Raw genomic sequence first — 57671 nt, forward strand, 5'->3', positions numbered from 1 at the left:
TTCGGTATTGATCGTCTCAAGGGGCAGCGCCACCTCAATCAGCTTCCGGCGACGATGGATGTTGGTCATTGCGGTTCCTCTCCCCGGCTGAGCAATTCGGTCACCTGATACACCAGCGCCAGGATGTAGTTGTCGGGTTTGTCGAGGGGGCAGCATCTCGTTCGATAACGTAGTTCATCAAAGCTATGCAGTCGTGTTAACGGGCTATGACACAGGTTCACGCACGCTTACCAATCATCAACGCCAGCGTACCCTGCTTTTAGTCTGCCGGTATGGCAGCGCGACGTGCTGATGACCATCCACAATGCCATCACGCGCTGGATTGATTGCCTTGTCCGCTCGTCATGTGCCTGTCGCGTCGTTTGGCGTGCGGCAGTGTGTCTGCCGCACCAGTCGTGCTTATGATCAGGCGCGTGTCACACTGTTCACCCTGTTGTTCAGGGGAATGCTGTGTGTACTCGTCACGATCATGTCGTCTATCAGTAATGAATACGATGACTTCTAGTAAACGCAGGTTCTCCATCCCACAATGGTCAGATCATTCGCCCACGTGAACTTCGCGCCTACTCCCAATCATCTTCTTCTGCCGGTAGCGCTGGTGGTATCGCGGGGCCGGCAACCCGGATATGCTCACAAATGGTTGCCCGTTGGCCGAGGACAAAGACGCGGTGCCGTGCGATGGCGCGGAGGGTCGGGGCAGCGTGGGCCCGTGCCCGATCAAGCAGGTGCTGATCCGCAACGAGAGTAACCAGACGGCCACCGGGTTTGAGCACGCGGGCAATCTGTTGCAAGACATCGCGGTACAACTCGGCCAGGTCATCGCCTTCGTTGATCTGGTTGCCAAACGGCAAATTGACGGCTACTTTGTTAACGCTGGCATCGGGCAATGGTAGCCTGGCGGCATTCCAGCGCCGAATTTCGATCTGACCGCGTATCTGGCGTAGATTGGTGTTCATTGCCGAAACCGCCGCCGGGCTGATGTCACCGCCGTAGAGCGCAGTAAATGGCCCGGCTGCCGCTCGTTCCAGGAGCAGTGTGCCGGCACCAGCCATCGGATCGAGGAAAAGGTCATCGGCTTGCGGATAGGTGAGCATTACCATTGCGGCTGCCAGCGCCGGGCGCAGCGAAGCAGGCAGATGTGCAGCCTTGTCGCGCAGACGCATTGAAGCATCTGAAAGGCGAATCGCGACGATCAACTCCTGCTCGAACAGCGTCGTCCACACTTCCAGATCGGCGTCTTCGTCAACCGGTTGCCAGCGTCCGGGCCAACCATCGCGGATAGCATCAGCGACAGCTCTTCCCACATCGCGGCGGTGGAAGCTGTGTTTCCCGACCATACGGGTCACCACACGAAAGCTTCCGTTTCGTTTACCGCCGTTGAAACGTCGCCATATCTCTAGTGCCGGCTTAATCGCTTCTTCATTGCGGGTAGCGGCGTGAATCTGGCGTAATCCGCGCTCGTCAGGAGCAATTTTGAAGCCACGTGCAGCGACCACGAAGACATCCTCGATGGTACGCAGTGCCAGTAACGAGCGGGGTGAGCCGCGATAGTCGGTTAAGATCAGATCGTTGCGTGCCGGCACAGCACGCACGCCGATCTGACGAGGTGCGGGACGGTCTGTCTCCGGGCGAATCGTCTGTTCGACTTCACGCCAGGTCAGCGCAGCCAGGCCGGGAATGGTTTGTAATACGTAGAGCATAAGAAGGTCGTTATCCTACATGGTGTCGATATAATCAAGAACAATCTGGTATAAGGTCGTAAGACTGGCAATCTCTACCCACTCCTCTGCCGAATGCAGGCCAGCCCCAACCGGGCCGAGGCAGATGGCAGGAATGCCAATGTGCGAATAGTATCGGGCATCGGTCGCAAAATGTTCGCGGTAGAAGCGAGGGGTATGGCCGATGTGCCGTTCTACGATGTCGGCAATGCGCCCGACTTCCTGGTGTTCGGGATCGGTGCGTAGGCCAGCACTGGCCATGACATTGATGAATTCGGCGTCGGGAAATGCTGCCGTCAGATCGGCCTGGATCGCCTCCGGTGTGGTATCAGCCGTCCAGCGAATGTCAAACGTGATCAGTGCTTCTGCCGGTACCTGATTCCGCGAACCTGCCCCCATCCGAATCTCGGTTGGAGTCACCGAAGTTCGCCAATCGTGAGGGCTAGTTGGTGGTGGGTAGCGCCCGGCAATTGCTTGAATACCCTGGGCCAGCCGGTAGACAGGGTTGTCGCCTTCCCAGGGTCGTGATCCGTGGGCAGCCCGACCGGGAATACGTAACTGTGCCCACATCCCGCCTTTGTGCTCGAACATGATCCCCAGGTCGGTTGGTTCCAGGCAGAGCATAAAGTCGCAGTGCCATCCCTCATCACGCAACCGACCGGTGCCGTGGCGTCCACCAATCTCTTCATCGGTGACGAATTGAAAACCGACATCCGGTGGATTGGGTCGTTGGGCCAGATCGCGGATCAGGCACATCATTACGGCAATGCTACCCTTCATATCCTGACTGCCACGGCCATAGATGCGGCCATCACGCACCTCTGGCACGAATTGTGCCGGCTCTCCAACCACGACATCCAGATGCCCGTTGAGCATCAGGCGTGGTGAGCGAGTGGGTTGCAGCGTAATAACCAGCGCCGGTTTGTCGGCTACGCAGCTCTTTGCGATCTGGATGCCCGGAACATCGGCGAGATAACCGGCGACGTAATCTACCGCCGCCTGTAATTGATCTGGACGGTCGGCAATTGTCTCAAAGCGGATCAGGTCGCAGGTGAGACGAATCAATTCATCACGAAGTTCAGTCATATGTTTGCTCTTGGTGTGATGGCGATTGCCTGTAGCAATCGTTACTGACTGCTTTCTAGTGTACCATGTTGTGAAACATCGCGAGTCTGGCGAGAGAGACGGCAGAGCGCTCTATTCACCAGAACCGTGATTGAGGCAGGTTGTGCCTCGTCTGGTTGCCCTGTTATCCTGCAACCAGACGGCTGAATGGTGGTAAGACAGCGGGGGCAACGACAGCGGTAATGGCGTAGAGGCGAGCCTTCCAACCAGGATAGATGTGGTGACGGCGAGCGGCGATGCCGGCAAGACTGGCTCTCACTACTGGTCGTGGCCGATCAATCATCCAGCCCGGTACCCGACGTTGGGTGGTACCGTATTGCGGTGATTCGAGGATGTCGGTTTGGGTGAAAAATGGGTAGACGGTGCTGACACAGTAGCCATCGGCGGCAAGACCGTCGGCAAAGCCCCGTAGCGCAAATTTGGTTGCGCTGTAGACACTGATGTTGGGCAAGGCCGCCCAGTCAAGGATAGAAGAGATAAAAACGATCTGACTACGGGGCCGGTTGCGCAAGGCAGGGAGCAGCCTGGCGGTCAGTCGAATCGGGGCGTGCAGGTTGATGCGCAGCAAGCGTTCCGCCGCTTCGACCGGCAATGCTTCGAGGGGGCCGTACAACCCGACCCCCGCATTGTGAATGACCAGATCGAGGTCAGGGGCAATCCGTAACACCCGTTCGGCCAGGTGGTCACAACTCGCCGGATCACTCAGATCAGCCGGCAGCAGCGATCTGATCCGACCGTACCGGTTGGGCGACTGAGCGGCAAATTCCGCAGCGGCTGAAAGCCGCTGCGGATGATGGCTGCTGAGGATAAGGTCGGCGCCTGCGGCCAGTAATTGGCGGGCAAACTCCCGCCCCAGTCCACCACCCGCCCCGGTGAGCAACACGACCCGACCGGCAAAGGCATTCATACGTTTTCCTCATCATCGGTTGCCAGGTTATCGATCTCGTTCAGGCTCTGCCGGCTGGCTGATTCAAGCCGGTTGAGACGGCGCTGAAACTGGTTCAGCGCGAAGGTACTGAACGTCTCGATCTGCAAATTGAACGGCATCGGATCATAACTGGCAAAGATTTCGTCGATGACCCCCATCGCGTGCAGTACCAGCTCATTCATACGCTCGACGATATGGTCCCAGATTTGTGGATCGGTGGCAATGAGGCGCGAGAGCAGGTAGACGCCGTAGGCAATGTGGCGCGACTCGTCTTGTTTGAGCAGGCGAATACCTTCGCACGTACCAGGCATAATGTTCTGGCTGTCAAGTATGGTGAAGTAGGCGTGGTAGCCAGTCTCGGCCAGCACACCCTCGACAATCATGTTGTAGGTAAGCGATGCTTCGGCGAGACTGAGCGGCGATGGATCGTTATCGAGACGATGCAGAGCCGTCGGTAGAGCGTCGTAAATCAGTGCCCGATAACTGGCCGTGTGATACCGGCTTAGATCGGGATCGACACGGGCGACTTCACTGATAAAGCGGGCGAAGAAGTCGGTGTGTTTGGCTTCTTCAAAGAGAAAGGTGGTAAGGTACAGCTCTTCCTCTAATCGACCTTCTCTGGCAATTGTGCGGATCAGCGGGAGCAGATCGAGTGTAACCGCCTCTTCACCGGCCTGAAACAGTGCGGTGAGTCGCAACAACAGATCGCGTTCATCGTCGCGGAGCTGTTCCCAATCACGAACATCACGACTCAGATCGATGAACGAGGGATTCCAGATGCCAAACCGCTTGGCCTTCTCGAAGAGTCGCATTGGCGGGCTGTTGCGGTTCAGGCCACGGCTGGTGGTGACAAAATCGGTGTGTGACATACATAAACTCCTGCAATCGTTCAACCTTGCAACCTATCCTTTGCATCAACACTCATCGGCAACGCCAGACAGTCGAGTAGTGCAGTACCGGCCCACAGTGCAACTTCGGGGATGGCGGAAGTGGCTAATGTTGTGAGTGCACCACGTGCACAGGTATTGAAATCCTGGCATTGTTGGGTAAGCGCCGTAATCGCTGCGTGGCGGATTGCTAATGATTGCTCACCAGGATCGCTGGCTAACCGAGCCAGACACGCCACCGTCTCTTCATCGGTTTGTTGAGCAAGCACCCTGATGGCAAAGCAGCGTAACCGTTCTGAGGTGCCGGTATCGCAGGCGATCTCGCGGATTATTGCATCTGCCGGAGCGACGGTACAAAGATGCTGCAATGCCAGCAGTCTCAAAATGTCAGGCATCTTTGGATCGATAATAACTTGTCGTAAGAGCGGATGTTGCGGATCGGCTGCGGCCAGCAGGGCAAATGCCTGCGTTTGCAATGCCGGGTAGGGCGAGAGCAGTCCTTCAACAAATACTGTAACTGCTTCAGGACCGGCCATATCGCGCAAAGCTGCTGCCGCAGCCAGCCGAATCGTCAGATCGGGATGGCTACGAACAATCCGCATGAGGATCGGCGCGGTAGTATCGATCTGGGTGGCGAGTGCATTCACGGCTGCCAATCCACAAGCCCGGTCAGCATCAAATGCCATGCGATGCAGCAGATTGATCGGCGCGGGGCGATCACTGCGACTCAGAGCGCGCAATGCAGCACTCCGCAGCGGATCAGGCTGCGTGTTCATCAATTCAATCACCCGATCAATGGGTGCGCTGGCAATCGCGTCAAGCGCTGCGGCCCGGAGTGTTGCTGACTCCTCCTCGTTGTTGATAATGTTCATCAATTGTGAGGTTGTTGAAGGATCGGCACCACGCCCCAACACATGCAAAGCCACAAAGCGAATCGGCTCAGGGTTTTCTGCGCCGACCATGGTCAATAGCATTTCGATGGTTTCTGCCGAAAATGGTGGTCGTACCTGATCGAGTGCAGTACATGCCAGGTTTATATCGGCTTGTCGAGCCAGTTGGAGCAGAGCCTGCGTACCGTCTGGACGCCCGGCAATCGTATTCAGGGCAGCGCTCCGAAGTAGCGGATCATCGGTGGCATTGCGTGCAATGTGCACAAGATCGTTTGTGGCATAGATGCCAAGCAGATCGGCGAACGGGCGCGGTGCGCTACTATCCAGCAGGGTAACGTCGAACAAAGCACGCACGGCCGGTTCAAGGGCGGGCTGTTGCCTGCCGATCAGGTTAATGGCCCGTACTGCCGCACTCCTGATCTGCAATACCTGAAGGGCAATCAGTGCTGAAGGTCGATCGAGCAGATTGTCACCGCTATCGATAGTTGTACCTGATGTGATAAAGAGATCGGCCAGCACAGCACGGCGTATATCGTCGGCTTCTTGAAACCACTGTTCGACCGGGCCGATTAACGCTGGTAGAGCACTGAGCCAGGCATCGAGCAAGTGAACACCAAAGGTCGGGGTTATGATGTGACCGAGTGCTGATAACGCCTGACGGCTCCCACACAGACCAGGAACATTGATGATAGTGATAGTAAAGCCGGTATCGATATCGGGCTGATGCAGGTGTTGGATCAGAGCAGTACGTGCTGCCACTGCGGCAGGATGGTTCTGCGCAGCTATCTGACCGAGCACGTACCCTGCGGCGCGCCGCAGGAGTGGTGGGTGATGAGGACTGAGAAACGAGGTCAGAACCGATACTGCCTGTGGATAGTGGGTGAGTTGGTAGGCCGCTGCTGCACGCACGATCACCGGCTCCGTTTCGGTTTGCAATAACCGTTTAAGCAGGAAGAGACCATTGCTCAGGTGGTGAAGTAACCGGATTGCTCGAAGTCTGAGATCAAGCGTCAATCGCTGACTCAACGCAAAACCGGCAAGCAAGGTAGCGCCAGCAGGATGAGTTGCCAGATCGGTCAACGCTTCATCGCGAGCCAGCCATGGTTGATGGGGTTGTGTTACGAAACGGGCCAGCTGCTCCACATGCCCCGACCTTAGCCAGACGGAACGGGCTGCCTGTCGGACTTCGGCCATAGAATCGGCAGCGGCTTGCGCCAGATCGGTAAGGGGCAGCGCAGCCGGTGCCAGAGCGCGGACTGATGCCGGTAGATCGAGATAGTGGAGCAGATGATGAGCGATAGTCTGCTGACGCTCTTCTCCTGCGGCGCCACTGAGCAACAGACGCAGGCCAAGCTGTAGCGACGGATGTGCCAGCCAGGAGAGAGTATCGCTATGCACCACGGCCAGCAGACAGCGTCCGGCCTGACCAATCAGGTCGGTGTGCGGCGGTAACGGTGGTGGCAGTGCCCGTCGCTGACAGAGCAAATCTATCGCTTGCCAGCGAAGCGCAGGTGGGGCGTCGCCGGCATCGAGCAGGTCGGTTAACAACCTGGTAGCGGCAGTCGGTGCCAGTCGACCGACAATTTGCTCTAGCAAGGCATTTACCTGAGCCGGTTGAGTACGACCGATGTCGATCAAAATAACGGGCAGTGCCGGCACAAGTGTATTGAGTGCTTCTCCTCCGTACTGACAAAGCTCTTCAAGAATTGGTCGACTCAGGCCCGGATCAAGGCGAGGGCGTTCCCGTAGCGCACGGGCGAGCAGGAAAAGTCGTTCGCCGGTTGGGATATTGGCTTCGGTGAGGGCAGTGATCAGTGGTAGGGGATCTGGTGTGATCCCAAAAGTTAAAGGCAGACACAAGGCTCGCCATTGCGCACCGGCATTCCGAATGCTCGTTGCATCGAGTTGCGGTTGGGCTGCCAGTGTCAATGCCTGCTGATATACACGGTAGGCACTGTATCCAATCCGCCAGCCGACCTGATCATTACTTGTCGCCAGAATTGGCGCCGCGAAAGCGGCTATCCGCTCGTAAAGTGCTGCACGGGAGACCGGCCATCCGCTAAGGGGCTGAGTTAACGCCAGCATGATAAGTTCTGCCGGACGTTCACGTAACAAAATCAGCGGATCACGCTCGAACAGTGGCAGTAGGGTCTGAGTGTCGGTATGGGGAAAGAGTATTTGAAGCCATGAACTGAGAAGCTCAGAGGACAATGGTGAGAGAGCGTGGTGGCGGAAGCCAGGCCATAACTCTCCCGGTGGGAGCGTAATGACGGCTCGCGCCTGCGGCCAGCGCTCGGAAAGACTCGTTAGAAACCGTTGCCAGATAGAACGACGAGCCAGCGGCAGGTCTTCCCAATCATCGATAAGGAGGAGACAGGGCAGGTTGTGTTCTAACGGATTTGGGGCCAGATTCCGCCGGGCCAGCGTGCGAACAACGATGGCTCGTGGAGTCAGACTCGGTGTGTCAATCTCGCTGAGTAACAGACGTATCAGCGGCACCGTGGCCTGACTGGCAAGCCAGCGGTGAGCAATTCGGGCCAGGGCCAGACTCCGACCACTGGCCGGTGGCCCCAACAACGCCAGATGGCGGGTATCGGCCAGGATTGAAGCCGGGTCAAGATCGATAGCAAACGGTAAATCAAGTGCCCCCGGCAGCACCCGATGCAGAGGTTCCGCCTCCAGCCACTGCTCAATTGTACTGCGTACTTCACGGGGCAGGCGGCGCGGCAAGAAAATATCACGGAGCGCACGCGGCACGAAATGAAGTTCAGGACGTTTGGCGCTCCGTTCGCTCATAATAGTTTCCCAACTACCGGTAGACGCATCACGATAGACAACTGTGCTTCAAGATGAGTGCCGGCTTGCTGTGAGGTTCTTGTTTAGAAGAAGCCGCGTCCGGCACTCTTCGTCAGGCGTGGATCGAGCTTGCCGGCGAAGGATTGCAGACTCTCGGCATCTAAACGCTCAAGAGCCTCCAGCTCTTCATCGGTTAGATCGTAGCCGGTGCAGGCGGCACGAGCGTCAGCGATTAGCTTTTGACGAAACTCCGCATCAATAACGGCACGGCCAATAATCTGTTCGACGGCTGACTGTGACATGTTACCCCTCCTTCATAGCTGTCGTCAATCGAGACAACTCTCCCTGTGCGCCAATAGCAGCCAGTTCTTGCCTGGCATATTCTAAATACGTCGTAGCTTCGGGAAGGTTACACCGATACAATGCGCGACCGAAACGGGCTGCGGTGCATGCGTGTTCAAAGCGACAATTGATCTTGTTGAAGATGGTGATAGCCTGCGTAAAGTACTCTGCAAACGACCCACCACGCTCGGCGGCAATCTCACCGGCCAGTCGTAGCGCCATGGCTCGATCAAACTGGCTCCCTATGTGTTCGGCAAGCTCGGCTGCCTGCCTGGCATGCGTCGCTGCGGCTTCGAGCAGTGAAGCACGCTGTGTCATGTCGGTCAATTGCGTACTTTGGGCAAGGAGTGCCTCGGCTGCCGCCCACAAGGCTTCGACCGTCAACTGCGGCACCTGAAGCTGCTCGCCGATCTGGTGGGCTTCTTCGGCGTAGGCAAGTGCAGTCGAAGGATCACCATTCGCTGTGGTCGCTAGCGCCATCAGCGCCAGCGTATTGCCATACTGGTATCTGTTGGCTTGTTCGGTGTAAATTGGCAATGCCTGCTGATAGGCTTGCAACGCTTGCTGGTATGCGCCACAGGCATAGGCGATGATCCCTAGCATATCGTCGGCCTGAGCTACACCAAGGCGATCTCCCATCTCTTCGCACAAGGTCAGTGCATCACGACAGGCAACTTCGGCATCGTCGTAATGCGCCAGTCGGTAGTGAGCATACGCTGCATTGAGTAAAACGCTCGATAGCGCATATTTTGCACTGACTTTACGGGCTAATGCTTCGGCCTGAGTATAGTGCTCAACCGCAGCAGCATAATTACTCTGCAATTGGGCCAGATAACCAAGATTGTTGTGGGTACGCGCCTGACCGTACAGATCATCAATCGCTTCCTGAGCACTCAGTGCATTCAGGAAGTGATAGTACGCACGATCATAGTGGCCACGCATGCCGTAAATCATCCCCAATTGCTGCTGAAGTTCAGCCGCAATCCGCTCATCTTCAATGCTACGTTGATCATTGCGAATGCGGGCCAATCCCGCCTCGCACATTGTCAGTGCTTCATCGAAGGCTCCTAGGCGAGTAAGAGTTTGGGCAAGGTCGGCGGCAATCGCAGCTAGCAATAAAGGAGGCGTATGGTACATATCCGTGGTAGCGATTGCTTCGGCCTGGCGAAGTTGGGTTAGTGCATCCTGATAGCGCCCTTGCTTTTCGAGTGCTGCTCCCCACGAGCGCAGCACCTCTGCCTGCACGACCGGTGGCAGGTCGGTTCCGCCCAGGGTAAGCATTCGCTGATAGATTGCTTGCGCCTCATCGTACTGGCCGATGGCAGCCAGGGTTTCGCCCAACGCTTCCATCGCTTCCCACAGCCGCGGATCGTCGCCCCGCTCGCCGATGATGTCAATCGCCCAACGGTAATAGGTGATTGCCTGCTGATTGGCATACTCATCACGAGCCAGATGACCGGCCAGCAGCAAATACTGGATAGCACGCTCTGGGGCATCACTCAGGCGATAGTGATGGGCCAGCAGGAAGATGGGGGTAGCCAGTGCCCGCACGGCACGGTTGGTCAGTGGGCCATTACGCCCAATCTGCACGATCTGGTGCTGGCGTGCAGCCGTGTATTCCCGGCGGAGACGGACAAGCTCGCCAGCATAGCGTTGTTCGAGATATTCGCCGATCCGGCGATGCAGTTCACGTCGGCGGGCAAAGAGAGTACTTTGGTAGACAACTTCATGCAGCAAGGCGTGGCGGAAGATATGAACCCGTTCAGGAACTTCGCGTTCGAGTAACGTCAGCTCTTGATTGTCGAGTTGAGCGATGGTTTGGATGAGGCGCGTCGTATCTTCGCCGTATACCGCTTGTAACACAGGGACGGGAAAACGCTGACCTACCACTGCTGCCACTCGTAACATAGCCCGCGAACGCTCATCAAGCTGATCGAGTCGCGTCAAAAGGAGTCCACTCAGGCTATCCGGTAATTCTTCGAGCGATGTATTACCCGCCTGGACAACCCGCACCAGTTCCTCGATGAAGAGGGGGTTGCCCGCTGCTCGTTCAATAATTTGCGCCTTCACCTCCGACGAAAGCCGCGATCCGGCGGGAATGGCAGCAATCAGATCGGCGCTATCGCTTGCCGGCAATTCGGTTAGCGTCAGCAGTTCAGCACCATCGCCGAGTGGATCACCGTTCCAGTCCAGCGCATGTCGGTGCAGGCCAAGCAGAAAGATTGGCCTATTGGCAATCGAGCCGGCAACGTAGCGCCAGAGATCGAGTGAAATGTGATCGGCCCATTGCAGGTTATCGAAAATCATGACCAGACCGTGGCCGAGGGCGGCAGTATGGACAAGAGCACGGATAATCTCGAAGCGGCGTTCCTGGCGTTGCTGTGGATCAAGCACGCGGGTGACGGGGTTATCATCGAGATCGAGCTTTACCAGATCGGCAATAATTGGTGCCCAGTCGTCACTAATCGCCGCCGCATCCAGCATCTGGCGTAATCTGGCAGCACGGGTCGCCTGATCGTCGTGACTCGAAATACCACCCAGCGCCTGCAAGGCATCACTCCAGGGGGCATAGGGGGTGCTTTGCTGGTACGCGAGGCAACGCACGCTCACGATCTGGGTCTGACGGGGAACAGAAGTGACCAATAACTCGGCAGCCAGGCGGGTCTTGCCAATCCCGGCTTCGCCATTCATGCGGACAACACACCCATACCCACTCAACGCAATGGCCAGCCGTTCTTGCAGCCAGCTTAGCTCGTGCCGACGCCCCACAATCGCGTGTTGGGCAACCGGTGACGATGCTTCCCGCAGCCCTACAACCCGCAGGAGTTCGAGTGGCTCACGTTTCCCGCGAGCAGTGACGGTGCGCGCGTCGGCGAAGGCAATGGTAGTACCAACGGAAACTGCAAAGGTTGTGGTTGCTCGAATTGCACCCCAATCGCTGTGGCTCATGACCCGTGCCGCCACATTGACGGCATCTCCCATAACGGTGTACTCTTTGCGTTCAGCATCGCCGACATTGCCGGCAAAGACATTGCCACTATTTAGGCCGATGCGGAGCCGTAGTTGGGCAAGGCTGATCCCGTCCGGTTGGGACGTGATGAGCGAATGAAATGCGCGTTGAAGATCAAGGGCTGCGCGAGCCGCCCGCTCGGCGTGGTCTTCTTGCGCGATAGGAGCACCAAAGATCGCCAGGATTTTGCTCCCCTCGGCCGCGAGGTCGATTTTGTTGACGTACCCGCCGTAATGCTCAATTGCGGTAAAACAGACCCGCCATACGGCATCAATGATCTGAGCTGCACGTTCGGGTTGCAAATCCTCGACCAATGGCGCCAGTCCTTCGATTTGGGCAAACAGGACTGAAACCGGACGCAGGTCGGCTTCCAGGCGTGGCCGTTGCGGGTCACTCATGATCCGATCTACCAGCGTTGCCGGCAGGTAGGGACTGAGCCGTTCCAGGGTCCAGATCAGGTGAAATGCGGTGTCACGACTGGGTGGCAGGGTCTTGAACGGAGCATCCGGATTCGTCGCGAGCGCCTGGCCTGCTATTGTTTGCAACTTTACATAACCTTCGGTCAGTGGTTCACCCTGGGCACGCCCGGCCAGGGCAGACCATGCGTATGGCCCCAGCACAATCTCACCACGTCCCCCCAGTTCCTCTGCCCGTGCCACCCGCTCGACGCAGGAACCCATAGCGCTGTAGCGCAACGATTCGGGGCGTCCGGCACTGACCATAGCGATGCGCCCGCTTTCAACGCCGATGTGCATGGTCAACGGAAATGAACCGATCCCCGGCACGTCACGTACAAAATTGGCCTGACGTTGTAGCAGGTCACGGGCAACCACGGTAGCAGTGTAGGCGTGATCCGAATCGGTAAACAAGACCAGCAGGGCATCGCCGCCAAAGGTAATCAGATCACCGCCAGCTTCCTGGATGCGGCGAATGAGCGCACCGAAGTACGTGTTCAGCGTATCGGTAACAATCTCGATGCCTTCCCGACCTATACTGCTCAAGCGTTCGGCCAGTGCCGTCGAGCCGCTAATGTCGGCAAACAGCAACGAGCCATCAACCCATTCCACCCATGGTTGATTGTCGGTGGTATGCAGGCGATGGTTTACCAGACGGCGTGGCAGGTATGTCGAGAGCGTATACTGAGCACTGGCGAGAAGGGCGCATAGTTGATAGAGTTCGTGCGGTCGTAGACGATCAAGCCAGAGTGCGTTGGCCTGCTCATTGCCAAGATAGCGTGCAATGCGCTGCTGATCAATCTGGTAGGCACTATATGCAGACATTGGCTGATCGTTCCTGTACGCTGAATGGTGAGATTACAGTCTTACGCCATGAGTTGGTATTGTTATGCAGGAGTAACTAATATTGTTGTTGGAGACATGTATCGCTTCCATTATAGCAGAGGAAGGAAGGGTGTGGGGGATTGGGGATGATAGTTTTGTAAGGAGTTGTCCTGTGTGTTGTTGAAACGCGGTACGCTGGTGCCGGTGGTGCGCAGGGGCGAGTTCCGTAGGGCGGGTTCTCAACCCGCCCCTACCCTGTACCCATTCACCTGACCATCCAAGAGATGCGGTGAATGAGGGAGATCACCCGATCACGCCGGTCGTGATCACAGACACAGCGAAGGGCATGTCCGCTGCACCCGCCGGGGTGGATACGGCTGTCCGGCGGCGTTACCCGTGTCGCGCAGTTTGGAGTGCGGCAGCCATGCTGCCGCGCCAGCCGTACACACGATCCGGCGCGGATTGCAGCGGCCTCTCGTGCCGGTACGTGACCCAGATGATGGGGATGGTCGAACGCAGGCCAACAACCTGCCCCACAACGTGCTGGTGCCGGTGGTGCGCAGGGGCGGGTTGAGGAACCCGCCCCTACGGACGGTGCCTGTGTCATTCACCTGACCATCCAAGAGATGCGGTGAATGAGAGAAGAGAATGTCTGAATCGCATGTCGTGTATTGGATGTGTTCAGGTGTGATCTCATTCCTCTACGCTCCCCTCTCCCGCGCAGCGCTACGCATTACCGTTCAGGTTCGGTGTCAGGGCAATGGTTGACCGGCGTGTCGCCCGGTTGGTGACTCAGTAGACGAACTCCTCGATGTGGTATAACACAACCTTCGTGCCCGTCGGAACGATTGCCCGCACGCCCTGCTTAAGCTGTTCAAGCTGGGCCGCCAGCGCTGCCTCACTGAGTGGAGGGCTGTCAACAGCCTGCATCTGCGCAAGATAGGGGGTGTCGGGCGGGATCATCAGCGGTGACAGATAGATAATATCTTCCGGGCCGGGGTTCATCGCCGCAATGGTGGCAAGTGAATGTTGCACATGATCGGCGGCGAACCGCTCTCCGCCAGCACCAACCAGCAGAATGATACCAACAGCAATACCGGCAGCTTTGATCGTGCGCACGGCCTCAATAGCCTCTGCCGGCGAGCCGGGTTTGTTCAGCAAACGAAATACCGTCTCATCCCCACTCTCCAATCCCAGATAGATGCGACGTACCCCGGCTGCCGCCAGTTCACGATAATCCGCCAGCGTTTTGCATTCAGCGCCAAAGATGTCAAGGAAGGCGTAGATGCCTTTGAAATCGGCATGTGGTCCGATGGTGAACTCTTCATGCACCACCTGCAAGAGGTCGCGCAGACGTGGCTGGGGGATGATCAGCGCATTGGCATCGCCGAGAAAAATTGCCTTGCGCAACCCCAGGCTGGCGCCAACGAATGTTTTCACCTGTTGGATGTGCTCTCGAAATGAGGCGGGCGAGTGAATGCGAAACGTCCGGTCGCGATAGAAGGTGCAGAAATGGCACCGGTTCCAGCTACATCCCTCTGTCGCCTGGAGTACAAGCGCCCGGTATTGATCGGGCGGTAGGATGCTGATCGGTTTATAGACGGTCAGAAAGCGTTCACGTTCGGCTTCCAAACGCTCTATATCCCAGTGCCGAATGCGATCAAACCAGGCCCGTGCTTCTGCTGAGGCTTGTGGTTCGAGCTGATCGATCATGCAGTGGGTGTGATTGAGCAGATTGCCGAGAACGACCCGCCGTTCGGCAGCAGAGAGTTTGCGTCGTTCTTTGTGTCCGGGAGATACCACCCGCTTCAGCAGTACGTCACCACTCAGGCCACGGACATAGTTGGTGCCGTGGTGAAAGGCAACGATTGGGCGACCCTCCCGATCAAATGAGATGATAGTTCGTAATTCCGCAGAGAGGGTCAGGTACTGTGGCTGAAGGGCAATCGTGATCGCAGGTTTTGTTGGCATAAGGCACCGGCACCGGAAGTCGTCTCATCTGTGTTGAAAAGGCCAACGGTCGCCCGGTTGGTCGCAGGTTGCCCACGCCTCCGGTATGGCGTATGGGAAGTGCGGAATTCAGGCTTCCGCACTTCAGAAGAGAGCGACATAACCCCGTCTGCTGAGATACGTCTTACTCTGGCAACAGGGTATCCCACCACAGCCGGCCCTGCCGCCGCTGCATCAGATCGACGTGAATATGCTTGACTTCAGTATACTCGTCCAGGCCGTAGCGTCCCATTTCGCGGCCAAAACCACTCTGACGATAGCCACCAAACGGTGCCCGTGGGTTCAGGACGTGGTGTTCGTTGATCCAGACGGTACCGGCACGGATACGTCGCGCTACCGACAGCGCATGCTGGAGATCGCGTGACCAGACCGAAGCGGCGAGGCCGTAGATGCTATCATTCGCGATCCGAATCGCCTCACCGATCTCGTCGTAGGCAATGACTGACAGCACCGGGCCAAAGATCTCCTCACGGGCAATCCGCATCTTAGGGTGCACACCGGTAAAGATGGTTGGCTCGACATAATAGCCATTGGCAAAGGTCTCGCCCATTGGTCTGCCACCACCGATAACGACCGTGGCACCCTCTTCACGACCAACTGCGATGTAGTACTCCACCTTCTCGCGCTGCCGTTCGCTAATCAACGGGCCGATGTCGGTTTCCAGATCCATGGGATCACCGATGCGCATCCCACGCACCCGTTCGACCAGCCGCTCGACCAGCGTATCGTGGAGGGTGTGCGGTACCAGCAAACGCGAACCGGCCTCACACAATTGCCCGGAGTGGTAGAACGCTCCCCACAACACTCCATCGACGACCAGATCGAGATCGGCATCAGGCAGGATCAGCATCGCATTCTTCCCGCCCAGTTCCAGGGTGACCCGTTTGATGTGCGGTGCGGCCAGCGCCATAATCTTGCGCCCGACTTCGGTGCTGCCGGTGAAGGCGACCTTATCAACCGCCGGATGAGTAACCAGATATTCCCCAACATCGCCGCCAGGCCCCAACACCAGATTGATAACCCCTTTCGGCAGCAGATTGAGATCATGAATGGTCTGGAAGATCGCCAGTGTGCTCAGTGGTGCGAGTGAGGATGGCTTAAAGACGACCGTATTGCCGGTTGCCAGGGCCGGGCCGAGCTTCCAGGCTGCCATACAAAATGCGTAATTCCAGGGAATAATCTGGGCACACACCCCGATTGGTTCACGCCAGACAAAATTCCACGACACGCTCGGCAGATCGTTCCACGGGAGTGGCTCGTAAGGATGCTTGCGCGCCATTTCGGCACAACCGCGCAGAATTTCCAGGCCAAGAGTAATGTCGTTGTAGGTTGTCTTGCGGATCGGTACCCCGGCATCGCGCGACTCAATCTCGGCCAGCTCAAAGTTGCGTGCTTCGAGGGCATCGGCAATTGCGTGGAGAATTTCCGCACGTTGAGCCGGTGATGTATGCGGCCAAGGGCCGTGATCGAACGCGGCGCGGGCGGCGCGGACTGCCCGGTCGACATCGCTGTGGGTAGCGCTGGCACAGGTGGCAATGGGCTGGCTGTTGGCCGGATCATAGACGGTGAAGGTTTGGCCATTCTCTGCCGGTTGCCATGCACCATCAATGTACAGATCATAGTGAGGTAACCCGGTCGGGGAGTGTTCGTGCGTCATTGCCAGACTCCTTAGTGTGTAGTGGGGAGTGGTCGAATTGCTGCTTTGCGTCAATAGTGTAACACGCCGCGTTATAAAACTCAAGAGGTACGTGAGCGTGCTTTGTGCAGCAAAGCAGCGCGGGTGGCTTCATCAATAAAGGCAGCGGACAGGGCATGAGCCTGCAATGTCCGTAGTTCTTCGGCAGTGAGACCAAGCCGGTCGCGGGCAATGCGATATTCGTGCGGCAGATCGATAGCGCTAATGCCGGGATCATCGGTATTGAGCGTGATCAGCAGGCCACGGCGCAGTAATTGTGGTAGCGGGTGGCTTTCGTAGCTACTGACCGTCTGGGTTTGCACGTTACTGGTTGGGCATACCTCCAGGGCAATCTTACGTTCGGCGATGAGTTGTAAAACAGTCGGGTCTTCAACAGCTCGCACGCCGTGACCGATACGTTCAGCACCCAGTTCTTCAATCGCTTGCCGGACACTCCACGCGCCGGTGGCTTCACCGGCATGTACTGTAATGCGCAGACCGGCAGCGCGTGCACGGGTAAAGTGCTTCACAAACCGGGTACCGGGAAAATTGACTTCATCGCCGGCGAGATCGATCCCGACCACGCCTTCACTCATTAGCGCGATGGCTGCTTCCAATTCGCGCCAGCAGCTCTCTTCACCCATGTGACGTGACATAATGCCAATGATCTGTACCTGAACCGGGTAGCGGGCCATGCCGGCACGCACGCCCCGGCAAACCGCCGCCAGCACGCGGGTCGGATCGAGACCGTAGCGTTCGCCCATGAATGCCGGTGAGCAGCGTAACTCGATGTAGTCGATTCCTTCATTGGCTGCGTCTTCGACATTCTCTTCGGCAATGTGCGCCACTACATCTTCATCAACGCAGATCAGCTTCAGAAGATCAAAACGCGCGATAAAATCCATCACTGAAGCGGCCACGCCCTGGATCTGGGCATACGGACGTAATCTTTCGACGGTGTCGGCAGGCAGGCGAATGCCATACGTGCGGGCAACGTCGAGGATGGTGGTGAGCCGCACATTGCCATCGAGATGGCGATGCAAATCAATGAGTGGTACATCACGCGCTATAGGGGCTGTGTCAGCTTGTGCTCGCGGGGTCATAACTCTCGTGCGGTGGCAATAATATCGCTTAACACACCGGCTGCGGTTACTTCTACGCCAGCACCAGGGCCACGGACGACCAGAGGGCGATCAGCGTAGCGATTCGTCGTGAAACTGATCATATTATCTGGGCCACGCAGACTGGCCAGCGGGTGATCGACGGGCAATTCGCGCAGACCAACCTCGACGCCGTTGTCAGGACTGATGCGGGTGATGTAGCGGAGCACCTTGCCGTTAGCTCTGGCCACCTGTAAGCGGTTCATCACCTCGTGCTCTGCTTCCTCAAGCCGTTGGAGAAATTCGGTGACGCTGATCTCTTTCAGGGTCGCCGGGAAGAGTGGCTCGGCGGTTACAGCATCAGGCGGCAGATGCATGCCACAGGTACGGGCCAGAATGAGCGCTTTACGGGCGACATCCGCACCGCTCAGATCGTCGCGAGGATCGGGTTCAGTGTAACCGAGCTGGTGGGCTGTGCGTACTGCATCGGCGAAGCCAACCCCACGTTCAAGCTCACTCATGAGAAAGCCGAGAGTCCCACTCAGGGCGGCTTCAATAGCGCGTATTTCGTCGCCGCTATCAATCAGACTTTGCAGCACACCAATCACCGGTAAGCCCGCGCCGACGGTTGCTTCGTAGCGGGTCGCGCCACGTTCAGTCAGAGCGGCAAACAGTTCATAACTCTCACACAACGGTCGTTTATTAGCCAGCACCACCCGGTGTCCGGCAGAGATGGCAGCAGCAAGCGGTGCCGCGTGACTCCCAGCCGCCGTGACGTCAACAACGATAGCCATTGTTGCCGGCAAGAGTTCAAGCCAGTGCTGGTCGGTAATGGCGTGGGCAAGACTATCAATATGATGACCCGCCGCTTTGGCGGTAAGCACAGTCTGAATCTGATCATCGGTGAGAGCCGGATCGCCAGCCAGCGCACCACGGCTATCAACCAGAGCTGTATAGCGCAAGTCGATGCCATAGCGTCGGCGAATGGCAGGTGCTACAGCCAGCATCTGACGGACAAGTGCCCGGCCAACACCACCAAGACCAAGTTGAATAATCGGTGTCATAGCTTCCCCTGGTATCCGTCCAATGTGTGGTCATTGTACCACAGGGTATGCTGCTGTCCGGCAGCCTGATCAGTTGCACGGATTTGACGGTCTGCCGCGCCCGGCGTACAATGAAGAACCGGAAAAGATGACTTGTCACCTATTTGAGGTCCCTATGCAATGCGAAGTACAAACCGGTGATCTGTTGGGAGTTACAGCGGATCTGGCTGTGTTGCTCTACGCTGAAGATGAGACCCTGCCATCAGCGGTTGCAGCGCTATGTGAGACTGAAGATACCACCGGACGCTGGCAGAGTCAGACACTTATCTATCCGCGAGGGGCATTGCCCGCCCGTCGGTTGTTGTTGATCGGGATGGGTAAGCGTTCGACCATTACGGCTGACACAGTACGTCAGGCGGCGGCGCTGGCTGTTCGCTATGCCCAGGATGCGAAGGTGGCAACATTCCATCTCGGCTACAACGGCAACCTACCATTGACACCGGCAGTGTTCGGGCAGGCATTTGCCGAAGGAAGTATTCTGGGTGCCTATCGTTACACCCGCTACAAGAGTGATGCCAAAGATCAACCGACGCAGAGAGCCGTCTTGCAGGCCGCTACCGACGCTGATGAAGCGGCAGCCGGGGTGCGGCGTGGTCAGATAATTGCTCAGGCCACGGCGTTTGCCCGCGATCTAGCCAATGGCCCCGGTAATGAAGTCACCCCGGCGTTCCTTGGTCAAACCGCTCTTGCCTTGGGTGAGCAGTATGGCTTGCAGACAATGGTGCTCGATAAGGCGCAGTTGATCGAACAGGGCTTTGGCGGCATCCTCGCCGTTGGTCAGGGTTCGGCCAATGAACCGCGCTTTATTGTGATGGAGTATGGCTCGCCTGAGCAAGGGCCACCGATCTGCCTGGTCGGCAAAGGAATTACCTTCGACACCGGTGGGATCAGTATCAAACCGGCAGAGAAGATGGACGACATGAAGATGGATATGAGCGGTGCAGCTGCGGTGTTCGGGGCAATGCAGGCTATCGCTGAATTGCAACTGCCGCTCTATGTCGTCGGTATTGTTTGTGCTGCCGAGAATATGCCGAGTGCGACGGCGTATCGTCCCGGCGACATTATCCGTACCCTCAGCGGGAAGACGGTTGAAGTGCTGAATACGGACGCTGAAGGGCGGATTGTGCTGGCCGATGGTCTCTTCTACGCACAGCGCTATCAACCCGCTGCGATTGTCGATCTGGCGACACTCACCGGTGCGATTATGATCGCCCTCGGCCCTCACGCGATTGGGATGATGGGGAACAATCAAGAGCTGGCCAATCGACTGATTGCTGCCGGTGAAGCCACCGCCGAGCGCGTCTGGCAATTGCCGCTTTGGGACGAGTATCGCGATGCGATGAAGAGCGAGATCGCCGACCTCAAGAATACCGGTGGCCGCTACGGTGGTGCGATTACCGCAGCCGGTTTTCTGGCCGCGTTTGTTGGTGATTATCCGTGGGCGCATCTCGATATTGCTGGTACCGCCTGGGTAGAAAAGCCGAACCGAACCTATCAGTCGCGTGGGGCGACCGGGGTTGGTGTCCGGTTGTTGGTTGAGCTATTGCAAGGGTACGTAGACCAGCAGTCGCCGCGCTAAAGACGAAGGTAAAGGTCGCACATCTGTTCGTTGGAGCGAACGCCAGGGGTGACGTATGCGTCGCCCCTGGTTCATTTATACGAAGATAGCGTATGAAGTCGCGTTTATCACGAACGACGACGTGACGACTTACGACCGCGTTGCACCATAATCTGCCAGGCCTCATCGGGGTCAACCCTGGAGCGTAGTCGTTGATCACTGATCCGATTGGCCTGCCGTTCATTGAGTTCGGCAATCTCGCGTAACAGCTCTTCATCTTCAGGTGAAATATTGACCTGCTCACGCCAGTAACGCCACGCAACGATACCAATGCTTCCCAGAATCAATGTGACTAGTATTGCAATAACGAGACCACCAATCTGTTCCATAGGCGCCTCTCAGCGTGCTTGATAGATTGTCTGCCGGATCAGCGCAAAAAGCTGATGCCGGGTAAAGGGTTTATTCAACACCGGATACGGTGGTTCACGTCCATTGGTCATCACTCGTTGCAAATAGCCTGACATCAAGATAACCCGTAACTGCGGGAATGCAGCTTGCAACTCATGAGCCAGCGTGATTCCATCAGTATGTGGTAATACCACATCTGTTATCAAAAGGTGTAATTCATCACCGTGCTGTTGAGCAAGAGCCATTGCTTCTTGCGCATGCGTTGCTTCCAGCACCGTGTAGCCCTGTTCGCGCAGCAAGCGGGCAGTCATCTGGCGTACACCAGGTTCATCCTCAACCAACAGGATTGTCTCGTTCCCACAATGCTCGACGGCTGGAACCGGCGTGGACGTGGTATCTGGTTCAGACGGCATTGTTTGTTCAGGGATTGCCGGTAGGGCAACGGTGAAACAACTACCGGCCCCAGGCTGACTATCGACGGTAAAAAAGCCACCGTGTTGGAGCACGATTCCGCTGCAAATCGCCAATCCTAACCCGCTGCCCTTGCCCATTGGTTTGGTTGTGAAGTAGGGTTCAAAAATATGACTACGGATTGTTTCATCAATCCCGATACCGGTATCACACACTGAAAGTAACACATATTTGCCGGCTTTTGCCTGACTAAATGCCGGAATGTCACCGGCTTCGACATACTGCATCGAGGTGCGGATGGTTAATTCGCCACCATTAGGCATTGCATCTCGTGCATTAACCACCAGATTCATCAATACCTGTTCAAATTGATGTGGATCGATATTGATGGGATCGATTGACTCACATAGTTCTAATCGTAGATGAATGTGTTCGCCAATGATTCGCTTCAGCATGTTCATAATATCGTTAATCTGGCGGTTGACATTAATCAGCTTTGGCTGTCCGGGCTGGCGGCGAGCAAACGTCAACAACTGACGCACCAGCTCGCTGGCACGGGCCGTACTCTGCCGGATCGATTCGAGTTCGGGATAGATCGGATGATCTGGTGCAATTTCCAGCATCGCCAGCTCGACATTACCGGTAATCACCGTGAGAATATTATTGAAGTCGTGCGCAATCCCACCGGCTAACTGACCGATTGCTTCCATTTTTTGTGCCTGCAACAGTTGAGTCTGAAGCCGGGCCTGTTCACGTTCGGCCTGTTTTCGTTCGGCAATCTCGCGTTGCGCGGCAGCATAAAGGTTCGCATTGTCGAGCACGAGCGCAGCCAGTTGGGTGAGCAACATGGCATGCTGAATTTCATCGGGGGTAAAGGGCGTCCCCTGTTGATCGCGCGCCATGCCGAGTATGCCCAGACAGTCATTTTTAACGATGATCGGAATGGTCATTGCCGGCCCAAAATGGAACGGTTCATAGTCAATGGCGTGTTCGGGCCAATCCGTATAATTCAGAACAATAGCCGGTTGTCGCGTATGAAATGCGCGCCAGGAGAGTGGCGCCGTTGCTTCGGTTTTCTTGCGTGATATGTGTTCTGGTAACGGTGGTGTACAGGCACGAATAACCAGTGTCTGATCATCCTCTATCAGGAGTAATTCTGTGTAACTGACATCGAGCAACTGATAAGCACTATTGGTAATAGCCTGCAACAGATCATCCATCTCCCGGCGATTAAACCAATCGAGGGTGAGGCGGTGTAGAGCTGCCAGTTGGTCGCGTTGTCGACGTAAACTCTCTTCCGCCCGTCGAATATCAGTAATATCGACATCCATACACACAATGTCGCTGACGTTACCCTGGAAAAACAGAGGAAACATCGCCGAGTAGATCCAGCGAACTTCACCATTTCTGGCTTGAATCTGCCAGGTGCGTGGCGGTGGTGCCTGGCCACTTCGCCAGATCTGTTGAATGAGATGCTCGAATTCGGCGACCTCATCCCCTGTCAAGATCAGATCTTGCAAGCGGCGGCCACATACTTCGGCAGCCGTGTAGCCGTAAAATTGCTCGCACACCCGGTTCCATTCCAGAATGATCCCGTGCTGATCGAAACGCTGAATAGCCACCAGCGGCGTCTGTTCGATCATGTCGGTAAAGCGATGTAACGCCTCTTGCAGTTGTTGTTCAACCTTCTTGCGCTCGGTAATTTCATGAAAGACCAGCAGGCGACCGAGCAATTTACCGGTTTGATCATTAATCGGGTTTATCGTAATATCAAAAAATCGATCAGGATTGTATGGGCAATTGAGTTCGATCCGCAGCGCCTCGGTCGTCTGTGTGGCCTTCAACAATGCCGGCCAGTTCAGCACCTCTACCAGTGGCTTATTTGTGTACTGTTTGACTCTGAAAAGGCGTTCGGCTGCCGGATTGGTGTCGACGATACGTCCCTCCTGATCGAGGACGATCATCGCATCCGACATTGCCGTAATGAGTCGATTGCGCGCAACCGGGGCCAGGTTCAGGAATTGATACCTGTACAGACCGATCAGAATGAACGGAGCTGACAATACGAAAGAGATTGGTGTTACATCAACGCCGAGATGGGTAATCTGACTGAGATATGTCCAGTTTGAGAGAAATGGGAAGATAAAACCCACGCCAAGCCAGAGCATCTGGCGACGGAAAAGGGGCGAAGCCTGCCAGAATGCACCGGCAATCAGCGCCAGACCGGTAGTGAGACAGAGGTATGAATAGCCGATGTGAAACCAGTACCACTGACCAGGGATCACTTCGAGGTTAGGCGGTGTTGTATCGCTGAGCAGAAATTCGCGAAAAAAGAGGAGGTGCCACTGGTTCGTCAGAACAATAGTAATGGTTATCAGTGGTACGACGAAGATTAGCCAGCGTGCACGCGAACGACTCCACGGCTGAAAATCGAGGTAAGCAAAACCGAAGAGCAACCAGAGAGGTGGTAGCAGGGTTGTCCCTAACTGTTGAACAGTGCGCCAGAAGATTTTGCTCTCCAGCGTTGATGCCATCAGTTCCAGCGCATCAGCACCGGCCCACACGACAATTGCCACCAGCATGGCGAGAAACTCTCTCCCCCCCGGTCTGTCGCGGCGTGACCAGAGATAGATGGTGACGCCGACGGTAATCAGACAAACAAACCAGAGCAGGAAAATGTATACGGAGATGTCGATGGTAGCTGGCAACATAGTTTATGACCTCCGGGGCGCCGGTAATTGGAGCTGGATTGATCACGCACCTTCACTGTGCAATGATATTGTAGCCCGAAAGTGAGGATAGTGAAGTCATCATTAGTTTGTAATTCATAAAGTGTCTTGACGTTTCCAAACCATCACAGAGTAGAACCTGTTGCAAAAAAACAGCTCCTGGAAGTTAGCTCATTCATTACCAACTCAAGTTGCCACTTGTGCTGCGAGCAGGTCATGGTGGCTGACTGCCAGGATGAACAGCGCGACGTTGCGCGTAACGCCGTGCGACGTGACTGAATGAACGATTTGGGTAGCATCCAATTCCCATAGACACGCCACTTCGCGACTCAAGGCGGTAACTCTGGTTATACCCCCCCATCCTCTGTGTCCTCCGTGCCTCTGTGGTGACATAAGGTAGCAACTCAGGGTTACTAACAGACGCTATAAACGTGATGAGCACCCACAGCATCCTCGTGACCTGCCGATTCAACGTAGCCATCGCTGGATCGTGAGCACGGTTGCTGCGGACGCATGGCTGTCGCACTCCAAACGGTGCGACACGGGTATGACAGGTGGGCAAGACAATCAATCCGGTGTATGTCGGCACGACCGGCGCTGTGATCTGCCAACGGGTCAGGATCAGGATATGCTGTCGTTGGCGATTGGCAAGCATTCATTCACCTGTGCAACAGTCTGGAAGCACGACCGCACGGCTTTTATGAAATAAGTTCTTACTCAACATATCGAACGTCATTGTAGTCAATACTGTGACGACGATCATGTTCCACTTTTGAAACATGCATCTGATTGACAGTACCTCAGATCAAGGCGATAATAATTCCAGTTCCCGTCTGGTTTGAGGTAAAAGTGAATGACCCGCCTGGAAGCGTTCGGAGGCAGCTATGGCTCCAATTTGGAGCTTGCGAGAGTTTTTGGCACGTAAGCGCGAGGCACTATCCGCATTCCGTTCGCGTCTACGTGATCAGCCCCCTTCACCGGTGACGTTGCGTGCCGCAGTGACTGTCGCTGCCGGCACCGGCCTGCGCCCGGTGCGGGTGCGCGATCATACGGTGATCAGTGACTCGGGGCCGGCCCTCGGTGGGTACGATCTGGGGCCAAATGCGCCAGAGTTGCTGTTAGCGGCAATGGCCAGTTGTATCGCTCATTCGGCGCTGGCGATTGCCGCCGACCGTGAGCTTGCGATTGACGATCTTCAGGTAGAAGTCAGTGGTCAGATAGACTATCGTGGTGCGCTGGCCGTCAGTGCCGATGCTCCGGTAGCTCCGACCGGCTTGCAGTATACCATCAAGTATCGTGGCGAAGTCACTGATGCCGAGATGACAGCACTGCAAGCCGATCTGGAACGTCTCTGTCCGGTGTTACTGGCGGTCTTGCAACCCCAGCCGCTATCTGGTCAGGTTCAGCGGCTTGAGGCATAGGGTATCAAGGTAATGCTTCCCTGACTCTGATGATAGTTGGTTTGTCTGGCGAGCAAAAGGAGAGGTTGTATGTGTCCACCACGCTTTATCGAGTCGATCCAATCCCCTGAAATCAGTCGGCGCAATCTGCTCAAATTTGGTTTGGGAGCAGCGGTTGCTGCCGTTGCCGCACCGTTAACAGCGGAAGCGGCAACGGCTACGCGAGTCAGTTTCAAGAATGTGGCTGATTTAACTCATTTGCTGGGCACGCAATTTCCGCTTTTCCCCGGTGCGGCACCATTTCAGATTACTCCGGTTGTCTTCCATGACCGTGATGGCTATTATGGCAGTATTTTGAATTACTGGGAGCATTCTGGTACACACATGGATGCGCCGGTTCATTTTGCTCCCAATGGCCTGTTTGTTGATCAGATTCCGGTGAGTTCGCTGGTGGTACCGGCAGTGGTGATTAACATTAGTGAACGGGCGACCCGCGATCCTGATACGGTCGTTACCCCAGACGATATTCGGGCGTGGGAGCGGCGCTATGGCCGGATACCCGATAATGCTGCGGTGCTGATGGCAAGCGGGTGGGGGGCACGCGCCCATTCGGTTGAACTCTTCCGTAATACCGACTCGAGTGGCGTGATGCACTTCCCCGGCTTCGGGAAGGATGCAATTGATTTTCTGCTCACCGAGCGGCGTATCAGCGGGATTGGGGTTGATACCTTGAGTCTCGATCACGGCCCCTCGACGACCTTTGCTGTGCATTATACGTTGCTCCCAACGAATCGCTGGGGGTTGGAGAATCTGGCGAATCTGGAGTCGATTCCACCAAGCGGCGCAACCCTGGTGGTTGGGGCACCGAAAATCGCTGCCGGTTCCGGTGGGCCGAGTCGGGTGTTTGCACTGTGGTAATCGGGCGAAGACACATGCATAGCCGGGGTAGCACAGGCTTCCGTCTGTGTTACCCCATTCTTCCCTACACAATCCCCTGATCGTGGAAGTGACGAATCTGATCGGCCGAATAGCCAAACTCTGCCAATACCGCATCGGTATCTGCACCGAGCGCGGGCGGGGCAGAGCGAATGGTTGCAGGAGTGGCACTGAAGACCGGTGCCGGACCAACCATACGGATGCCGTCAATACTGCGAACCATGCCTCTGGCCTGCGCCTGGCGGCTGTTCAGGGCTGTTGGAATGTCGTTGACCGGGCCACACGGCACCTGCGCCGCTTGCAACCGCTCGATCCAGTACGCCACCGACTCGCCGGCCATGACCCCGGCAATTGCCGCAATGAGCTGTTCGCGGTTCGTTACTCTGGCCGGGTTGGTCGCGAAACGCTCGTCAGTGGCCCATTCGGGGTGGTTAAGCGCCTGACAGAAACGGTTGAATTGCTGATCATTCCCAACCGCCACCATAACATACCCATCAGCAGCCGCAAACGGTTGATAGGGAACAATCGTGGAGTGTGCATTGCCGTAGCGACGCGGTGGCTTGCCGGAAACCAGGTAGGCCGATGCCACGTTTGCCAGCCAACTGAGTTGCACGTCAAAGAGGGCTAGATCGATATACTGCCCTTCTCCGCTGTGGGTGCGGTAGTGTAATGCCGCCAGAATACTGGTTGCTGCATACAGGCCGGTAGTAATATCCGCGACGGCAACGCCAGTCTTCATGGGTGGGCCATCCGCTTCACCGGTGATACTCATCAACCCGCCTTCGGCCTGAATCACTGTATCGTAACCAGGACGGTCAGCATCAGGACCGTACTGACCGTAGCCAGTAATGCTACAGTAAATGAGTCGCGGATTGAGCGGACGTAGATCGTTGTATCCCAATCCCATCCGGGCCATTGTTCCAGGCAAAAAATTCTCAATCAGCACGTCGGCACGTCTGGCGAGTTCACGGGCAATTGCCTGGCCGGTAGGATGCTTAAGGTTGAGCGTGATGCTTTGTTTGTTACGATTGACGGCGATGAAATACGCGCTCAAGCCATTATCGGCGAAGGGCGGTCCCCACTGGCGGGTTTCATCACCGGTACCCGGTTGCTCAATCTTGATCACCCGTGCGCCCATATCGGCGAGAACCATTGTGGCATATGGGCCGGCCAAAACTCGACTGAAATCAAGAATCAGGAGATCGGCAAGTGCAGTTGGCATAGGCGAGACCTTTAGCACAGTTAGCGGTACGGCGAGTATGTCATTGCGTTGTGATTGCAATGTCGGCAGGTATGATACCATCCTTTGTATCAGCAATGTTCTCTACAAAGTTGAGGAGTGACGTATGAGTGAACGAATCGGCTTCATTGGGCTGGGGATCATGGGGCGTGGCATGGCGGCCAACATTCTGCGGGCCGGTTTCCCGCTGACGGTGTGGAACCGCACGCCGGGGCGGGCCGATGAACTGGTTGCTGCCGGCGCGCAGGTGGCAACATCACCAGCCGATCTGGCGGCCCGCAGTGATATTGTGATCAGTTGTGTGAGTGATACACCTGATGTAGAGGCCGTCCTGTTCGGCCCGCAAGGGGTGATCGAAGGCGCACGGGCCGGAATGTTGGTCATTGATATGAGTACCATCAGTCCGCAAGGCGCACAGCAGTTTGCCGCTCGCCTGCACGAGCACGGGATTGGCTTTCTCGATGCGCCGGTGAGTGGTGGCAGTGAAGGAGCCGCACGCGGAACGCTCAGCATTATGGTTGGTGGGCCGACCCCGCTGGTGGAACGAGCGATGCCGGTCTTTCAGGCGATGGGCAAAACGATCACACACGTTGGCGATCACGGTGCCGGCCAAACGGTCAAGCTAGTGAATCAAATTCTGGTGGTTGGGACGATGCTGGCCATCAGCGAAGCACTGGTCTTCGCCCAGGCTAGCGGCGTCGATTTAGAGAAGACGCTGGCGGCGGTGAGTGGTGGTGCTGCCGGAAGCTGGATGCTCTCGAACCGTGGCCCACAGGTCATTCGACGCGACTGGCGGCCTGGCTTTACCATCGATCTCCAGCAAAAAGATTTACGGTTGGTGTTGGCCGCTGCCGATGCAGTCGGTGCGCCAATGCTGGCCACTTCAACCGTATTTCATCTCTACCGCACCCTGCAAAAGGCCGGTTTAGGCCATGAGGGGAATCATGCCTTGATCAAAGCAATAGAGCGTTTGGCCGGGATCGAGGTAGGGCAGCGGAGTGAGTGAGAAGTCGGATACCGTTTGCAATACCACTGGTTGTTGCCACCGGTGCGGGTTAGTGATGGGCGGATCAGCAGTCCGCCCATCACCCTGCTCGTCTATTTAATCTTGATCCGCTCACCATTCCACTGTTCCCATAGCCAGACCAGCAAATACAGCCCACAGATACCGAGCATCACCACATTTGCGAACACCGCAGCATTGATGATCAGGTCGGTCTGACCGATAATCCGTACCAGGTTCCCGATTGGTGCCAGCACACCGAGCAGCCCTACCAGTGCAGCCAGCCATTCAAAACGGCGAGAGTTACTGGTGCGCTCGATTGCTATTCCCAGACCGAGCAGAACCAGGCCAAACAGTGCAGGAATGGTTGAGGTGATAGCAGCAGTGGCAAAAACACCGCCGATGCCAAGAACAATAAGCAGAATCGCAGCAGCAATGGTGCTATTAACAGACATATCATTACTCCGTCTATAGGTTAAGCCATCACTGATTTATACGGAGTAATTGTCATATTGGATGCGAAAGCAATGTATATATGGTTGTTCTTAAACATATGCATATTCGTTTATGAAGAGAACGTTGATAAAACAGTATTCTATACATTGCACTTATCGGAAGAATGGTATCACACACTCCCAATGACACATACTACGGTAATTGTCGGATCATTGCCACTTCATCACAGCGATCCTGCTTGAAGCACGTGGCGCAATCTTGCCAGATTTTATGCGGGAGGCGCAATTTTGGAATCTCGCGAAATCCCAATGAGCTAAAGAACCCTACCTGCAATGTCAGCGTGAAGAGCGTTGGAATGCCAAGTTCTAATGCTTCGGTAAAGAGCGGCTCGATCAGACGGCGACCAATGCCACGGCCCTGAAACGACGGATGGACGGCAACGCTTACCACTTCGGCCAGGTCGGCCCAGGTGATATGCAGCGCTGCGCAACCGATTACCTCACCATCGGCTTCGGCAACGTTGAAGTTCCGTACCCGATTGTAGAGTTGATCGAGGGTTTTGGGCAGCATATCGCCACGGGCGGCGTAGTAGTTGATAATCTCGTAGAGTCGTGGCACATCACCGACCCGTGCCCGGCGAATTGTGACCGCAGCGTCAGGCCGAATGTGAAGTACCGGCAGGCTTACCGGTGGTGCGTAAAGTGGACTGGTCATAGGTGTGCTGTTTTCCTCTTCAATAATCTGATGCCGAACTACTATTCATGGTTCAGCAAGCTGTCACGCCAGCGAGCACACTGTTCGCGAACTCGCTGTGGTGCAGTCCCGCCGTAACTGGCTTTTTGCGCGACACTGCGTTGCATGTCGAACACGTCGTAAATGCTCGCATCGAGCGATGGCTCAACGGCCTGGTAATCCGCAAGGGGAAGCTGGCGCAGGCTTACCCCACGGGTCAGTGCTCGCTGTACCAGTTGGCCGACCTTGCTGTGGGCAACGCGGAACGGTACACCACGCCGCACCAGCTCGTCGGCCAGGTCGGTGGCCAGCATGGCATCGTCGAGCGCTGCTGCCATGCGCTCAGGCCGTACTGTCATGGTCGCAATGGCCGCTGCGGCTACCTGCAAGCCCAGATCAAGCGTATCGAAACTGTCAAAGAGCGGTTCTTTGTCTTCTTGCATATCTTTGTTGTAGGTCAGCGGCAACCCTTTCAGAACGGTGAGCAAGGCAACAAGGTTGCCTAGCAGGCGACCACTTTTGCCGCGTAGCAATTCCATACTATCGGGATTCTTCTTTTGCGGCATCAGACTTGAGCCGGTACTGTAGGCATCAGCCAGTTCGAGAAAGCCAAATTCAGCACTGGCGTAGAGGATCACGTCCTCAGCCAATCGGCTCAGGTGGACGCCGATCAAGGCACAGGCAAAGAGCACTTCGGCAACAAAATCGCGATCACTGACTGCATCGAGCGAATTGGCGGACAGCTCATCAAATTCATCGAGCAACTCGGTCAGGCGCTCTCGTTCAACGCCGAGTGAATTACCGGCCAGCGCCCCGGCACCAAGTGGTAGTACACGCATCCGGCGGATGGCATCGTTCAGGCGACTCCGGTCACGGGCAAACATCTCAACATACGCCAGACACCAATGTCCAAAGGTGATCGGCTGCGCACGCTGAAGATGGGTATAACCCGGCATTACCGTAGCAGTGTGTTGTTCGGCCTGGGCCAGCAGAGCAAGTTGCAGATCGCGCAGACGCCGATCAAGCTGGCGCGCAATCCCGATAGTGTAGAGGCGCATATCGGTTGCCACCTGATCGTTGCGTGAGCGTCCGGTGTGTAGTTTGAGCGCCGCGTCACCGATTAACTCGCGCAGACGCCGTTCAACAGCGGTGTGAATATCTTCGTCACCCGCTGCGGCAACGAAGCTCCCGTTCGCGAACTCGGCCCGTACCAGTTCCAGTCCGCGCACGAGATCGGCGTGTTCGGTTTCATTAATCAGACCGGCCTGCAACAGGGCACCGGCCCAGGCGATACTGCCGGCAATATCGACCTCGGCCAAACGGACATCAAAATGGAAGGAGTCGTTGAAGCGACGCATCTCCGCCGCTGTCGGTTCACTGAAACGTCCACCCCAAAGCCGGTGTTCCATCTCGCTACTCCTCTATCGCAATGACAACGGTGCACTGGCCGCCGTCTGATGATGTTCGATATTCAGACCACAACGTATCAGCAATTGCCAGTAGTTGCCGACAAGCGTACCGGCCAGCCGGCCAATCTCTTCCAGTTCGCGAGCTGCAATCAGCGCCATCGCCAGACTCGGCCAGTCACGGGGCTGGAGGGCGAAAGCGAAACTCTCGCCCAGACCCGCTGCCAGCCGGCGGGTCGGCCAGCACCGATTGATCAGGCAGAGCGCCGTATGCATTTCGGTCAGGATGGTCGGTACCAGCAGCATTCCCACCTGCTCCTCACGACGGACGGCTGCCGCTCGTAGTTCGCTGTAGCGCGGGAAGACCAGTTGCGGCAGGTAAGGCAGAATACTGCGGTAGAAGGCGGGTTCTGGTACCGTCCTGGCCTGCGCTAACCAATCCTGTACGCGATCAGCATTGCCGACCAGCGGTTGTAACAGGGCCAGCCAGCTCAACCACTGTGGCCAGCGTAAATCAGGTTCCCGCAACAGACCCTCCAGGGCAGTCAGCGCAATCGTGTGGATCGTCACCGGTATCCCTTGCAGCATAAAGCTGTGCTGCGTGTACTGAACGGTGCTGTCGGCTACGACCAGCAGCTCCAGCGGATCGAAATCGGTGAGCGGTGTTTCCGGGGCAAGCATGCCACCCACCACAAGCGGAGCGTCCGCTAGCCGGGCAAGGCGCTCGCACAACTCACGGGCAATCGATTGGCGGGTGGTGTACTCCATACCGTCGCTCCGCTCTCACGTGCGGTATTCGGCATTAATCCGCACGTAGTCATAGCTGAAATCGCACGTCCACACGGTCGCCTGCCCATCACCGAGGCCGAGGTCGGCGTCAATGGTAATTTCAGGGACATCGAGTAATTGATGGGCTGCCTTCTCATCAAAAGGTAATGGCAGGCCATTTTCCAACACGCGCATCCCCCCAAACGACAGCACTACCCGGTCGGGGTCTACGGTCGCCCCCGAATAGCCAATTGCGCACAAGACACGCCCCCAGTTGGGATCGGCACCGAACAGCGCCGTCTTGACCAGCGGCGAGCGGGCGATAGTCATAGCTGCCACCTTTGCTTCGGCATCGTTCACCGCACCTCGCACCGTGATAGTCACAAAACGAGTGGCTCCTTCGCCATCACGCACAATCGCATGGGCAAGGTGCTGACACACTGCGACCAGACCGGCGTAAAAGGCTGAACCGGAAGGGGAGTCGAGGTCAGTTATGGGTGGCGCCGGGCTGGCACCGTTTGCCATAACCAGCAGCGTATCGTTGGTGCTGGTATCGCCATCAATGCTGATGCTGTTGAAGCTAACCTCTAGCACCCGGCGGAGCGCCTGGTCGAGTACCGCCCGTGGTACGGTCGCATCGGTTGTGACCACGGCCAGCATTGTCGCCATATTAGGATGGATCATCCCAGCCCCCTTAGCCATCCCACCAATTGTGATCACCTGACCATCAGGGAGTGTAACCGCCACTGCGCAATACTTGGGGCGGGTATCGGTGGTCATGATCGCCCGCGCAGCCGCCGGGCCGTGATCCTGGCTCAAGTGGGAAGCAGCGACGGCAATCCCGCGCACAATCTTCTCAACCGGCATAGGCACGCCAATCGTTCCGGTAGACATAACAAAAACGCTTTGAGGTGGCAAATCCAGCGCTTGTTCAACCGCCTGGGCCATCGCAGCGGCGGCGGCATCGCCATCACTTCCGGTACAGGCATTGGCATTACCGGCATTAATCACAACGGCACGCAGATCGTGGTCCTGTGCCATCAGCGCCATATCGTAGCGCACCGGTGCGGCCTTAACCGCATTTGTGGTGAAGACGGCTGCTGCCGTCGCCGGATAATCGCTCACCAGCAGCGCCAGATCATCGCGATTGGTGTACTTGATCCCACACGCTGCTACCCCGGCACGCCAGCCGCGTGGGCTGGTCACATGACCATCGGCGAGAAACGTTACCATACCTGATCACTCCTCGGTTGGTACCGGTGAAGCGGGATGGGTGTCTTCCCAGCGCACCGACTCCACAGCGCCAATCCCCTGCAAATGGGCAATGTCGTTGTACGAATTGAGCCGCCAGAGCTGTTGATGCCGTCGATTCACGCGCTCCCACCAGGTAATGCTGGTATTGCGGGTGTGAAAATCGATGGGTGGCACTACCAGACTCGGCATGCGGAAAAAGTGAATAAACGAACAGTCGATCACCCCACCGTGACAGACGACCACAATCGTTTTACCCTCATACTCGGTGGTAATGCGGGTCAGCGCCCGGCTCACCCGCAAGGTGAAATCGCCCCAACTTTCACCGCCGGGGGCAAGCGGACGTAACGGATACCGATCAAAATCCGGTACTCCAAACAACGCCCATGCTTTCTGGTTCGTCATGCCATCGGCTTCACCAACCCGCAACTCCTGCACTTCATCATCGAAGATGATGGGCAGCCCAAGGGCAGGTTGAATAATCTCGGCAGTCTGACGGGCACGCGGCAAGGTGGATGAAATCAGCACATCGGCTTTGATCTCACCGCTGGTTGCCAGCCGGTCACGCAGTCGTTCGGCCTGTGCGATTCCACGTTTGGTAAGCCCGGCATCGCCGCGCATGCCGGCAACAATTGGTTGAACATTAGCGACCGACTCGCCGTGACGGATCAGATATAAGTGTGTCATAGTCCCCTGTGCTCTGTGATGGCGAATACATAGAAGAAGCCAGCCTGCGCGCTGGCAAGCTGGCCTGAGAACATTCCTTCCAGAAGTGCAGGCGCGGCTAGCCAGTGCGTGTGACTGGCTGACGACGGTGACGACGACGGTCATAAAATACAGCCGTGCGGCTGTGCGAACAAATACATACAGTAAGCGTCGTAAACATCGTCTCCTCACCTGCTGCGCTCAACGTAACTAGTATACCACAGATTGATCGAATGCTGATACGCTGTTACGCAGCAGGACAGCAGCCTGGTGGGTTGGGTATGTGAGGGTGGGTACTATCGTTCCTCCTGATAGGCAGTGAATACGATCCGGTGATGCTGCGGATATGGGGAGGTAATGGACAACGCTCAATGCATGCAGATACACCTATCCCCGTTATAGTATTTACTTATTCTTTTGCTTGTAAAAAAGTCAATTGTAGTGGTCTGCCAGATTCTATTGGTGGCGCAATTGCCGTTGCAAATCCTGGTTTTATTAATAATGCTTCTTCCATCTCATTTCTTAAGTCTTCTGTCGAACCTACATGATAAAAATGAGAAACTGTTCGCTCAATTAGTCCGTTCCAATACTGAGGGATGTGCTGATTTTGACGATATCGATTTTCTTTCCACATAGACAACGCAAAGCCGCAAGCCAGATGTTGCGTCACCGTTGCCAGCTCGGCTGCATCGGATTCGGTCCATTGTTGATAGTAATCTGTATGTCTGCCAATGTAAGGCGGATCAAGATAGACAAAATCGTCTGGCTTGACGTCATTCAGACAATCTCGCCAATCTCCAATCCGAAACTCCCATACTTTGCTTTTCATAATATTACGAATCTGAGTTATTTGATTAACAATTTTTGTAATATATGCCTGACGAAAGCGATCTGTTTTTCGACAAAACGGAACATTGAATTCGCCTTTTCTATTGAAACGCATGACACCGTTAAAACATGACCGATTTAAAAAAATGAAATCTAAGGGATCACCACTTTTGTTGAAACGATCCCTGACAAAGTAGTAGTAATCTTCGCCTTTCAATGACAGCTTCTTTCCTTCTTCTGTCAAATACTTTCGTACAGTTTCAGGAAATATTTTTTCTTCATATATCATCTGATAAAGGCGTATTATATGAGGATTGATGTCATTTACAATTGCATAATCGGGCTGAACATTGAAAAGCACAGCTCCCGAACCTAAAAATGGCTCAATCCATCGTCCCTGACCGTGCCATGAGATATTACTTAGAATAAACTTAGTCAGTTTAGTCTTAATTCCTTGACACTTTATTGGTGGAACAATGACTCGTTGTACTGTACGTGGTAAACCTCTAGTGTTCATATGGTAAACCTTTATAACGCAAATAGCTTCGCAGGTCTGTATATGGTGGTCTGACCAGTTCTGCTGCTCTTGCCATATCTTTAGTCAGGTAAAACATCCAGTAATCATCAAAAACATCTTCACCGAGTGATGCAAAAGGGCCTGTTCCACTTAAAAGTCTGCTAATTTCTGTAACGGAACCTATATTCTTTGTGTTACCACTGCCTGGACGATCAGAGGCTATTTTGTATTTCTCATGCACAAAGAATTGAAAATCTCTGATAACCGAGATAATTCTTTCAAGATCTACCAGGTTATATGTTCTTCGTTCGTCAATAGATGTATCTGCCTTTGAATAAATGATACCCAGAACAAAGTGTCCGCTGTACGAACCGTAGGGGAAAGTCACATTCTTTGTGCTGTGCCGCTCGCGAAAATATCCTGTAAAGCTGCCCAGTGTCATGCCGTTAACGCGATTATTATCAATTCGGTAAGTACTTTTCAGATCAAGCGCAAAGCGATTACCGTCAACATCCACGAAACTTATATCTGGATAGAAATTCTGTTGTTCAGACAAGAACATTTTAAGCTGGTTTTGTTCGGCGAATTGTGCTAATCGGGGAAAAAGAAGGATTTCCAAAAGTTTTGAAATGACTTTCGTATCCGCCGAAATCGTGTAAATATTCCTGGCTACGTCAATAAAACCTTTGACGACCCAGTCACCAGTTTGTGTTGAAACTACCGGATTGAACGTTGCTACTTCATTTCGCAGAGCTTCCAGGAATTGGCTGCTATGCATGTTTGTCTGTCAACAGTGGTTCATGTTCAAATAAAGTAGTGCAACCTAACCAACTGAGCGATAACCCAGGAGCGATCCGTTGCTCATTGATACGAACCTCGCTTATCGCCACAGACACGGCCAGATATGTTGTGTACACGCTACGAAGCGGACTCAGACCAGTGCGTACCGTTGCCGATTGTCCATCGCAGGTGGTCACATGCACTGCGTGTTTCCCATCACCAATCGGCATCGCGTGATCGAACCCAGTGGCCATGTCCACCGTGCGATCCACCGGAGCACGATGCGCATATCTTCATCATGATCGGTACCGACCATCACCTGTGCTCAGTGCAGCGCTCCACGCGCTGTACTGCGTCGGTGCTCAACCTTTCACACATTCAATCATATAGTAGCATATCTCAACATAAGGTTCCTGAAAGGAGTTTTCGTTGTACCATACGAGCACATACCCAATCACATTATCACATCTACAGGATGGCTTCGAGAGTGACTGATCAGAAACAGCTTGATTTAAACCATCCTGGTTCTCAGTCGTATAGAATATGTCGTTTCTCTCCTCACAATAATGCGAAAGTACGAACATGAACACCCTCACACGATCCCTTTGTGTTACGTGAGTTTAGCGAAATAGTACATAACCTGCTCCAATCGGAATTCGCAGTATCTTCGCACCTGTTCCCACAGGAACATCGTCTCAAGAAGCAATTACGAACTATGCTGCTGGAACATGTTTTTGGGAGCTTTGGGTTACAGATTGATACAGAGCACTCAGTAAAACGCATCGTTCTCACTAACAGAGAGGGGGAAGTAAAGCTACCGTATTCAGTGTGGTCAGCGGGCCAGCGCGAGTTTGTGCCACTACTGTTGGGACTTTACTGGTTGTTGCCGCCCAATCGAATGCGCCGCAATGCGCTGGAATGGGTTGTTATTGAAGAACCTGAGATGGGCTTGCATCCAAGGGCAATCTCTGCTCTGCTGGCCCTGATACTAGAGCTGCTTGCACGGGGATAAATAGCAGGGTTGTAAATTGTGACAATACGTGCTGTATCACAGGAAGTGTTGATTTAGACACTGCATTGAGAGAAGTGTATCCAAATGATCATCGTTGGGATTAGGGAGTAGGGGTGCAATCCGAACAAGGAGAAAAGGCTGTTTGGATTGAAGTTCATCCGGCATTGACAAGTGAGGTGGAGACGGTACTTTGCAAGCTGTCCTGGCTCAAATCCTGGTTACGAGATCGTGGCAGTTTAGAGCTGCGGCAAATGACATCACCGAGCGCATTGTACAGTGTTGCAACAGGCAGTGGTGTTCACATCAGTCAGAATTCACCGCAGGCAAGACGACTGGCACAGAGTGGGCTGCGTTTCCCCTGCAGACGAGCCAACGTTTGTGAATGGGGTAGGCGACTTTTTCATGTGGGATTGCCGAGTTGAGACTATCTCTAAACCTGAACATGCATACCGACTGCACAGAACACCACCTGTGGGTCCCCTTTGGTATGCGGTTCAGTGTACTGCGGCGGCTAGTTGTCAATCCATCCCTTACACCACAATCAGCTCACGGGGGAAGGTGGTCAAGGAGCGACTGCCATCGGGGGTGATGACCACATCATCTTCGATGCGCACACCGAACTGGCCGGGCAGGTAGATGCCTGGTTCGACGGTGAAGGTCGTGCCTGGTAACAGTGGTGCATCACTGCCGGCAACAATGTTGGGTAGTTCGTGGGTTTCCAGGCCGAGGCCATGGCCGGTGCGGTGAACAAACGCTGCTCCGTAACCGGCATCCTCGATCACCTTACGCGCTGCGGCGTCAATGGTGGCGCCGCTCACGCCGGGCCGGCAGGCGTTGCGGCCAGCCGTGTTCGCCGCCAGTACGATGTCGTAAACATGGCGGGCCAGAGGGCCAGGATCGCCAATCGCTACTGTGCGGGTAATGTCTGAATGGTAACCCTGGCAGACGGCACCGCAGTCGATAATGACCAGATCACCGGTTTGCAGTACGCGATCACTGTTTTCGTGGTGAGGATTGGCAGCATTGGGGCCACTGGCTACCATGTTCGCGAAGCTCTCGCTGTCGGCGCCGGCTGCCATGATGGCGTCGCTCAGTATGCGTGAGAGGGTTCGCTCGCTCAGTCCGGCACGAATCTGTCTGATGAAGGTGTGTAATGCCTGCTCGACAATCGCTACCGCACGTTCCATAAGCGCCAGCTCTTCGGCGTCTTTAACCATCCGCAGTTCACTCAGCATCGGATCGAGATCAGCCGTGCGCAGACTGGGCGCAACAGCCTCCAGCGCCCGCAGCTCCATCACCCGCATGACAGTGTGCTCAACGGCCAACGGTTTATCTGGGACGTTGGCACCAAAAGCGGCTGCGATGCCGTCCGCCAATGCCTTCAGTGGCCCTTCAGCATCACTCCAGGCGAAGAATTGAGTTGCGAAAGGAACGCTTGCCCGCACCCGTTCGAGTTCGAGCTGGGGCAACACCATAACCGGTGTGTTACCGTTTGCCGGAAGCAAGAGCAGTGTGAGCCGTTTTCCGGGATGAAAGCGCAGACCGGTGAGATAGGTGAGATTGGTAGCCGGCATTAAGGCGGCACCGGCGTAATCTGCTGCAACCAGACGCTCTACCAGGCGGGACAGACGTGCAGACATGCGGCGCTCCTCTCTAGCGCATTCAACGTTGGGTCGGTAGTTGGCCGCGGGCGGCTAATTCTTGCGGCAGCAAGATAGCGTACAGCATCTCGTTGACCGGCACCGGAACACCGGCGGCGCGGGCCAGGCGTACCAGTGCTCCATTCTGGCTGGCCAGTTCTGAAGGCTGGCCGCTCATAATATCGCGTTGCAGCGAGGCTGTCCCTTCGTAAGGCATGCTATCGATAAACGTCATCATTGCGCTCACCGCATTGTCCGGCAGCATCACACCGCGGGCGGCAGCCACATCAACCACCTCTTGCAAACAACGTTCGACCAGTGGGCGGGTCTCAGGCAGTGAACGCCAGACCCCAATCGGGGCGCGGGTAGCGGCACCAAACCCACTCCAGGCGCAAATCAGCATAAACTTCTGCCAGAGGGCAACATGGATGTTTTCGGGGATAAAGGCGCGAATACCGGCCCCCTCCAGTGCGGCCTGAATCCGCGCCAGGCGAGGGGTATGGCGATTGTCGAGTTCACCGAAATCGATAGAGGGCGGATTGACCCCGGCATGAACGATCACACCCGGTGCAGCTCGATAGGCAATGATACGACACAAGCCGGCCAACACATGTTCGGTGCCGAGTACCTCTGCCAGTTCGGTCGGCGCATCGACCCCATTGAGCAGCGGAAGCACAGCCGTCTCTGGGCCAATCAGCGGTTGCATCGCATATGCCGCTTCGCGCACCTGCCAGCCTTTCACACCCACAATCACCAGATCAACCGGGCCTACCTCGGCGGGTTGATCGGTCGCCTTCACGTCCGGTACCCAGAAATCGCCGGCAATGCTCTGCACGCGCAGGCCATGAGTTCGCATGGCAGTCAGATGATCGTCCCGGGCAATAAAGAAAACGTCGTGACCGGCCTGGGCCAGGCGACCACCGAAGTAGCCGCCGACACCACCAACACCAACAATCGCTATCCGCATAGGGTTTTCGACAGTCATACAGGCACTCTTACAGCAATTCAACGATAAGCTTTAGCGCTCCCAGCCGCAACTCATCGCCGTGTTGGATCGGCTGCGGCTGACGGGGTGGTATCTTGTTGTTGTTCCGAAAGCTCCCATTTGTGCTATCAAGGTCTTCGTAGTAGACCTGACCCTGTTGAACCAGAAAGCGCCCATGGCGGCGACCAACGCCACGTTCAAGACCGCCATGAGCGGTCAAATCGATATCAGGGTAAAAATTACTTACCGGATCGGCGCGCCCAACGGTGGCCTGGCCGGTGGCCGGTAATGAGAGCACCGTGCCGTTTTCTAGCCGTAACCGTACCCCGGCTAGCGAATTACGTACCGGTGGGGCTACCGCAGGCGCAGGCGGAACCGGTGGAGGTGGAACTGGTGGTACGGGGGCTGGCCGGGCCGGTGCTGGTGTTTGGATGGTGGCCAGTTGAGGTGGCGGATAGACAGGTTGTGGTGGAACACTGGGGAATGGTGAGCCAACTCCCGGTGGCGGCGAAACCACAGGGCGATTGAAGAGCGGGGCACCGCAACTATCGCAGAAGGCTTCACCTGGAATAACGCTGGTTCCGCACTGCGGGCAGGTGGTTGGCCCGGCACTTACCGTACCGGCACCTGCTACAGGTGGTGCAGCAGGTGCTGGCGTGGGAGCCTGGGGAGGGGCAGCCGGAACTGGAATCAATTGCGCACCACACTGATCACAGAAACGGGCACTATCGGGATTGGCAACACCACATTGTGGACAGAATGGCACAACGTTCCTCCGTATCTGACTAAGACGTTCTTCGTCGCGTAGGCGAGGCCGGGATCGCCCAATTCTGTAGTCACGAGTCGCGAATGGTACCATCTCCATTCATCCTTACGACTCGCCGTTGCTCATACGACTCGTGTACGACAGATGAAGTTGCAGCGTTGCTCCATGCCATTCATGCATATTGTTGATATGTCCACTATAGCACAAGATTCGGATCAGCGATGGCAACACCTCACCGGTAGTTCCGTCGTTCGCCGACATCCAGCAGCGCTTCCTCGTGCTCTTCAGCACCAATCCCAAAGATCAGACGCACCCCTCGATCATACGTGAAATAGCTATACGCCCAATTGAGCAGGACTAACGCCCGGTTGCGAAAACCGACCAGTGCCATCAAATGGACAAACAGCCAGCCAACCCAGGCCAGCCAGCCGCTCAGCCGCACACCGAAGGCGTCGAGCACAGCAGCGCTGCGGCCAATTGTTGCCATCTGACCCTTATCGTGGTACTGAAAGGGCTGCATTGGTCGCCCGTCAATCTGAGCCAATACATTTCGGGCGGCATGTTCACCCATCTGGATGGCTACCGGTGCCACCATCGGGTAGGCAACCCCGGGGCGATAGCCTTCCAGGTACGCCATATCACCGATCACAAAGACGCGGTCATCGTCCGGCAAGGTAAGCTGAGGAGTTACCACCACACGTGCACCACGGCCAAGTGTTACCCCCAGCGCATCGACCAATGGCGCACCCCGTACTCCGGCAGCCCAGACAACAGTTTTCGTGGCAAGGCTGGAGCCATCGCCAAACCGGAGACCGTTTGCATCCGCATCGGCGACCGGCGTGTTCAGGCGAACATCAACACCCATGCGTTGCAGACGGTGCAACGCAGCCTGTTGCAACGAATCTGGAAATGAGGCGAGAATACGGTCGGTAGCTTCGATCAGGACAACCCGGGCCTGGCGGACATCAAGCATCGGATAATCGTGCCGAATCACATGGCGGATAAGCTCGACAAAGGCTCCAGCCAGTTCAACACCGGTTGGGCCACCACCAACCACAGCAAACGTCAACAATGCCATCTGCTTATCCGGATCGCTCTCGGCAGCAGCCCGTTCACAACACAACAAGACGTGGTTACGCAACCGTTGGGCTTCGTTTAGATCTTTCATGCCCAGGGTGTGACGGGCAATCCGCTCGTTACCGAAGAAATTGGTCGTGCTGCCGGCTGCCAGAATCAGATAATCGTACTGCACACTACCGGTATTGGTATGCACAAGCTGACGGGTAAAATCAACGCTGTGAACTTCGGTGAGCAGAAAGTTCACATTGCGATAACGGCGCAGAATGGCGCGTACCGGATAGGCAATCGACTCCGGTTCCAGGCCGGCGGTTGCGACCTGGTAGAGCAGCGGCCAGAAACCGTGATAGTTGGTGCGATTTATCAGCAGCACATCCGCTGGCGCCTGGGCCAGTGTACGGACCGCGGCCAGACCGCCGAAGCCGGCACCTACAATCACAATTCGTGGACGACGGGACTGAGCGGATGGCTGGTTGGATATGGTATGTGGCGAAGACATGACTCGCCTCCTTTCTAGTGAAATCATTCACAAAATATCACGAACACCCTACCCCGTCAATCCGTCGCCAGAACGAACCACGGTAGATCAGCGCTGTACGATCACCCATCCCCGTCGGTCACGTCGCGGGAATGGAAGCGGTGGCAAGGGCCAGACATCATCGATCCAGACGAGCGTGACGTAACGAGCAGTGGCGTGGGCCGACCAGAAGTCTGGATCGGCGATGGCGAGATCGTGCTCGTATACCCGGCGAATTTCGTGTATCTCGCCTGTCGAAAGTAGACGACTGATTACTTCTGTCACCAGCGCCAATCCGGCCAGTGGCCCACCGGCACGCTTGAGAAGCAGGATGTCGCCGACTGCGACACGACCAAATGGAGGACGGCGGTTGTGAGCAAAACGGCTTTCGATCCGTTTTTGGCCGCTGAGGATGCGACTCAAATACGGTTCGCGCAGTATGACCAGGTGGAGAGTTGGAGCGCTTTGTGTATGATACCACCGACTCAGACGCTCGTGCCACGTCGGTTGGGTTTGTATTGCCGCGATGATCTGTTGCCAGAGTTGTGGCGATAATTGCATACCTATTGCCAGATGGGGAATCCATGCGACATACGTATCATAACACAAGACGCCCAGGTTGGGAGCATTGCCCACTGCAATACCGGTTTTCAAAGAATATCGCATACGTGGGGCCTGGCGGAAGGTGGGCTGGTGGAGGGCATATGCCGGCAGCAAATGCTTATGTGGATTGAGGGTGTACTGATTGTTCGGATTGGTAGTACAATACAATAATGCGCCGCAGCAGGCAGACGTTGTGGCCACGACCGGCGGAGGTTTGTGTGGAGATCGATATTGCGCTCGTGCGCACATGGGCGCAACAAGCCGGTGATATGCTTTTGCGCTCGTACTTCAATCAGGTGTCGCCAGAACGAAAACTCGACAAGAGTCTGGTAACGGCGGCAGATCGTGCGATTGAGGATTGGTTACGCGCTGCAATTCACGCTCACTTTCCCGATCATGGTGTGTTGGGCGAGGAGCGCGATCCGGTTGGTCTCGACCGTGAGTATATCTGGGTTATCGATCCGATTGACGGCACCAGTTCATTTGTGTCGGGACTACCGATGTGGGCCGTCTCTATCGGTATTCTGCGGCATGGTGAGCCGCAGGCCGGTGTAATTTATCTGCCGGTCTTGGGCGATTGTTATTGGGCGCTTGCCGGTAGTCAGGCGTTCTGGAATAATGATGTGCCGATCCAGGTTGCGCCTCCCCAACCGCCCGGTCCCAACGATTGGATTGCCATTCCTTCAACTTTCCATCGGGCGTATACCATCCACTACCCCGGTAAAGTACGGGTGCTGGGATCGGTTGCCGCCGATTGTTGTTACGTGGCCCGTGGTCAGGCGAAGGCCGCTATTATCGGTAAAGCAAAGGTGTGGGATGTTGCTGCCGGGTGGGTGATAGTACAGTCAGCCGGTGGGGTGGTTTGTCCGCTGGAAGGAACCTTGCCCGACTGGATGACACTGCTGCAAACGATTCGTCTGCCAACGCCGGTCGTGATCGGTCACCCGCAACAGGTAGCGCAGGTGTGCGCGGTTGTGCAGCGCATTAAGCCTTGAGTTGACACGAGCACTTCAAGTACCTTTCAGTGGTGTATGAACTTGAACTAAAACCTATGGGCGACTACGCGGATGCACACAGATATGCGCGGATTGGGCGGATACTCGTGGATAGCTCACATCCTCACCCCCATCCGCGCCGGTTCGCGTCATTCGCGTGTATCCGTGTTCCTCTTCACTGATCGCCACTCTTATGAGCCTGGAATGTGTTCTCCTGTCCCCCCCAGTTCGCCAACCATCAGCATTTCGTATTATAATGACCGGTATCAGTTGTGGCAGCAAATACACAAAGGAGTGACCATCATGACTGCGCCTGCTGTGCGCCACATTCGTCTTGTCACTGAAATACCCGGCCCGCGTTCGCGCGCATTACTGGCGCGGCGTGATGCGGCGGTGGTTGCCGGTTTGGGGCGGGCAACTCCAATAGCGATTGCCTCCGGCCAGGGTGCGCTGGTGACTGATGTTGATGGCAATACCCTGATCGATTTTGTCAGCGGGATTGGGACGCTCGCCGTCGGCCACTGTCCTCCCGAAGTGGTTCAGGCGGTTCAGGCTCAGGCCGAACAGTTGATCCACCTTTCGGCGTTAGTTGGCACTTATGAACCGTATGTTGCCCTCTGCGAGCGGTTAAATGCGCTGGTGCCAATCAGCGAGCCGTGCAAGACGTTACTATCAAATTCGGGTGCCGAAGGGGTGGAAAATGCGATCAAATTTGCCCGCGCTGCGACCGGGCGGCCTGCCATTATCGTGTTTGATGGCGCGTACCACGGGCGAACATTGCTCACGCTTTCGCTCACGTCCCGCACCTACTTCAAAAAGAAATTCGGCCCGTTTGCCCCAGAGATTTACCGCGCACCTTTTCCTTACGCCTACCGGATGGGCATGAGTGAGGCAGAGGCAGTTGAGCAGTGCTGGGCCGCATTTGAACGCATGCAGATTGCCGGTGTCGATCCCGAAACGGTGGCTGCGGTCTTGATTGAACCGGTGCAGGGTGAAGGTGGCTTTATCCCGGTGCCGGTCGAATTTATGCGGCGCTTACGCGAATTTTGCACGCGCAACGGCTCACTGTTGATTGTCGATGAAGTGCAGAGTGGTTTTGGTCGTACCGGTACGCTCTTTGCGATTGAGCAGTTTGGCGTTGAACCTGACATCATCGTAGCGGCCAAGAGCATCGCTGCCGGTATGCCACTGGCTGCCACGATTGGTCGTGCCCGCATTATGGATTGCGCCCATTACGGCGGCGTCGGTGGTACCTATGGCGGCAATCCGCTCGCCTGTGTCGCGGCGCTGGCCACTATCGATCTGATTGAACGCGAGCGCTTGCTGGAAAGGGCAAAGGTGATCGGCCAACAGATTCGGGCCAGATTTGAACCATTGCTGGCCGATGATTCTCTCGATCCACTGGTTGGTGATGTTCGTGGTCTGGGCGCAATGATCGGGATCGAGCTGGTCAAGGATCGCCGCAAACGAACTCCAGCCGCCGCCGAAGAGGTGCTGGCGATCCTGGGGCGTGCGCTTGAACGTGGGGTGCTGGCGATGCGGGCCGGTCTGTATGTGAACTGTATCCGCTTGCTGGTACCACTTGTTATCACTGATGATCAGCTCGATGAAGGGTTAGAGGTGCTGATAGGGGCGATGCGCCACTGACCAGCATTGAGGCAGCCGTAAAGGGTGAGCGTGCAGGAACACTGCGCTCTCGCTGCCATTACGTGCTGCCTCATTCTAAACCCAAGTTGCTACCTTTGTCACCACAGAGGCACGGAGTACACAGATAATGGGTATAACCCGAGTTGCTACGTTGAGGCATCACGTAGCGCGTCTATAAAAACTGGCTGCTACCCAAATCGCTCATACAGTTACGGTGCATGGTGTTGTGTGTAGCGTCTTGCTGTTCATCCCTGAAGTCAGCTTCACGTGACCTGTTCACAGCGTAGGTGGCAACGTGGGTTATTCCAAAGGAGAATAGCTTATGACAATTGTTGTTGTTCAGACCAGACCTGAACATATTCCGCAGTTGGTTATTCACCAACAAGTCTGTTTTCCTCATCTGCATCCCGACGATCACTTTGACGCCGAGAACTTTGCCAATCATTTACGCCTGTTTCCCGAAGGGCAACACGTGGCCCTCGATGGTGATCGCGTCGTCGGGCAGAGTAGCACCTTTCGTATCAGCGGCGCAAAAGTCTTTCATCACCACACGTTTGAAGAGATCGTTGATCACGGCAATTTTGGCAACCACGATCCGACAGGTGAATGGCTGTATGGCGCCGATATGAGTGTGCATCCCGATTACCGGGGGCGCGGTATCAGCCGAATGTTGTACGATGCGCGCAAAGCACTCATTCGGCATCTCGGCCTGAAAGGTATGGTCGCCGGTGGCATGCTGCCCGGCTACGCTGCCTATCGTGACCAGATGACGGTCGAAGAGTATGTGGATGCGGTTGTGGCAGGGTGCTTGACCGATCCGACGCTCACCCCGCAGTTACGGAATGGGTTTACGGTGCGTGGTATTATCTACAACCATATCCGTGATAGTAATATGCCGCACGCCGCACTTATCGTGTGGGAGCCGTGATAGTCCGCATCTTATCGCGTGCTACGGCGGATACTGCGCACGATGATGCCCAGGCATCCTACACCCAATGCCACCCCGATCAGCCATAATTCACTGCCGGCAGCAGGCAGGCTGGTACTGGCGGTGGCTGCCATCACCACCTGAATATCAGTACGCGGAGCATTACCGGTAATGACCGGAATGAGCGTGTTGGTCGAGAACAGCGTGCGTCCGCCGGATTGAATCCGGCCTTGCAACGTATAGACCCGCCCTGCGTCGATCAGTGTCGGATTGTAGGCCAGATTGAAGCGAAACGGTGGTTGGGCGCCATTCGTCGTGAATGTCTGTTCAACCACCACCCGCCCACCGGTTCCCTGTGATGTCACCTCAGCAATCTGAAGCGTTACCAGTGCATCAGCAGGCAGTGTAATCTGCTCGCGATAGGTAATAATCCCGCTCAGACTGGCCGTCGGTTGGGCGATAGCGCTGGCCGGTATGAATGTCAGGAGCAGACCAATCAACGTGTATATTGTCCGCCGTATATCCAGCATAGCGTTCTCCATGTTGCAAAACAGGCGAGAGAAGATGGTATACTCAAGATTATAAACGATAGAGATGCGCAAAAGTTACCAATGCGGGACATTGCGCATTCACATGACACGACGCTGGAGAAGTTATGCCGCTCTATCTGGTTACGGTGGCGTCATCTGCCAACAGATCACCACAACAGCTCTATCTGCTGGCCGGCGCTGAACTTACGCCATCAGCAGTGACGTCGTTAGCCGATCAACTATTGCACGATCCGGTGGTGCAACAGGTTCACTGGCAAGTTGTCGAAGATGGTCAGGCGCTTATCGATCCGTTTCTACCGCCAACTGATGCGTTAGTGATGGAAGTTGCCTATCGTCCTGGTGTAACCGATAGTGAAGGTGAGAGTGTAGTTGAAGGGGCGCGTCGGCTGGGCATCCGCAGTCTGGAGCATGCCCGCTCATTGCGCCGGTATATTTTGCCGGCGACGACCGATCCCGTGCAGGCAGCGGCGGATCTCGCGATTGATGTTGTCCAAACCACTATCGCCTACCATCCCGGTGCCCAGGCGACGGCACGGGCCGCTTTTTATGCACTGCTGGTCGCCGAGCCACATCCCACTACCCCGCACGTGGCGATGGTTCCTCTCCGTGCTGCTGATGATGATGAGTTGATGGCAATTAGTCAGCGCGGTGTGCTGGCGCTTGATCTGGCCGAGATGCGGGCGATTCAAGCCTATTTCACCGCTCAGGGCCGTGATCCGACCGATGGTGAACTTGAGACGATTGCCCAGACCTGGAGTGAACACTGTTCCCACAAGACGTTCAAGGCCCGCGTGCAGTATTCTCAACCACCAGAAGATCTAGATCTATCGGTTGATAGCGAGCATTACCCGATGCTCACCCGGCTTGCTGCCGGCAACTGCACCATCGATAGCCTCATCCGCACCTTTCTGATGAGGGCAACCCAAGAGGTACTCTCCAGACGTCAGGACGAATGGGTGTTGAGTGCATTTGTTGATAACGCCGGCATTCTGGCGTTTGGGGATCGGCACGAAGTTTCGTACAAGGTCGAGACCCACAACCATCCCAGTGCGCTCGAACCATTTGGTGGCGCAAATACCGGTGTGGGTGGCGTCATTCGCGATGTACTGGGAGTTTCGGCACGACCGATTGCCAATATTGACGTGCTCTGTTTCGGTATGCCCGACGCACCGCCGCCACCGGCGGGTGTGCTCCATCCGCGCCGGATCGCCAGTGGAGTGGTCGCCGGGATTCGTGACTACGGAAATAAACTCGGTATTCCGACTGTCGGCGGTGCAGTGCTGTTCGATCCCGGTTACACCGCCAATCCATTGGTCTACTGTGGCACGGTTGGCCTTGCCCCGCGTGGCCTCCACCCGCGAAATGTGCATCCGGGAGACATCATTGTGGTCATGGGTGGACGCACCGGGCGTGATGGGATCCACGGTGCAACCTTCTCCAGCATCGAACTGACGCACACGACTGCCAGTGAGGTGGGTAGTGCGGTGCAGATTGGTGACCCGATCACCGAAAAGAAAATGCTGGATGTGCTCTTGCAGGCACGTGATGCCGGTCTCTATTCAGCAATTACCGATTGTGGTGCAGGTGGTTTATCGTCCGCAGTTGGTGAAATGGGGGCGGAACTGGGCGCTGAGGTGCATCTCGAACATGTACCGTGCAAGTATGCCGGTTTGCAACCGTGGGAAATCTGGCTTTCCGAGGCGCAAGAGCGGATGGTGCTGGCAGTACCGCCCGACCGTCTGATCGCTCTGCTCACCCTGTGTACGGCTGAGGAAGTGGAAGCGACCCCGATTGGCCGATTCACCGACGATAAGCGGCTGCGCGTTTTCTATCGCGATCTGGCAGTCGTCGATCTCGATATGCACTTCCTCCACGAAGGCCGCCCACAACGGGTGCTCAATGCCGTATGGCAGCCTTCACCGGCATTGCGTCAATCACCACAACTGACCAACATCGATCCAGAACAGGCTCTGTTGGCCCTCCTCGCCCATCCTTCAATCGCCTCTAAAGAGCGCATCATCCGAACCTACGATCACGAAGTCGGTGGTGGTACGGTTATCAAACCGCTGGTTGGTGTCAGCCTGGCCGGGCCTTCCGATGCCACCGTCCTTCAGCCGCTCCCCGGTGAGACAGCCGGCCTGGCGCTAGGCTTTGGTATCTGCCCGCGCTACGGACGACACGATCCCTACTGGATGGCCCTGGCTGCTATCGACGAGGCGCTACGAAATGTTGTCGCAGTGGGGGGCGATCCTGACCGGACGGCCATTCTCGACAACTTCTGCTGGGGTGATCCAAAGCAACCTGATCGCATGGCCGGCCTGGTACGGGCAGCCGCTGCCTGCTACGACGGTGCCGTTGCCTTCGGTACCCCCTTCATCAGCGGGAAAGACTCACTCAACAACGAATATCGTGACGCCGAAGGCCGCCGGGTTGCCATCCCGCCAACCCTTCTGATCTCGGCGCTGGCCGAGGTACCGGATATCCGACAGTGTGTCACAATGGACGTAAAGCAGCCCGGTGATGTCATCTACCTCCTCGGTACCACCCGCTCTGAATTTGCCGGCAGTCATCTGGCAGCAGTCGGCATGATCGACGATGTTGGCGCCTTACCGAAAGTTGATCTGGTGGCAGCACGCACGACGTTCCGTACTCTGCATCGAGCAATCCGTGCCGGTCTGGTACGCGCCTGCCACGATCTCAGCGAGGGTGGACTGGCAGTAGCCGCTGCCGAGATGGCGATTGCCGGTGAACTTGGTCTGCATCTCGTGCTTGATAAGCTGGATGTTGATCCGATTACGGCCCTGTTTAGCGAAACCCCAAGTCGATTCTTAATTGCAGTTGATCCAGCCCATGGAGCAGCGTTCGAGGCCATGTTCGCCGGCCTGCCGCTCGTGCGTCTGGGTGTAGTGACTGCCATACCAGCGTTACAGATCGAGTGGCAGGAACGTCCCCTGATCAACGTGCCGGTGACAACTCTACATGATGTCTGGCAGCATAGCCTCGATGTGATCAATGTAAAGGATAGTGATCTATGAGCGGGCAGTCTCCGCTAAGTTGTGCTGAATTTGTTATCGAAGTCGAACAGCGATTGCAGGGCGAACCTGCCATCGACTTTCTCGGTCGTGAAGGGGAGGTGATCCAGGTTCGCGCCGGTCAGCGTCGGTTGCGGATCGACATAAAACCCTTTTACAATGCCTACACGCAGGCTCCAGAGCACTTTGATCTGGTGTATGCGACGCTGCTCCGTGTTCTGTATGAACAGCTACCTGCTCGTGAAGCGAAAACATTTAGTGAAGTAGCGCAGCGCGTGCTGCCCATGCTCAAGCCGATTGTGCTCCTCAACGCCGTCTTCGAGAAAAAATTGCCGATGCTGGCGTATCGTCCATTTCTTGCCGATCTCATCATCACCTACGTCATCGACGAACCGCAGACGGTGGCGTACATCAACGAACGGCATCTCGAACGGTGGGGAATTGGCGAGCATGTGCTTCACGAGCAAGCGCTGACCAACCTGGCTGCCCGCACTCAGGAGCGGGCCAGGTTTCTGGTGACGGGAGAAGGGGCACAGCGCCTGATTATCGCCAATTCGCAAGATGGGTATGATGCTACCCGCATCTTACTGCCCAATCTCCTGGCAAGCTGGCAACCCCACTTTCCGGGAACGATGGTGATCGGCATTCCCAATCGCGATTTTCTCATCGCCTTCAGCGATGCCGACGAAAGCATTCTCACCAGCGTTGCGCACCAGATTCAGCTCGATGCTGCTCAGCGTGACAATGGCTTGACCGACCAACTCTTCACGATTGAGGATGGTCAGGTACGTGAATATCATTGGGTGTAGTAGCGTGCGCTGTTGTGTGATGGCGTGCAAGGAGTGGGAGTTCTGTTCGCGCTTATCGTAACCCTTGTATTCTACGCTGTGGCGGGATGGCTCTGGTGGCAGCAGCGCAACCCATTGTACATTCTGGCGCTGCTGGCGAGTCAACTGAGTGCCTGGCTCGATCCAGTGTGGCGATTGCTCTACACACTCCAGACTGTGCCTGGCCTCGGATCGCTCATCGCAGCCCTCGCGACACCCTTTGATCCGATCCGCTCACTACCGGCAGCATGGCCCGATCCGTTACCGGCCCTGATCATCGTTGGCCTTTACCTGTACCGCTGGTGGACACCAGGGCTGGGCAGTGGTCTCTTCACGTTTGCTGTATTTGTAAGTTTTCAGTTGCTCATCAGCATCCTCAACCTGCGGCCAGCGACCCCGCCACTACTTTTGCAGACACTTCCCTTTGGTGTGCGCGTGGAGCTGCTCGCCGCGCTGATGAGTGCAACCATTAGCTACGGTCTCTGTTACGTCTTTCTCACCGTACAGAACTATTCGTGGCCAAGTATGGCAGTCGCCATTTTGCCGATGCCGACCCTGTTCAGCGTCCTGATCTACGGCGTCATCGGTGCGCCGCTCCTTATCGGGCGCTTGCTGCCAGATGGTGAGTGGCCTGGACGGATCGGGCTGATCTTAACCCTCGCCCTACTTGGCTGGTGTGTCTACATCATCAGTAGTGCGCTTAATCGCTTGGATCGCTGGCGATGAGCAAAACCGTACTTACTCCAGAATTGCTCTTGTCTGCCTACGCGCAGGGCATCTTCCCAATGGCAGACGCACGTGGCGAGATTGGCTGGTACGAGCCGATTCGGCGGGCGATTATTCCGCTCGACGAACGGTTTCATGTTCCGCGACGGCTGGTGCGCACCGTGCGCACAGGGGTCTATACCGTGACGTTTGATGAGGCCTTTGCAGACGTGATTGAAGCATGTGCTGCCCCGGCGCCGGGCCGTGAAACAACCTGGATTTCGCCGGAGATCATTCGTGCGTACACCGAATTACACCGTCTGGGATACGCGCACAGTGTGGAATGCTGGCGCGACAGCCACCTGGTCGGGGGGCTGTACGGGGTAGCGCTTGGCGGTCTCTTTGCCGGTGAGAGCATGTTTCATCGCATGCGCGATGCCAGCAAAGTCGCCCTGGTGCACCTCGTTGAACGTTTGCGCTGTGGTGGTTTTGTGCTTCTCGACTCACAATTCCTCACTGGGACGCACATGCTGCAATTTGGTGCCATCGAGATACCGCGCACTGAATATCACCGGCTCCTGCGCCAGGCATTGACCGTCCCGGCGACATGGTAAGCGCCGTTGAAGCATCGACATAAGAAATATGCGACGTACCGGAACGGTACGTCGCATGCTGTTTGTGTCTGGTGTAAACCCTACTTGCTCTTGCGTTTGCGTTCGCGACGGGCTTCACGGCGACCGGTCGTAGCAACCGGACGTGGTGTAGCCGGTGCAGCGGCGGCTGGATTCTGGCGTGGTGCCGGGGTGCGGGTACGCACATTGCGTGCGAGTTCGGGCAAGACATTACGCATGTAGTATACGACGTAACCGCCCAAAATCAACTCGATCACGAGCTGAATGTAAAACCAAAAGCGCTGATTAAATGTGGGCACGTTGAGCATACGGGCCACGCCCAATGCCACACCAAACCCACCTACAATCAGCAGGGCGATCCCCAGTTGGCGAAAAAAGGTTGCTCGTGCAACGTTTCGCTCCGTGTGTAGCCAGATAAAGTAGGCGCCGCTCGCGACCAAAAGAATCTGCACAATAAAGAAAGTCCACGCATATGAGCCAAATTGAGGGCTAACAGTCATGAAGTAGTCAAAGAAACCCATAAGAACAAGCCTCTCCTCACGGTCGCAGAGCGTCTCTCAAGATTGATTGTAGCGGCGATTATAGCAGCGCCGTGGATGATCGTCAACAATAGACATGCTAATGATGCACGTGTTGCGTCGTTATACACACCTGAACCCAGCGCACGAGCGTCGGTAGAACAGTATTTCAGCAGCCCTCTGACGACGGTGCTCGCCCTCCCTCTGTATGTGACACTGTAAGGGCGGATTCTGAACCCGCCCCCTTCAGGAGGCGACACGGGGCAACACATGTGTAGGGGCGACGCATGCGTCGCCCCTACGCTGGTACTGCACTGAATGATGTACCGCTGGACGCCCGCAGGGGCACGACATGCCGTCTCCCTATGACGCCAACGACAATCCACGAGTGACTCGCCAGGAGCACACGCGGTAACCGCTTCTGCAAAAGGATTACATCCAAACAATGCACATTGTCGAGCAAGATTTGGCATGAAACGGTAGACATTCCTGTGGCTCATACATTCCGTCTGTCTTTGCAGGGTTTGGGGAGGACGCCACCACCCTCACCCGCCCCCGCTGGAGGCGGGAACACCGGTACAGGATGACTCCCGCTGTCGTGCGGTGGTACTGGTTTGTGCTACGTCTCTGGCCACATCCACTGCGGGGCGGGGTAGGTTGGGGGGGCGGAGGCAGCGTGCGCTTCGAGGGCATACCAGCGCCGATGATGCACCTATAGGTCAAGGTTTGATGTGAGTCGTGGGAAATTCACAAACCTTTTCGCTAGACATATACAGCAAAAATATGTATAATGTGCAAAAGATTGCAAATAATGAAAAAGGGAGCATGTTATGCCTTACCGCATTCGTCGCCGTGCCCACGATCTGATCTGGGTGGTGATGGAAGAACATCTGCACCTGGCCGAAGCGGAACGGTATTATCACGAAATGTGGCGCTTGCTCGATCAGTGTCCAAAGCCGACAGATTTGCTGGTCGATGGTCGTCGTATCTCTGGCGCGGATCGCGGCGCACGGCAGCGTACCGAGGCCATCGTTCACCATAAGCATCTTGGCCGGATTGCCTTTATTGTCTCTGAGCATCATCTCCTTATATTTGCGCCGCTGGTACGTTTTGTCAGCGGCATCGGGTTGTTTGCCACTGAACAGGAGGCGCTGCGTTTTCTGGGTACGGTGATGGAATACGGTGACTGATCACATCTGTCGTTTGTGGCGAAACCGCTTCCCCAACGAATCTGCTGCCTGGCGACCCACAGTCAGGCAGTCGAAATGCCCTTGGCAGGCGTCCCGCAAAACGGGAGCTTCCTCTTTACCTGCGCCTCGTCCGGCCTGCTGACCGATCAAGATCCGGGTGAACTCCTCACGGTTACTCTGTTGATGGCCTCCTCACCGTTGGGCATGCCCATCTGCGTCAGGTCGGTGACAACCATTTCCCACTGCTGGTGTAATGCTCGCCACAAGTATCTTTGCTTATATGCACAGGCTTTGTTAATTTTCTGTTCAGATTGTATTTTAGGTCATACGATTGCATAATATGTTCAGGTCATCTGTTGAAGGGCAAGGAGCAATGGAGCTATGAGCCAGCCACTTGAGTTTGTGATGGTGCTCGGCTTGCAGCGCTACAGCCAGGATTTCTTCCATCGTGCTGAAGCCGAAGTACGTAAAGAAGTTCCCGAATTCCGCTTACATATCTTTGAAGATCGCGACGTGACGAACCGCACGGCAGAGGTAGAATCGGCGATTGCCCGCTGTCAGTGTCTGATTCTCTCGCTGATCACCCTCAACGAAACGGCAGAGGTGCTGGTGCCGATGGTTGAACGTCACGATCCGCCGATCGTCTTTTCGTTCGAGGGCTTACCCGAAGTGATGCGCTTGAATAAGGTTGGTTCTTACAACCTTAAAGCCGGCAAAGGCATGCCAAAGCCCGTACAGAATATTGCCCGACTGCTGGTTGGTGGGCGTGAGGAAGATGCATTCTACGGCTACGTCAAATTGCAAAAAATCACGTCTAAACTGATCAATTTCTTGCCCGGTAAACGTCTGAACGATTTTCGTAACTGGACGAATGTCAATAACTACTGGAACCATCGCAGTGTGGCGAATGCCGCCAATATGTTCAAGCTGATCTTGCGCGAGTATGGCGGGAGGAGCCATTTGCGGGTTGACCCCGTCGTTGAGATGCCGAATATGGGCTTTGCCCACCCCGATGCGCCGCGCCTCTTTGCCAGTCCTGCCGAGTACGAGCGCTGGGAGAAGGAGCGCAATCGGGTGCGCAAAGATGTGCCGCCGCCGCTCGGCACAGTGGCCGTGCTGTCATTTCGTGCTCATATCCTGTCTGGCGCCGACTATCATTATAAAATTGTGCGTGCTCTGGAAGCCGCCGGATTGCGCGTGTTGCCAATTTTTGTGATGGGTATCGAGAGCCATATCGTGGTACGCGAGTGGCTAAGCCATATGAAGGTTGATCTGGTGATCAACACGATGGGCTTTCCCCTCGTTGGTGGGCCTGCCGGTTCGACCAAAGCCGGGTTAACGGTTGATGTGGCTCGCGAGTTGTTGAGTAAACTCGATACCCCCTATATCGTGGCTCAACCACTGTTCGTGCAGGATGAAGATGACTGGCGTGAGCGTGGCGTAGGGCCGTTGCAGAGTACGTTCCTCTTCAGCTTGCCGGAGATGGATGGGGCAGTCGCCCCGGTTGTGCTCGGCGGAATGCGGGGTAGTACAATCACGACTGTTCCGGATCGTCTTGAGCGGCTGGCCCGCATGGCCCGTGGGTTTGTCCGGCTGCGCAAGAAAGCGAACCGGGACAAGAAGGTGGCAATCATCGTCTACAACTATCCGCCAGGCCAGGGGAAGGTGGCTACGGCTGCCCTGCTCGATGTGCCGGCCAGTCTGATTGCGCTCCTCGACCGGCTGGCGGCTGAAGGGTACGATGTAGGCCGTTACCCCCGCGATCCGGCTGTCTTTGCCCGCTGCCTTGAGGGTCTGGTGAGCGATCAGCCACTGCCACCCGGCCATCCGCCGGTGGTGATTGGAACCAGCGCCGACCGCCAGGATTTTTATCGCTGGCTCCGGCCTATCGATCAAGAGCGGATCAACGCACGGTGGGGTGAATTTCCCGGTGATATTGCGCCGCTCGGACGCGATAAGGTGCGGCTGGCCGGTACCCAGATTGGGAATATCTTTATCGGTGTGCAACCGGTGATCGGGATGCCCGGTGATCCGATGCGTCTGCTCTTCGACAAGGAAAATACACCGCACCATCAATACGCGCTCTTCTACCGCTATCTCAGCGAGCAGTTCGGAGCCGATGCGATTATCCATCTCGGTATGCACGGTACCGCCGAGTGGATGCCCGGCGTGCAACTGGGTGTGACCGACCGCTGCTGGCCTGATGTGTTGTTGGGTGAGGTGCCCAATTTCTACGTCTATCCCATCAATAACCCTGCCGAAGCCAATATTGCCAAGCGTCGCGGCTACAGCACGATCATCGGTCACGCCATCCCGCCGTATGGTCGTGCCGGGTTGTACCGCGAATTGCAGGCTCTGCAAGACCTGCTGACTGAATATCGCGAGCGTCCGGCAGCGCTGGCCGATGACGATCAAAGTCCCGAAGCGGTAGCGATTATGCAAAAGATCGCTCTGCTCAATCTGGATCAGGACTTGGTGCGCCAGCCCGATGAACCATTCAGCCGTTTTGCGTCGCGTGCGTATGCGTATCTGCGCGATCTGGCAACCACCATGATCACGGATCGGCTGCACGTGCTGGGTAGCGCACCACCACCGGAAGAACAGCTTACGCTAATCGTCGAAACGCTGAAGGTGCCGCGGGGCGAGCTGCCCGGTCTGGCCGATCTGCTGTTGTCGGCACGGCGGCCCGGTTTGCGCTACAACGAATTATTGGCACAGGTGCGCCAGGGTGATGCAACTGCATTGGCCTTGCGCGAAGAGATTGAAGCCCGCTGCACAGAACTGGTGCAGCAGACTGTCTTCGGTCAGATGTCCCCAGAACGGGCCGCGCAGACCTTTGGCCTGCCAGCGGCGGAGGTCACCGGTCTGGTGCAGCATGGGCGGGCATTGCTGGCTGCATTGCGCGACAACACGCAGGAGCTGGATTTTCTGGTGCGTGGGCTGGCCGGACGCTACATTCCGGCAGCACCCGGCGGTGACATCATTCGCGATGGTGTGACAGTGTTGCCGACCGGACGTAACATCCACAGTCTTGATCCGTTCCGTGTGCCGACAGACAGTGCCTATGAGCGCGGTGTCCAGATTGCCGAGGCGCTCATCGCTGCTCATCGCGCCGAGACTGGTCAGTACCCTGAGACGATTGCCCAGGTGTTGTGGGGGCTGGATGCGATCAAGACCAAAGGCGAGTCGATTGGGATTGTCCTCGGCCTGATCGGAGCGCGACCGGTTAAAGATGGTCAGGGTAAAGTGGGGCGTTATACCCTGATCCCGCTAGCTGAACTGGGACGGCCACGGATCGATGTGCTCATGACCGCTTCCGGCATCTTCCGCGATATTTTTGCCGGTACCATGGATATGCTTGATCGCCTGGTGCGTGAGGCAGCGTCGGCTGATGAACCGCCGGCCATGAACTACATCCGCAAACATGTGCAAGAGATGATGGCTACCGGGAAGACCTTCGATCAGGCGACCGCCCGCATCTTTACCCAGGCCGCTGGTACCTACGGAACGGATGTTGACGAGGCGATTGAAGGCAGTGCCTGGGAAAAACGGGAAGAACTTGAGGAGCTGTTTATCAAGCGGAATGCATATGCCTTCGGTGGACGGCAAAACGGTGAGGCGCGTCCCGAAGTCTTACGTACCTTGCTCGGCACAGTGAGTCGAGTAGCCCAGGAGATCGACAGCGTCGAATACGGTCTCACCGACATGCAGCACTACTACGGTTATTCAGGTGCCTTAAAAGCAGCAGCCGAACGGGCCACCGGTCAGCGCGTACCGCTCAATTTTGTTGAGAGTTTTACAGCTGAGACCAAACTGCAAACGCTGGAGCAGACGCTGCGGATCGAATACCGCACGAAATTCCTCAACCCGAAGTGGTACGAGGGCATGCTACGCCACGGCCACAACGGTGCCGCCGAGATTGCCAGCCGCTTTACCTACATGCTGGGGTGGAGTGCCACTACCGACGCGGTCGATCAGTGGGTCTACGACGAAGCAGCGCAGACCTTCGTGCTCGACGATGCCATGCGAACCCGGATTGAAGCTCTCAACCCGG

Annotated in this window: 43 protein-coding genes (1 of these 43 running past the window's edge); 14 read left to right on the top strand and 29 right to left on the bottom strand. The window is 56.0% G+C overall.

Annotated elements, in window-relative coordinates; genetic code table 11:
- Window positions 1–563 precede the first annotated feature (563 nt).
- The 11 genes from VAE57_RS10180 to VAE57_RS10230 form a co-directional block, all read right to left on the bottom strand.
- Window positions 564–1700: a THUMP domain-containing class I SAM-dependent methyltransferase gene (locus tag VAE57_RS10180; protein ID WP_322821774.1), complete on the bottom strand. Its 1137-nt coding sequence runs from the start codon at window positions 1698–1700 to the stop codon at window positions 564–566.
- Window positions 1701–1715: 15 nt separating this feature from the next.
- Window positions 1716–2804, bottom strand: coding sequence for a M20 family metallopeptidase (locus VAE57_RS10185; protein WP_322821775.1), 1089 nt, complete (start codon window positions 2802–2804; stop codon window positions 1716–1718).
- Window positions 2805–2967: 163 nt separating this feature from the next.
- A complete protein-coding gene (locus tag VAE57_RS10190) occupies window positions 2968–3750 on the bottom strand; it encodes an SDR family NAD(P)-dependent oxidoreductase (protein WP_322821776.1) in 783 nt (260 codons plus the stop codon).
- Window positions 3747–4640: a R2-like ligand-binding oxidase gene (locus tag VAE57_RS10195; RefSeq protein ID WP_322821777.1), complete on the bottom strand. Its 894-nt coding sequence runs from the start codon at window positions 4638–4640 to the stop codon at window positions 3747–3749. Before VAE57_RS10195 ends, VAE57_RS10190 begins: the two co-directional genes overlap by 4 nt.
- Before the next feature lie 20 nt (window positions 4641–4660).
- Complete coding sequence (locus VAE57_RS10200) at window positions 4661–8344, bottom strand: HEAT repeat domain-containing protein (RefSeq protein WP_322821778.1); 3684 nt, start codon at window positions 8342–8344, stop codon at window positions 4661–4663.
- 83 nt (window positions 8345–8427) lie between these two features.
- Window positions 8428–8646, bottom strand: coding sequence for a Franean1_4349 family RiPP (locus VAE57_RS10205; RefSeq protein WP_322821779.1), 219 nt, complete (start codon window positions 8644–8646; stop codon window positions 8428–8430).
- Window position 8647: 1 nt separating this feature from the next.
- Entirely contained in the window at window positions 8648–12976 is a 4329-nt protein-coding gene (locus tag VAE57_RS10210) for an adenylate/guanylate cyclase domain-containing protein (RefSeq protein ID WP_322821780.1), read from the bottom strand.
- A gap of 792 nt (window positions 12977–13768) precedes the next feature.
- Window positions 13769–14947, bottom strand: a complete 1179-nt coding sequence (locus VAE57_RS10215; protein WP_322821781.1) for a radical SAM protein — start codon at window positions 14945–14947, stop codon at window positions 13769–13771.
- Between the two features lie 163 nt (window positions 14948–15110).
- The gene (locus VAE57_RS10220) at window positions 15111–16643 is read right to left on the bottom strand and encodes an aldehyde dehydrogenase family protein (RefSeq protein ID WP_322821782.1); all 1533 of its coding nucleotides are present in this window, start codon (window positions 16641–16643) and stop codon (window positions 15111–15113) included.
- Between the two features lie 80 nt (window positions 16644–16723).
- Window positions 16724–17764 carry an adenosine deaminase gene (gene add, locus VAE57_RS10225; RefSeq protein ID WP_322821783.1) on the bottom strand — a complete coding sequence of 347 codons (1041 nt, stop codon included), beginning with the start codon at window positions 17762–17764 and terminating at the stop codon, window positions 16724–16726.
- Window positions 17761–18825 (bottom strand): homoserine dehydrogenase, encoded by a 1065-nt coding sequence (locus VAE57_RS10230; RefSeq protein ID WP_322821784.1) that lies wholly within the window; start codon window positions 18823–18825, stop codon window positions 17761–17763. The genes add and VAE57_RS10230 overlap by 4 nt, the downstream gene beginning before the upstream one ends.
- 154 nt (window positions 18826–18979) lie before the next feature.
- Between VAE57_RS10230 and VAE57_RS10235 the strand changes: the two genes are divergently transcribed.
- Window positions 18980–20443: a leucyl aminopeptidase gene (locus tag VAE57_RS10235; RefSeq protein WP_322821785.1), complete on the top strand. Its 1464-nt coding sequence runs from the start codon at window positions 18980–18982 to the stop codon at window positions 20441–20443.
- 107 nt (window positions 20444–20550) lie between these two features.
- On the opposite strand, the gene VAE57_RS10240 is transcribed toward VAE57_RS10235, so the two are convergent.
- Window positions 20551–20811 carry a hypothetical protein gene (locus VAE57_RS10240; protein WP_322821786.1) on the bottom strand — a complete coding sequence of 87 codons (261 nt, stop codon included), beginning with the start codon at window positions 20809–20811 and terminating at the stop codon, window positions 20551–20553.
- A gap of 9 nt (window positions 20812–20820) precedes the next feature.
- Window positions 20821–23952 carry a histidine kinase N-terminal 7TM domain-containing protein gene (locus tag VAE57_RS10245; protein ID WP_322821787.1) on the bottom strand — a complete coding sequence of 1044 codons (3132 nt, stop codon included), beginning with the start codon at window positions 23950–23952 and terminating at the stop codon, window positions 20821–20823.
- A gap of 902 nt (window positions 23953–24854) precedes the next feature.
- Between VAE57_RS10245 and VAE57_RS10250 the strand changes: the two genes are divergently transcribed.
- Window positions 24855–25391, top strand: coding sequence for an OsmC family protein (locus tag VAE57_RS10250; protein WP_322821788.1), 537 nt, complete (start codon window positions 24855–24857; stop codon window positions 25389–25391).
- Between the two features lie 69 nt (window positions 25392–25460).
- Window positions 25461–26288 (top strand): cyclase family protein, encoded by an 828-nt coding sequence (locus VAE57_RS10255; RefSeq protein WP_322821789.1) that lies wholly within the window; start codon window positions 25461–25463, stop codon window positions 26286–26288.
- Between the two features lie 64 nt (window positions 26289–26352).
- On the opposite strand, the gene VAE57_RS10260 is transcribed toward VAE57_RS10255, so the two are convergent.
- Window positions 26353–27528, bottom strand: coding sequence for a CaiB/BaiF CoA-transferase family protein (locus VAE57_RS10260; protein ID WP_322821790.1), 1176 nt, complete (start codon window positions 27526–27528; stop codon window positions 26353–26355).
- A gap of 124 nt (window positions 27529–27652) precedes the next feature.
- Between VAE57_RS10260 and VAE57_RS10265 the strand changes: the two genes are divergently transcribed.
- Entirely contained in the window at window positions 27653–28552 is a 900-nt protein-coding gene (locus tag VAE57_RS10265; protein ID WP_322821791.1) for an NAD(P)-dependent oxidoreductase, read from the top strand.
- A gap of 92 nt (window positions 28553–28644) precedes the next feature.
- Here the strand turns inward: VAE57_RS10265 and VAE57_RS10270 are convergent, their stop codons facing one another.
- The 8 genes from VAE57_RS10270 to VAE57_RS10305 all read right to left on the bottom strand — a co-directional run bounded on the left by VAE57_RS10270 (window position 28645) and on the right by VAE57_RS10305 (window position 35990).
- Entirely contained in the window at window positions 28645–29004 is a 360-nt protein-coding gene (locus tag VAE57_RS10270) for a hypothetical protein (RefSeq protein WP_322821792.1), read from the bottom strand.
- A gap of 193 nt (window positions 29005–29197) precedes the next feature.
- Complete coding sequence (locus tag VAE57_RS10275) at window positions 29198–29719, bottom strand: N-acetyltransferase (RefSeq protein ID WP_012259186.1); 522 nt, start codon at window positions 29717–29719, stop codon at window positions 29198–29200.
- Between the two features lie 41 nt (window positions 29720–29760).
- Entirely contained in the window at window positions 29761–31146 is a 1386-nt protein-coding gene (argH, locus tag VAE57_RS10280) for an argininosuccinate lyase (protein WP_322821793.1), read from the bottom strand.
- Window positions 31147–31158: 12 nt separating this feature from the next.
- Entirely contained in the window at window positions 31159–31911 is a 753-nt protein-coding gene (locus VAE57_RS10285) for a hypothetical protein (RefSeq protein WP_322821794.1), read from the bottom strand.
- Window positions 31912–31926: 15 nt separating this feature from the next.
- On the bottom strand, window positions 31927–33144 hold the full coding sequence (argJ, locus tag VAE57_RS10290; RefSeq protein WP_322821795.1) for a bifunctional glutamate N-acetyltransferase/amino-acid acetyltransferase ArgJ: 1218 nt from the start codon (window positions 33142–33144) through the stop codon (window positions 31927–31929).
- 6 nt (window positions 33145–33150) lie between these two features.
- The gene (locus tag VAE57_RS10295) at window positions 33151–33849 is read right to left on the bottom strand and encodes a histidine phosphatase family protein (protein WP_322821796.1); all 699 of its coding nucleotides are present in this window, start codon (window positions 33847–33849) and stop codon (window positions 33151–33153) included.
- A 427-nt stretch (window positions 33850–34276) separates the two neighbouring features.
- A complete protein-coding gene (locus VAE57_RS10300) occupies window positions 34277–35212 on the bottom strand; it encodes a Dam family site-specific DNA-(adenine-N6)-methyltransferase (RefSeq protein ID WP_322821797.1) in 936 nt (311 codons plus the stop codon).
- On the bottom strand, window positions 35202–35990 hold the full coding sequence (locus tag VAE57_RS10305; RefSeq protein ID WP_322821798.1) for a type II restriction endonuclease: 789 nt from the start codon (window positions 35988–35990) through the stop codon (window positions 35202–35204). The genes VAE57_RS10300 and VAE57_RS10305 overlap by 11 nt, the downstream gene beginning before the upstream one ends.
- A gap of 609 nt (window positions 35991–36599) precedes the next feature.
- On the opposite strand from VAE57_RS10305, the gene VAE57_RS10310 reads away from it, so the two are divergent.
- On the top strand, window positions 36600–37004 hold the full coding sequence (locus tag VAE57_RS10310; RefSeq protein ID WP_322821799.1) for an AAA family ATPase: 405 nt from the start codon (window positions 36600–36602) through the stop codon (window positions 37002–37004).
- A gap of 530 nt (window positions 37005–37534) precedes the next feature.
- Here the strand turns inward: VAE57_RS10310 and VAE57_RS10315 are convergent.
- The 5 genes from VAE57_RS10315 to VAE57_RS10335 form a co-directional block, all read right to left on the bottom strand.
- On the bottom strand, window positions 37535–38644 hold the full coding sequence (locus tag VAE57_RS10315; protein ID WP_322821800.1) for an aminopeptidase P family protein: 1110 nt from the start codon (window positions 38642–38644) through the stop codon (window positions 37535–37537).
- 22 nt (window positions 38645–38666) lie between these two features.
- Window positions 38667–39629, bottom strand: a complete 963-nt coding sequence (locus VAE57_RS10320) for a 2-dehydropantoate 2-reductase (RefSeq protein WP_322821801.1) — start codon at window positions 39627–39629, stop codon at window positions 38667–38669.
- 10 nt (window positions 39630–39639) lie between these two features.
- Window positions 39640–40395 carry a zinc-ribbon domain-containing protein gene (locus VAE57_RS10325; protein ID WP_322821802.1) on the bottom strand — a complete coding sequence of 252 codons (756 nt, stop codon included), beginning with the start codon at window positions 40393–40395 and terminating at the stop codon, window positions 39640–39642.
- Between the two features lie 232 nt (window positions 40396–40627).
- Window positions 40628–41971 (bottom strand): NAD(P)/FAD-dependent oxidoreductase, encoded by a 1344-nt coding sequence (locus tag VAE57_RS10330; RefSeq protein WP_322821803.1) that lies wholly within the window; start codon window positions 41969–41971, stop codon window positions 40628–40630.
- Window positions 41972–42058: 87 nt separating this feature from the next.
- The gene (locus VAE57_RS10335; protein WP_322821804.1) at window positions 42059–42655 is read right to left on the bottom strand and encodes an ASCH domain-containing protein; all 597 of its coding nucleotides are present in this window, start codon (window positions 42653–42655) and stop codon (window positions 42059–42061) included.
- Window positions 42656–42810: 155 nt separating this feature from the next.
- On the opposite strand from VAE57_RS10335, the gene VAE57_RS10340 reads away from it, so the two are divergent.
- The 3 genes from VAE57_RS10340 to VAE57_RS10350 all read left to right on the top strand — a co-directional run bounded on the left by VAE57_RS10340 (window position 42811) and on the right by VAE57_RS10350 (window position 46162).
- Window positions 42811–43587, top strand: coding sequence for an inositol monophosphatase family protein (locus VAE57_RS10340; protein ID WP_322821805.1), 777 nt, complete (start codon window positions 42811–42813; stop codon window positions 43585–43587).
- A 303-nt stretch (window positions 43588–43890) separates the two neighbouring features.
- Window positions 43891–45234, top strand: coding sequence for an aspartate aminotransferase family protein (locus tag VAE57_RS10345; RefSeq protein ID WP_322821806.1), 1344 nt, complete (start codon window positions 43891–43893; stop codon window positions 45232–45234).
- Window positions 45235–45556: 322 nt separating this feature from the next.
- Window positions 45557–46162 carry a GNAT family N-acetyltransferase gene (locus VAE57_RS10350; RefSeq protein ID WP_322821807.1) on the top strand — a complete coding sequence of 202 codons (606 nt, stop codon included), beginning with the start codon at window positions 45557–45559 and terminating at the stop codon, window positions 46160–46162.
- Window positions 46163–46173: 11 nt separating this feature from the next.
- Here VAE57_RS10350 and VAE57_RS10355 read toward each other — a convergent pair whose 3' ends face one another.
- Window positions 46174–46692, bottom strand: coding sequence for a YbaY family lipoprotein (locus VAE57_RS10355; RefSeq protein ID WP_322821808.1), 519 nt, complete (start codon window positions 46690–46692; stop codon window positions 46174–46176).
- A 125-nt stretch (window positions 46693–46817) separates the two neighbouring features.
- Here VAE57_RS10355 and purL point away from each other — a divergent pair, with 125 nt between their 5' ends.
- The 4 genes from purL to aat are packed head-to-tail and all read left to right on the top strand — an operon-like array spanning window position 46818 to window position 51891.
- Window positions 46818–49748, top strand: coding sequence for a phosphoribosylformylglycinamidine synthase subunit PurL (gene purL, locus VAE57_RS10360; protein WP_322821809.1), 2931 nt, complete (start codon window positions 46818–46820; stop codon window positions 49746–49748).
- A complete protein-coding gene (locus tag VAE57_RS10365) occupies window positions 49745–50554 on the top strand; it encodes a DUF1444 family protein (RefSeq protein ID WP_322821810.1) in 810 nt (269 codons plus the stop codon). The genes purL and VAE57_RS10365 overlap by 4 nt, the downstream gene beginning before the upstream one ends.
- Window positions 50555–50587: 33 nt before the next feature.
- Window positions 50588–51298: a hypothetical protein gene (locus VAE57_RS10370; RefSeq protein ID WP_322821811.1), complete on the top strand. Its 711-nt coding sequence runs from the start codon at window positions 50588–50590 to the stop codon at window positions 51296–51298.
- A complete protein-coding gene (gene aat / locus VAE57_RS10375) occupies window positions 51295–51891 on the top strand; it encodes a leucyl/phenylalanyl-tRNA--protein transferase (protein ID WP_322821812.1) in 597 nt (198 codons plus the stop codon). Before VAE57_RS10370 ends, aat begins: the two co-directional genes overlap by 4 nt.
- Window positions 51892–51971: 80 nt before the next feature.
- On the opposite strand, the gene VAE57_RS10380 is transcribed toward aat, so the two are convergent.
- Window positions 51972–52430: a hypothetical protein gene (locus VAE57_RS10380; protein WP_322821813.1), complete on the bottom strand. Its 459-nt coding sequence runs from the start codon at window positions 52428–52430 to the stop codon at window positions 51972–51974.
- A gap of 827 nt (window positions 52431–53257) precedes the next feature.
- On the opposite strand from VAE57_RS10380, the gene VAE57_RS10385 reads away from it, so the two are divergent.
- Together VAE57_RS10385 and bchH are read left to right on the top strand one after the other, a co-directional pair.
- Window positions 53258–53617 carry an STAS/SEC14 domain-containing protein gene (locus tag VAE57_RS10385; RefSeq protein ID WP_012259208.1) on the top strand — a complete coding sequence of 120 codons (360 nt, stop codon included), beginning with the start codon at window positions 53258–53260 and terminating at the stop codon, window positions 53615–53617.
- A gap of 381 nt (window positions 53618–53998) precedes the next feature.
- Window positions 53999–57671, top strand: partial view of a magnesium chelatase subunit H gene (bchH, locus tag VAE57_RS10390; RefSeq protein ID WP_322821814.1) — the 5' portion only. It continues 137 nt past the right edge of the window; the window shows 3673 of its 3810 coding nt (coding positions 1–3673); it begins with the start codon at window positions 53999–54001; its stop codon lies off the right edge, out of view.

The sequence above is a fragment of the Chloroflexus sp. genome, from assembly GCF_034434295.1.
GTDB lineage: Bacteria > Chloroflexota > Chloroflexia > Chloroflexales > Chloroflexaceae > Chloroflexus.

Bases quoted from the DNA above. Each gene is read 5' to 3' on its own strand.
- VAE57_RS10180 (WP_322821774.1), bottom strand. From the start codon at position 1,700: ATGCTCTACGTATTACAAACCATTCCCGGCCTGGCTGCGCTGACCTGG.
- VAE57_RS10185 (WP_322821775.1), bottom strand. From the start codon at position 2,804: ATGACTGAACTTCGTGATGAATTGATTCGTCTCACCTGCGACCTGATC.
- VAE57_RS10190 (WP_322821776.1), bottom strand. From the start codon at position 3,750: ATGAATGCCTTTGCCGGTCGGGTCGTGTTGCTCACCGGGGCGGGTGGT.
- VAE57_RS10195 (WP_322821777.1), bottom strand. From the start codon at position 4,640: ATGTCACACACCGATTTTGTCACCACCAGCCGTGGCCTGAACCGCAAC.
- VAE57_RS10200 (WP_322821778.1), bottom strand. From the start codon at position 8,344: ATGAGCGAACGGAGCGCCAAACGTCCTGAACTTCATTTCGTGCCGCGT.
- VAE57_RS10205 (WP_322821779.1), bottom strand. From the start codon at position 8,646: ATGTCACAGTCAGCCGTCGAACAGATTATTGGCCGTGCCGTTATTGAT.
- VAE57_RS10210 (WP_322821780.1), bottom strand. From the start codon at position 12,976: ATGTCTGCATATAGTGCCTACCAGATTGATCAGCAGCGCATTGCACGC.
- VAE57_RS10215 (WP_322821781.1), bottom strand. From the start codon at position 14,947: ATGCCAACAAAACCTGCGATCACGATTGCCCTTCAGCCACAGTACCTG.
- VAE57_RS10220 (WP_322821782.1), bottom strand. From the start codon at position 16,643: ATGACGCACGAACACTCCCCGACCGGGTTACCTCACTATGATCTGTAC.
- add (WP_322821783.1), bottom strand. From the start codon at position 17,764: ATGACCCCGCGAGCACAAGCTGACACAGCCCCTATAGCGCGTGATGTA.
- VAE57_RS10230 (WP_322821784.1), bottom strand. From the start codon at position 18,825: ATGACACCGATTATTCAACTTGGTCTTGGTGGTGTTGGCCGGGCACTT.
- VAE57_RS10235 (WP_322821785.1), top strand. From the start codon at position 18,980: ATGCAATGCGAAGTACAAACCGGTGATCTGTTGGGAGTTACAGCGGAT.
- VAE57_RS10240 (WP_322821786.1), bottom strand. From the start codon at position 20,811: ATGGAACAGATTGGTGGTCTCGTTATTGCAATACTAGTCACATTGATT.
- VAE57_RS10245 (WP_322821787.1), bottom strand. From the start codon at position 23,952: ATGTTGCCAGCTACCATCGACATCTCCGTATACATTTTCCTGCTCTGG.
- VAE57_RS10250 (WP_322821788.1), top strand. From the start codon at position 24,855: ATGGCTCCAATTTGGAGCTTGCGAGAGTTTTTGGCACGTAAGCGCGAG.
- VAE57_RS10255 (WP_322821789.1), top strand. From the start codon at position 25,461: ATGTGTCCACCACGCTTTATCGAGTCGATCCAATCCCCTGAAATCAGT.
- VAE57_RS10260 (WP_322821790.1), bottom strand. From the start codon at position 27,528: ATGCCAACTGCACTTGCCGATCTCCTGATTCTTGATTTCAGTCGAGTT.
- VAE57_RS10265 (WP_322821791.1), top strand. From the start codon at position 27,653: ATGAGTGAACGAATCGGCTTCATTGGGCTGGGGATCATGGGGCGTGGC.
- VAE57_RS10270 (WP_322821792.1), bottom strand. From the start codon at position 29,004: ATGTCTGTTAATAGCACCATTGCTGCTGCGATTCTGCTTATTGTTCTT.
- VAE57_RS10275 (WP_012259186.1), bottom strand. From the start codon at position 29,719: ATGACCAGTCCACTTTACGCACCACCGGTAAGCCTGCCGGTACTTCAC.
- argH (WP_322821793.1), bottom strand. From the start codon at position 31,146: ATGGAACACCGGCTTTGGGGTGGACGTTTCAGTGAACCGACAGCGGCG.
- VAE57_RS10285 (WP_322821794.1), bottom strand. From the start codon at position 31,911: ATGGAGTACACCACCCGCCAATCGATTGCCCGTGAGTTGTGCGAGCGC.
- argJ (WP_322821795.1), bottom strand. From the start codon at position 33,144: ATGGTAACGTTTCTCGCCGATGGTCATGTGACCAGCCCACGCGGCTGG.
- VAE57_RS10295 (WP_322821796.1), bottom strand. From the start codon at position 33,849: ATGACACACTTATATCTGATCCGTCACGGCGAGTCGGTCGCTAATGTT.
- VAE57_RS10300 (WP_322821797.1), bottom strand. From the start codon at position 35,212: ATGAACACTAGAGGTTTACCACGTACAGTACAACGAGTCATTGTTCCA.
- VAE57_RS10305 (WP_322821798.1), bottom strand. From the start codon at position 35,990: ATGCATAGCAGCCAATTCCTGGAAGCTCTGCGAAATGAAGTAGCAACG.
- VAE57_RS10315 (WP_322821800.1), bottom strand. From the start codon at position 38,644: ATGTCTGCACGTCTGTCCCGCCTGGTAGAGCGTCTGGTTGCAGCAGAT.
- VAE57_RS10320 (WP_322821801.1), bottom strand. From the start codon at position 39,629: ATGACTGTCGAAAACCCTATGCGGATAGCGATTGTTGGTGTTGGTGGT.
- VAE57_RS10330 (WP_322821803.1), bottom strand. From the start codon at position 41,971: ATGTCTTCGCCACATACCATATCCAACCAGCCATCCGCTCAGTCCCGT.
- VAE57_RS10335 (WP_322821804.1), bottom strand. From the start codon at position 42,655: ATGCGATATTCTTTGAAAACCGGTATTGCAGTGGGCAATGCTCCCAAC.
- VAE57_RS10345 (WP_322821806.1), top strand. From the start codon at position 43,891: ATGACTGCGCCTGCTGTGCGCCACATTCGTCTTGTCACTGAAATACCC.
- VAE57_RS10350 (WP_322821807.1), top strand. From the start codon at position 45,557: ATGACAATTGTTGTTGTTCAGACCAGACCTGAACATATTCCGCAGTTG.
- VAE57_RS10355 (WP_322821808.1), bottom strand. From the start codon at position 46,692: ATGCTGGATATACGGCGGACAATATACACGTTGATTGGTCTGCTCCTG.
- purL (WP_322821809.1), top strand. From the start codon at position 46,818: ATGCCGCTCTATCTGGTTACGGTGGCGTCATCTGCCAACAGATCACCA.
- VAE57_RS10365 (WP_322821810.1), top strand. From the start codon at position 49,745: ATGAGCGGGCAGTCTCCGCTAAGTTGTGCTGAATTTGTTATCGAAGTC.
- aat (WP_322821812.1), top strand. From the start codon at position 51,295: ATGAGCAAAACCGTACTTACTCCAGAATTGCTCTTGTCTGCCTACGCG.
- VAE57_RS10380 (WP_322821813.1), bottom strand. From the start codon at position 52,430: ATGGGTTTCTTTGACTACTTCATGACTGTTAGCCCTCAATTTGGCTCA.
- VAE57_RS10385 (WP_012259208.1), top strand. From the start codon at position 53,258: ATGCCTTACCGCATTCGTCGCCGTGCCCACGATCTGATCTGGGTGGTG.